The organism is Mangrovimonas sp. CR14 (genome assembly GCF_011764015.1).
Taxonomy (GTDB): domain Bacteria; phylum Bacteroidota; class Bacteroidia; order Flavobacteriales; family Flavobacteriaceae; genus Mangrovimonas; species Mangrovimonas futianensis.
This window is the reverse complement of the sequence record NZ_JAAFZY010000004.1, coordinates 173,014-230,684: the sequence shown is the minus strand read 5'-3', so window position 1 is coordinate 230,684 and position 57,671 is coordinate 173,014. Positions and strand designations below refer to the sequence as shown.

The window sequence follows — 57,671 nt, the reverse complement described above, 5'->3', positions numbered from 1 at the left end:
TTTTTGTTCATAATCATCCTTAGTTCCAGTACTATAAAGTAAACCAAGGCTCAAGCTACTATTCTCTCTTTTAAAAATAGCCCCAGCAGTAAAATGTAATAAGTCCCAAGAGCTTACTGTTGTTTTAATACCACCGTTATCTGTTCCCGTCTTATCCTTATCGTAATATGACATATCATTACGAACACTGGCCAATAACGATAAATGATCCTTTAACCGATATTCATAACCCAAGGCCACATTTACAACAGAACGCGCTCCACCCCTCACACTCAAAAATTGATCACTACTCAACTCAGGAGCTAAATCTGCCGGACGAACAAATGTCCTAGCTACAACATCCATGATTTCATAAGAATCCAATCCCGAATAATAATTAACCGATAACCCTAAAAAAGATTTTCCTTGATCGTAATTAACGCCTACCCCTATTTGAAGTGGCGACTTAAACTTCGTTTTTAATTCTGCCTGCCTGTCTGTTGCCACACCGCTTTGCCTATCAACACCATTAAATTTAACATTCCTAGCTGCAATATTAGAAGCCACTGTTCCCTGACCTCCAATATTTAGGGAAGGCGTAGTAAAGGTTGCTCCAAAGCTCCAAGATTCCATTTTATAAATAGCTCCTAATTTTAAAGCCATCCTTATGTTATAATAATCCACATTTTGAGAAAGATTCCCCCCCACGAGAGATTCTTCTACATCATTTAAGAAAATATAGGCCGAATAGTTTCTATTATAGGTTTGAGAACGCACCGTAAATAAAGCGCTTGCTCCCACAGAAAAATTTTCACTGATGACCCTACCTGCTCCAAAGGCAAATAAAACTTCACTTAACTTGGAAGTTAAGCTACTCTCACCTACTAACTCTTCCAGTCCCGGACTCTCAGCTTCTTCTATAACATCATAATCCCCATCAACACGAGCTATCCCTTTAAAACTAAAATCTGTAGGAGCCATAAAACCATATCCTAATTTCCATTTAGGATCCTTCAATTTTATCATTCCTCCTGCCAATAATGGTACTGTTCCTAAATTGCTGCTTTTAAAATCAGCTCTATCACCAAGGGCATTAAAGATTTTTATATTCTCAATACGATAAGCATTTGCATTTACTGACAAGGAAGTATTTTCTAACAGGCCCAATCCTCCAGGATTATAAAACACCATAGAATTGTCATCTATCCCCCCTAAAATGGCTCCTGAAAGTAAAGCGGTTCTTGTTCCAAATTGTTGAGAAGCATAATGGGTGTCTTGAGCATTAAGTTTAGAAAAAAAAGCAAAGGACATTGAAAAAATGACCAAGCGACGAAATGAAATTTTCATAGATAAGAATTTAAGGTTTGATCTTCCAACTTCAATTTTTTATTAGACAACCTCAATCTTACAAGCAACGTGGAAGAAAATAAAAATAACACAAGGAACTTTAATGTTTAGTAAATATCATGTAACTTACTACTAAAAATAAACAATTAAATATCAATTCTTTATAAAAATATAATTTAATTCCATGTCCTTTTAACAGGTACTCTATCATCCTATGAAAAAATCACTTTATTCTAGTTTTTTAATACTGTTTTTTACAGTTTGTAGTTTCGCTCAAGAGGGCGAAATGGAGTTAGAAAATGAATCATTTGAAAGACATCAAATAGGTTTGTTGATTTCCCATGTCCATACTCCAAACACTTATAGTGGCGATAAAAAACAATGGCGGGCACTCCCCGGTTTTTCCCTTTATTACAACTTTTGGTTCAATAAGCATTGGGCTATTGGTTTACATACAGACCTCATTAATGAAACCTTTCAAGTTGAGAAATATTTAAGCTCAGAGGAAGAGTCACTTTTAGAAAGAGAACGACCTATAGCACCGGCTTTAATGGGCGTCTATAAACCGGGAGAGCATTTTGCTTTTTTACTGGGCACTGGAGGTGAATTTGCCAAAGGGGACAATTTATTTTTAATAAGGGCCGAGGTTGCATACACATTAGAAATCCATAATGGACTGGAGTTTGAAGTAACTTTTGGAGATGATTTCAGAATTGATGCTTACAACACCCTTACACTGGGTGTAGGTTTATCTAAATCGTTCTAATAAAATGAATCATCACGTGGAATAAAACCTTAATTATGATCCTAAACACCTTAACCATAGGACTTTTAATTATAGCTTCATTTTTTTGTCTTGCTAGTAATGCCCAAGAGCAACCTAAAGATTCTGTGCTTCTCGATTTTCACCCCTACGGAAGCTTTAGAGCCCATATGGCATACTACGACGATGAGTTGGAACTTCAAGAAAATGTCTCTAGAATTGGTTTTCAAATTGGCGTCACAAATAAAAAAGGGCTTCGTTTTTTTGTTGGTGCTGAATTAGCGATGAATTTATTTAAGGGTCCTGTTCAGTTTAATACTGATGGAAATACCAATAGTGGTTTTTTGGCTATTCAAAATTCCCAAAACCGTCAGGTATTTTCCACTAGACTGGGTTACGTGGGTATTGATTTTAAAAAATATGGAACAATCCAGATGGGAAAGCAATGGAGTGTATATTACGACATTACTCAATTTACCGATAAATTTAATGTGTTTGGTGGACAAGGAAGCGCCACTTATGTAGGCAATTCAGATGGGGGTGGTTCAGGAACAGGAAGGGCTAACCAATCCGTTACCTATCGATTGCATTGGCACAACTGGTTTTTGGGTCTTCAAGGGCAATTTGACAGCACCTCTAACAACTATTTAGTAGATGGATATGGAATAAGTTTGCAATACGAGCTATTAGATGGATTAAAAATAGGTTCTGCCATTAATAAAAAACACCTTTCACGAAGTATTAGAGAAAATACCCTAGGACTCGATGGCAACCCTCTTTATTGGAGTCTTGGGGCTTCCTTTGAGAATTCCCATTGGAATCTTGGATTTGTTTATGCCTATCAAGAAAATGGTGATTATGCAGATACTGTAATTGAAAATGAATTGATTATTGGCATTTATGATGCTATTGGTCTGGAACTTTTTACCAAATTTAAACAACCACGCTATTCATTAATAGCCGGTTTTAATACGTATCAACCCAAAATTTCAAATGTTAAATTTCAATCAGACTTAAAACATAATTATATCATTCTGGGAGGGGAATACAAACCTTTTCGATTTGGATTTGTTTACTTAGAATATCGAATTTCTAATGCCACAGATGAATTTGGAGTTAGTGATTTTAATGTGTTAACGGCTGGATTAAGATTGGATTTAGAAACCAAGGGTTCCAAATTCTTAAAATTCCCAAAACTCTCACAAGAGCTATAAAAAAGTAATGCCCACAGTATCAAATACTGAAGGCATTACATAAAACAAAACATAAATGAAATTTATTTTTCTTCTTTGACTTCTACGATTTCATACATATTCTTGCCATCCACCTGAATAGGTTGATAATAAGTTTCTCCAAACTGCACATACGTTTGTTCTCCAATTTTAACTTCTTCTCCTCCTTCAGGCAAATGAGGAACAATAGTTCCGGCGGTTGCAAGAACAACAATATACCCTTGATCATTTTCTTCGTAAAAAGCGCCTCCATAATAGTAATTATTTGTAGTCTCATTTACCGTCACCTTTTCCTTTTCTTCAGGCAATGAAGGCACTTGCGCTCCTACTGGCGGCTGCACAGCGACAAACCCATCTTCTGTTTTAAGATAGTAGGTTCCATTATCATAGTGGTACTCAGCTTTTTCATCTTCCTCATTCTCATGGATAATACTTACTATGATTGCCGTAGTTGCCAAAGAGGTTACAAAATACCCCCAAGGATGGTAATAAGGTCCCCAATAGAAAGGCACATAAGGATGATAAAAATAAGGTCTATGACAATAATACCCAAAGCCACCAAAGATGTAAGGCGGTCTCACATAACGAACGGAGCTACTTCTTACTCTGGTATTTCGCACGTTGTAATGCCGGCTGTTATTGATATTGATGTTTACATCACCTCTATTTCTACTTCGGTCCATGTTTACCTTATTTCTATCTTTGGTTTTAATATTTGAGGTTGGACGATTTCTAGTAGTTGCATTCCCCCGGTTAACCGTTTTCTCTCGTGTCTTAATTTTGGAATTAGCCCTATTATTATTGCTCGTTCTTGAAGGGGTTCTATTCTGAGTAGCTCTGTTGTTTGACGGTTTTGTAAAATTTCTAGAACTAGTTCTTTGGTGTCCGCCATTAATGGAACCTCCCCTATTGGTAGGTCTTGCCGCGGGTCGTTGCATACTTCTACTTGGAGAATGGGACATGGTTCTAGCCCCTCCTCTTGAAGCTCCATGTCGCATTCTTTGAGCCTCCATATTTAAAGGCAGAATGAAAACTAGTAGGGTAGCAAACAATAATACTTTATAATTGAATGTGAATTTTAATTTAGATACCATTTGAAAGAGTTTAAATTAGGATTTAGCTAGGATACTGATCAACTTCGCATTGGGAGGCGGTGTGAAAGAAAAAATCGATTCCGGAATATCAGGATTTAAAATCCATTTTTCAAACGTAGCTTCATATTGCAAGGAATGGTCGTTTTTATAAACAATCAATAATTTTTTAGGTAGCATTTGACTATCATTGGTTACCCACAATTGGACTTGCATTTCTGAATTAGCTGCTGTTATATAAAAGCAAGGTGTATCATCTATTAAGCGCTTACCCATATATCTCACTATATCATATCCTTCTATGATATCATCCGTAAAGTTTGGATAGAAAAAATCGGCAGCTGGAAATTTAAAATCATAGGCAACGTGCATACTGTCGATCATGGTTAAAATGGTATCTGGGGCTTCCAACGTCACATAATTATTCTCGTTATATGAATAATAGGACAAATAATCTCCGTCATACCAATAACCATATTCCCCTTTATCTCCTTGAACAATGGCCGTAAATTTATTCGGTCCCACCATTGAAACCTCACTATGCGCAAAATAGGTGGATAGTTCTCCATGAGCATTTAATTCATCTACTGATGTTTCCATTGAGAATTGAACAGCTTGCAGATCTCCTATGACATCTGCCATTTTATCCAAAATGTAAATAGCAGTGGAATCTTTGTGTTTTTCGTTTTGTGCTAAAAGAAAACTGGGACAAAGGCAAACTACCAGAATAAAGAGTTTGACCTTAAAATTACAATACTTCATAAATGGGTTAGTTTAAAGTTTAAGATAATACGTCGTGGTGCACTAAGTCTTTAAAAGGGATATTAAAATTAGGCAAATAATCATTTGAAAACAAACAAATTAAGTTAACATCTAGCAATAATTTCTGATTTATAAATAGTCTTTAAAAACTCAGAAATACCATTCGAAGATTTTAAGTCTTCCCTAAACCAATTCAGACATCAATTAGAATATTCGAAGAAAGAAAGTAAACAAGCATCTTAAAAAGTTCTCAATATCCTGAAACGAACCACCAAATCATTAGTTCTTATCAATTTATTGTCGTCTGCTCCCTGTTTTGTATAATGGTAGGCCAAACTGAATAGGAATTTAAAATCTGGATTAACTTGATACCCGATACCAGGGGAAATTCTTATCACATCATTAAACTGGGACACTTTTACTAAATTAAAGAAAGCCTCTATGGAAACTGGAATGTAAAACCCACGGCCCTTTTGAAAAAGCAATCCTTTTAAATCTATAGTTCCGGTTACTTGGTACCTCAATCGTAATCCGAAGAACTTATGATTTTCATTGTTGGTAAACAAAAAACGTTCTTCCGTTCTTAAAAGCTGTCCCAAATTAAAACGCGGACTAATATTAAATCCTAGACTATAACCTTGAAATGGTCTAATTTCAAAACTATTTGGCTGATAATCACTCATAAAGAAAAAAGACCCAACCCCATACTGAAGCCCCTCACTATGTTTAAAGCCTTTAAATAAAATGCTGTCTTTACTGGTGCGTTTGGATGCCCGAAAAATCAATCTATGCCAGCTTTTGGGTTCAACTGTTCTATAGCTCACTTCTCCAACTAATTTACTTTGCTCACTTAAATGCCAAGATGGCTCCAAGTCAAACCATAATTGCCGAGTAAAATCATGATCCTCTATGGGGTCATCATTTTCTACTTGAGTCCAACCATTTGAGTATACAAGAAGGAGAACCGAAAAAATAAGGATCGTATATTTTTTCAAGACCAGATCTTTGTTTAGAATTGTTAATAATTGCTGCTTACAAAATAAAAAAGTCTAAGTTTAGAACTTAGACTTTTCTATTACTTGAATATTAAGGTTACTGATGTCCCTTTTTAACAACGGCATCCATCACACTAGACATATCAAAACTTTTACCGCCTTGTACTGGTGGGTAATCCAAAAGTGTTTTAATATGTTTATTCATTTGCTCTCCCATTGGGGCCATTAACCAAGATACCTTTTGCATAAGATGCCCATAAGCATCTTCAGAGTCGTAGCTTTCAAAAGGATCCATTCTTAAATTAAATATTAATGGCGCCGTTCTGGCCTCAGCTGTTCCATAATAAGTTTCCTTATATATAAAGTGGAATTTCCATGGTCCCATTCTTACGGCATTCAGCTTACTCTCATAATAATAATAAAACATATCTCTTTCCGATCTATTGGTTTCCCCCTTCCAATACGGCAGATTGTTAACGCCATCAATGTATTGTTTCTTTTGCTTCATCAACAAATCGGCCGCATCTGGCACACCTGCAGCAGCAGCTAAAGAAGTGAACATATCCATATGTGCCTGAATTCCATTTTTGACTTGTCCGGGTTCAATAACTCCTGGCCATTTTATCATACTTGGTACTCTAACACCTCCTTCTGTAGTCCCCATTTTTTCCCCTCTAAAAGGAGTAGTTCCACCGTGAGGCCAAGAATTGTGTTCAGGACCATTATCTGTCGAATACCAAATAATGGTATTTTCATCAAGACCATTGGCTTTTAAAAATTCCAACACCAATCCCACATCATGATCATGTTGCATCATCCCGCTACCATAATAATCAGCTTCTGAAGTATATTTCTCAGCAGCGTAACGCCACTCCTCATTTAAGCGCGTATATAAGTGCATTCTTGAAGTATTTAACCAAACAAAGAAGGGTTTACCATCAGCTTTAGCGCGTTTCATAAAATCTTCGGCAACAGGAATAACCTCACCTGCATCAAAATTTTTCATGCGCTCTTGAGTAAGAGGCCCCGTGTCTTCTATTCGTTGTTTCCCAACAACGCCAAATCTGGGATCATCGGTATTATCCATTTTATTGGTAGCCCACGAGTGAATAACACCTCGGGTTCCAAATTTCTTTTCGTAACTTTCTAAATCTCCAGAATACTCTTTAGCAAAATTTTGATAATCACGTTGCTCAGACTCTTCCTGAGTATTTAAATGATATAAATTACCATAGAATTCATCAAAACCATGCGCCGTAGGCAAATGTTCATTACGGTCTCCTAAGTGATTTTTACCAAAATGCCCTGTAGCATACCCCTCTGCCTTCAACACCTCAGCCAAACATGGAGATGCAGCTTGCAAGCCTAAGGCATCACCTGGTTGCCCCACTGTGGTCATCCCACTTCTTATGGGATACTGCCCAGTAATAAAGGCTGCTCTTCCCGCTGTACAGCTGGGTTGCGCATAGTGATCGGTAAATTTAATTCCATCATTCCCAATTTTGTCAATGTTGGGTGTTGTATACCCCATAGTCCCCATTCCATAGGCACTTACATTTTGCCAGCCAATGTCATCACCCCAAATCACTAAGATATTGGGTTTTTGCTGGCTCCATCCCAATAGTGGCAATAATACCACTATTGGGATGAAAATTCGTTTACGTAAAAAAGTACTCATAAATTTAACTTTAGAATTAATAACTTGATTTATTAGCTTTGAGTTTATGATAATGATCATTATCAAAAAACATTATTTTAATTCAAATACTGCTTCACCTTCTTTAATCGTTTTAAATACCTTTATGTCTTTAATTTTCATAGGGTCAACTTTTAATGGATTTTTATCTAAAATTACCAGGTCAGCCATTTTTCCCGGTGTAAGGGTTCCTTTTCTATCTTCTTCAAAATGTTGGTAGGCTCCCCAAATGGTAATGGACTTTAACGCCTCATAGGGCGTCAATTTTTCAGTCTCTCCAATTACTTTACCGCTTCTAGAAACCCTGTTTACAGTAGTCCAAAGAATCATCATTAAATTAGGCAGTGCCACCGGAGCATCTGTATGGCTCGTCACGACTCCACATTTTTCCAAGGCTGTTTTGATAGGGCTGATTTTATCACCTAGTTCTTCTCCAATTATTTGTTTGTGCCAATCTCCCCAATAATAGGTATGCATTGGAAAAAGCGATGGTATGATATCATATTTCGCCAAGCTGTCAATTTGATCATACCTAAGATACTGACCATGAATTAAAACATTTCTCCTGTCCGTATTTCCATATTTTTCAGCAGCTTTTGATATGGCGTTTATCATTTGATCAATGGCGGCATCTCCATTGGCATGAGTTAATAACTGCCAATTATTTGCAAAGCAGGTATCAACTATTTTCTGAACCTTTGCCTCATCTGGAAGTGCTGGGTACCCTTTATAATTATTATCTGCCCCAGGAGGAGGCATTAAATAAGGTTGCGTTCTCCAAGCTGTCCTTCCTTGTGGTGATCCATCCAAGGTAAGTTTATATCCAGCGATACGATAGTGATTTTTATAGGTTTTACTGAACCATTCGGTAGCCATGAGTTCTGGCCTAGAGTAATCAATATAAGCAGGTACATCAATTTTAAGTTTGCCACTTTGTGCAAAACTTGTTAAAGCTTCATGGCTCGAGGTAGTTCTACCTTCCTGAGCTGTTGTATAACCATAACTAAAAGCCAACTTTTGAGCGGCATCCGTAAATTTATCAATCTTATCAGGCTCGGTTGGAGAAAGTATCTTCAACATATGAGGAATTGCAGCTAGCTCATCTAAGGTGCCGTTTGGTTCCATTGTACCATTGACCCTTCTTATTTGGCCCCCTTCTGGATCTTTTGTTTCAGATGTTATACCTAGTACCTCGAGACCCTTACTGTTCACAGTCATGAAATGACCAGAAATATGGGTTGCCATAACTGGAATATCGATTGAAACTTTATTAAGGTCGTTTTTATTGGGGTGCCTTCCTAGGATGGCATCATCATAACCAATACCAACAATCCAGCCCCCAAATAAAGACGTATCATTATTTTCAGACCAATCTATAAGCTCAGCAACCAAATTATCAACCGTTTCTACTTTTCCATCGGGTTCAGCTAGTAAATTACCAGCCAATGCTTGGGATCCTAACGCTGAAAAATGAATGTGCCCATCAACAAAGCCAGGAACCATGGTTTTACCTTCCAGATCGACTTGTTTGGCATTTTCATAATTGGTTAAAGCCAAATCTTTTGCTCCCACAAAAATAATTTTACCATCTTCTTCTACCAAAGCTTCGGCATAGTCAGGAGCATCTCCTTCCATGGTAATGATATCCCCATTGAAATACATGGTTTGGTTTGAAGAAATAGCTTCTGGTTCCTTTTCCTTTTTTTGATTACACGAAAACAGCGTTAAAAGGGCAATGAAAATAAAACCTGATTTTCTTGTCATGGTTCATGGATTATTAATTCTTACTCGATATGCGAGATTTAAATCCTCTGCAATCCAGATATAAAATCTCGTATGCAGTTACCTTCTGTATTTCAGGGATAAAAGGAACTGGAATATTTTGGCTTTTCCAGTTCCTTTTTGTTTTCTTTTAAATTATTTAGTTTTATCTAGTCAATATAAATTTCCTATTGTTTACCTTCTCCTAGTTGTTTTACAAGTTCAGAGAAATCTAACGTGGCTGCTTTTTGTACAGGCGGATATTCTTGAAGTGATTTAATATGTTCACCAAGAATTTCTTGAACAGGTTCATTTAAGAATTGTTTCTTTTGTACGATATCTGAACGATCTGTTAGGTTATCAAAACTTTCATAAGGATCGAAATGGATGTTATACATAATAGGAAACTTTTGTTTTTCATATGGCGCGTAATAGTTTTCGCTTGTTTCAAAGTGTAGCTTCCATTGATTAATTCTAATAGCTCTTATCGTAGATTCGTGATAATATATAAAGTTATTACGATTACTATTTTCACTTTTACCTAACCAATAATCCAGGTTATTAACCCCATCGATATATTGTTTTTTCTCTTTCATCATTTTATCGGCTACATCAGGAACACCTGCCGCGGCTGCTAAGGTTGAAAAAATGTCCATGTGTGATTGAATGCCACTAAGTGTTTTACCAGCAGGAATATGATCTTTCCACATCACCATCATAGGGACACGAACACCTCCTTCATAAGTGGTCATCTTTTCACCTCTAAATGGTGTGGTCCCCCCATGTAAACGTGCACTGTGTTCTGGCCCATTATCAGTAGAATAGACCACAATGGTATTTTCTAAAGCACCCATTTTTTCTAGTTTATCCAGCATTTCGCCTATCATCATATCATGTTCCATCATACCACTACCATAAAAGTCATGTTCTGTAGTATAAGGCTGTGCTAAATAGCGGTTTTCTGGTTTTAAATGGGTATACATGTGCATTCTACTTGGATTAAACCAAACAAAGTAAGGTTTACCATCTTTTTGAGCTCTTTTAATAAAATCGATAGACGCTGCCATAAACTCTTCGTCAACAGTTTCCATACGTTCTCTTGAAAGTTGCCCAGTGTCTTCAATCTTTTGTTTACCGACCTTACCAAAACGTGGATCTACAGTAGTATCGTCGCCATCAGTAGCCCAGGTATGTAATACCCCACGAGTCCCATATTTTTTAAAAAACTCTGGATCTTGCGGATAGTCCTTTTGCTGATATTCTTCTTGTGTATTTAGATGATATAGGTTTCCAAAGAATTCATCAAACCCATGAACCGTTGGCAAATGGGAATTAAGATCACCTAAATGGTTTTTCCCAAATTGTCCAGTGGCATAGCCTTGTTCTTTAAGTACTTCGGCAAGGGTTGGAGACTCCTTTTTAAGTCCAAGTGGGCCACCTGGTCTACCTACGGTAGTCATACCACTTCTAATAGGGTATTGACCGGTAATTAAAGCGGCACGTCCTGCTGTACAACTTGGTTGTGCATAATGTTCGGTAAACATCGCACCTTCTTTAGCTATGCGGTCTATGTTTGGTGTTGTGTATCCCATAACGCCATTGCCATAAGCACTTACATTACTCCAACCAACATCATCTGGAAAAATGATTAAAATGTTGGGTTTCTTGTCTTGAGCAAATGATAAAATGGAAAATAAAAGAAGATTGAGAATAACCAATCTTTTAATAGCAACTTGTTTTTTCATGAGAGTTAAGTTTATATAAGTTTTATAATTAAATGAACTCGTTTGATTGCTATTAAATTAAAAGGAGGATGAAGTTAATAAAAATCAAACAAATACTACCTTAAAAATAGAAACAAAAATGATATTAACAGTCATTTATTGTAAGTATATTCAACAAAATCATCTATATGGAATGAATAAAAAAAGGGCCATAAATTATGCCCCTTTTTATTAAATGAGATGGATTTTTATCGACCTCCCATGGTTGATTTAAGTTTTTCTTCGATGGAACTCAAATTAAAAGAACCAGGTGTTTGACTAGGAGGATACTCTTTCATAGTCATTAAAAATTGAGCTGCCAATTGTTGAATAGGCACTAAAACATAAGCGCGATCTAATAACCAATCATAATACACATTGGCATTATGTTGTGCTTTTTCAAACGGATCTCTTCTTAAATTTTCAATCACAGGAACACGTAATTCTGTAAAGGGCTCCATCCATACACCAAACTGCACCCCTCTATTTTCAAGAAACACAACCTTCCAATCATCATATCGGGCTGCTACAATTTGACCATCATCATTAACATACCAAAATTCATGTCGGGGTGATTCTTCGGTTTTTCCAGATAAATAATCGTTCATGTCATAGCCATCAATGTAGTTTTTATAGCTGCGTCCATTTAAACTCACTCCCGCTTTGATTTTCTCCTTAATTCCAGGTGCTCCTGCAGCAGCGGCAAAGGTTGGCAACCAGTCTTCATGAGCTACAATACCATTTAGAGTAACATCCTTTTGCCAATGACCAGGCCATTTTACAAAAGCAGGTACGCGATAGGCTCCCTCCCAGTTGGAATTTTTCTCACCTCTAAAAGGCGTCGTTCCAGCATCTGGCCATGTGTTGTAGTGTGGTCCATTATCAGTGGAATACATTACGATAGTATTATCAGTAATTCCTAATTCGTCTAATAAAGTCAAAAATTTACCCACATGCATATCGTGTTCAATCATACCGTCCGTGTATTCGTCATGACCTTTGTGTCTGCGCTCTTCTTTCACGTGGGTTCTAAAGTGCATTCTTGTTCCATTCCACCAAACAAAAAAGGGCTTACCTGCCTTCACTTGCTTTTTGATAAATTCTATTGCTGCATCTGATGTTTCATCATCTATGGTTTCCATTCTCTTTTTGGTTAATGGTCCCGTATCTTCTATGCGTTGGCCTCCCTTACCATCTGCCCAGGTATGAAGTACACCTCTAGGGCCAAACTTTTCTCTAAAAGTTTGGCCATCCTTCATGACCATATCTCCAGGATAATCATAATTCTCTGGTTCTTCCTCTGCATTTAGATGGTAAAGATTCCCCAAGAATTCATCAAAACCATGATTAGTAGGTAAATGCGTATCCAAATCGCCTTGATGGTTTTTACCAAATTGTCCCGTAGCATATCCTTGACTTTTTAAGACAGTCGCCATAGTCACATCTGTTTCTTGCCAACCCTGTTCGGCTCCAGGTAAACCAACTTTGGTCATTCCGGTTCTAACGGGTACATTACCACCTATAAAAGCCGCACGACCAGCAGTACAAGATTGTTGTGCGTAGTAATCTGTAAATGCGACTCCTTCTTTAGCTATTTTGTCAATATTTGGCGTTTTGTACCCCATCATACCCCGATTATTGTGGCTGATGTTCCAAGTACCGATATCGTCTCCCCAAAGCACCAAAATATTTGGCTTTTTTTGGGCAATCGATAAACAAGGAATAAGCATTAAAGTCAAAACAAGTGTTTTGAAGTAATTTAATTTTCTCATAATAGATTGTTTAAAATTAAAGATGTTTGATAGCTTAAAAATTAAATGGCTTAACCAATACAATTTCTAAGTTACTGAAAAAAAGAAAACTACAATAGAAACTATTTAAAATTACTGTTAAGAAACTACTTATATTCTCACCATAAATAGTAGAAAGTTTGAAACTCCTGAGTATAACTAGGAATTTTAAGGAATCAGGCATAATAAAATTCCTCTTTTGACTTTTTAAATCTTATGACATTTATTATTTAACTCACTATTCACCAAATGATTTGTACTAGAAACCTCATGAAATTTATGTATCTTTTCAATAGAATAATTACAAGAATTAATCATTAAGATATTACAGTTTCATGAAAGCAAAGGGTCTATTCATTTATTTATTCATCTTTCTATTGCCTTTCATGGTTTTAGCTCAAGACAAAGAGCAAAAGAAGGATAGTACCTATACGCCTTACGATTTAATTTCCACCTATTATAATTCCAAATTCAAACCCTTTAAGAAGCGTAACGTTTATGTAGGTTTTGCCATGTCTCTTGAAGACAGAAAATTGGAAAACACAGACCTTCTTTTGCGTCAGGTAATTGATGGTAACCAAAATAAATATGACCTTAATTTAAAGGGCGGATATTTTATTGGGAATTATGCCATGTTGGGGGTAAATCTAAATTACAATCAAGATAAATTTAGTGGATTAGTTCTTAAAGACAGTGACACCATTAATTCCAATACGATCTCTCGAGGATTTGCCATCACGCCATTTTTGAGAACAGCAGTTCCATTAACAGCCAATGAGCGTTTAAGCTTTTTTACAGAAATTGGGATTACCTACGGTAGAAGCACGAGCCTTACCAGGGATATTTCAAACATGGATGAAATCAATAAGACGTATACTACCAATAATAGGTTTCGTTTAGGTTTGAGTCCAGGAGTCACCTTTTTTGCGATGGAAAACTTTGCTCTTGAAATTGGATTGAATGTCCTTGGATATGAGATAAATACACGAGAACGAACCGTCAATAACACGGAAGCATCTAAAAGAACCACTCAAAATGTTGATTTTGAAATTAATATTTTATCCCTTCAACTAGGTCTTGCCTATTATTTTGGAGCTGGAAAATAACAATGGGAATCATGAAAAAGATCATATTTATTTTTTTAATTACGTTAGCTAGCTCATTCTTGAATTCATGTGTTGAAGAAGATTATTTTGGAGCATCTTCCTACGGTAATATCAAAGAGATTTTGGTTAGCAACCAAGCTGGAAATGCCATTATATTAACCGACAGTCTTCTAGTTAAAGTAGAAATTCCAGGCGGTGTGGATTTAACCCAAATTACTCTTGAAACATTAGAAATATCATCTTTTGCTAATGCCGATAAATCTGTAGGGGATGTTTTGAATCTTCAGGAAAATCAAATGATAATGGTTACTGCAGAGGATGGTTCTGTCCATCCTTGGACCATTGAAGCTATTGTCGCTTCAGAAACGCCCCAATTAAGCAATGGAGATTTAAATCAATGGTATCTCACTTCATCAAATTATTATGAACCTGGCTCTGATGCCAACACAACCATATGGGGTACTGGAAACCAAGGCACTCAAATTCTAGGTGATTTAGCCACTTTCCCAGAAGATCTGGGCAACGGTAATTTGGCGGCCAAATTAATCACCTTAGACTTAGGACCATTGGCAGGAACCTTTGGAACCCCCATTGCAGCTGGGTCTCTTTTTACAGGTTATTTCAATCCGGATAATATAGAGATAAGTGATCCAGAAGCAGCTATTGAATTCGGAACCCCTTTTGCAGCTAGACCCACCAAACTTCGGTTTAAATACCAATACACACCTGGGCCGGAAAACGAAGATCAAGATGGCAATCCTTTAAATTATGGAGATGCATGCGACATTTATGCCCTTTTGGAAATAAGACAGTCTGGAAATATTCAGAGGTTGGCCACTGCCTGGTTTAGAAGTGATGCAGAACAGGGAAGTCTTACTACACAAGAAGTGGACTTTATTTATGGCGAATTAGATACCAGTTACCCAGACTATATGTTCCCAGAGAATGGCATTTTTGTAAGTGATGATTTAGCTCAATTTGGTTTGTCTACACACATCACCTTTGTGGCTTCATCAAGCTTTGATGGCGCTCATTTTGCTGGAGCGGTTGATAGTGTTTTAATAATAGATGACATTGAATTGGTATATGAGTAAATTTGAACTAAAAAGCTTCTCCAATTCTAAAATAAATACCCCAATCGTCTTTACCCAACGCAGCATCTAAACCGATGTTAAACTTGGTTTGTTTAAAGGCCTGATATCTATAACCTATTCCTCCGCCAGGAAGAAACTCTCCATTGAAATCCTCATTGTCGGAGTCAAATAAGGTTGCAACCCCCACAAATCCAACAAAGCCCATTCGATTTATGTTGTAACGGTACTCGCCTTGAAGTGCCATAACGATATTGCCTCGGTACTTTCCTTCCGAATATCCTCTTATATCCTTCCCTCCCACTATTGTTTGTTGCTCAAAAGGCACACTGCCCAAACCAAAGTCCCCTGAAAATCGAGCTGCCAAAACATCTTTTTCATGTCTCATTGGGAAATAGGTGTTATAAGCTGTTTTAATTCGATTGGTTACCTCATCATTTCCAAACCAAGTTGGGTATGTAATCCATTTGGCATTCACCTTTACACCTGAATGCGGGTAATACACATTATCTCTCGTATCATACAATAAGTTGAAGTCTAAACCGTGAGTAATGGTAGTAGTTGCCTCCAAGATTTGGTCTTCATAGTCTGTATCATATTTAGCATAGTTATAGCTAAGTCCCCCATAAAAACCCTTAATAATCCTCTTTTGGAGACCAACACTTAACATGGTGGCATTTGTTGTATAATTGTAAAAACCAGCATTATCAAAACCATCCATAAAAAATTGGGAGTTAACATCTCCGTTAAAAAGATAAAAAGTTCCTCTCCAATTGTCTTCTTTAAAATAAAATCTATTAAAGAGACCCACTACATATGACTTATTAGTCGTATAAACTGCTGAAACACCAGATAAGGATTTAGGAGAAATGGTGTCATTTTCTTGAAGACGATACATGACCATAGGAATGACTCCAATCATGAAATCTAAATTTCTATTGTAGCTTATAAATGGCATAACTGTGAAATCGGCCTTTTTATCCTTTTCCTTGGTATTCATAAGGCTGTCATTCTCCTTTTGCTGACCTAAAATAGGCATAGACACAAGAAGAAGGGAAAAGATGAATAGTGCTTTTTTCATTAATGTTGAATTGTTTGTTATTAGAAGTGAAATAATTCTAAATCCGAGGTCATGTTTAAACTTAATAAATCAAGATGAAAAATCTATTTTAAACAAAAAAGGCCCAGAATCCATTAAGGACTAAAGGCCTCTTCCTATTTTTCTATTGTATTCTGATATAAAATTATTTTTTGAAGCCCATTTTTCTATAAACAGAGTGCACAAAGGTTTCGACACTTTCCAAATGTATCTGGTACTGTTCTTCATTTAATAGGCCCTTGGCTTCTGTATTTAATTTTTTTATTTCATCATCGAACTTTTCTTTCATTTCTGGAAGGCTTAAGTTTTGATCTAAATCGTTCAACCTACTTACTTTGTAATAATGATAGCCTATGATGGAATTATAATCATCTCGCAAATTATCGTTCATATTCATTTTCTCAACTTGATCGTTGAACCAAACTTGCCTATTCCAACGCTCTTCTTGAGTTATTAAGGTATCAATCTTATATTCCTCTCGAGCTAATTGTTTAGCCGATTTTTTTTGAGAAAAACCATGTTGAGCAATCAACACAAAGAATAGCAGTAAAAAGAATTTGAAGATTTTCATTATTTAAAAGACTTAAGATTAGACAACCCCAATTTAATAAATATGACCATACCAAATATGAATTTCGCTTATAATATTTTAGCAGTGAATAGCTTACCAATTTGAATAACACTTAAATTAAAAGAAGTTTAAATTTAGGTGTAAAACCACCCAAATGTTTTCATTCGTTATAAAAATTTCTTTTTTTATTTTTCAAAAGGATAGATTATAGACCAATCTTTGGCCATATCAACAATAGTCCACCCCTTATTAACTGCTTCATCCCAACCTTTGTCAAAACCACCAATATGGGAACCTCTGTCATAAGACCATTCCCTAACAGAATCGGTATGATGAATATACAATTCGAAGTTTTTATAATCGGAAGACGCTGTCCATTGTAACATTTGAAGATCTCCGTCAGAGTTTCCAGCAGCAAAAACAGGTTTTTTCCCAATAAAGTGCTGTATTCCCACCGGTTTCCCTTCTTTATCATCAATAAAATCCAATTCCGGCAAACGCACCAAACGAGGGCCTTCATCGGTCATTTCAAATTGAGTTTTTATTACACTTCCTACTATTTGATCTTCTGGAATGCCATAAGCGTCAACGGCCCAAGCCCTCATAAAGTCTATGCCACCACCCGAAACAATATAGGTTTTAAAACCATTAGCTCTTAAAAATTCTAAAAGTTCCAACATGGGTTGAAAAATCATTTGATTGTAGGATTGCTCTGTTTTGGGATGTTTTGCGATAGCCATCCAGTTGACAACTTCTTCTTCAAAATCATCTGTGCTCATACCAGCATGGGTTGTCATTATCAAAGTCACAATAGCCTTCATGCCTTGTTTTGATAGAGAAGTCATATCTCCATCAATAACGGCTTGGTATGGTTGCTTCCCTTCCCACTCTGGATGGTCTTTGGCCATTTTTTTTACCTGATCTATAGCAAACAATAGTTGAAAATAAGCGGGTTGCTCACTCCACAAGGTACCATCATTGTCAAAAACCGCAACTCGATCTTTTATTGGAATAAATTCAGCTCCTCCTTCTTTAGTAACCGCATTCACATAATCTATAATAGCTTGTTTATTTTTCGTATCGTTCCAAGAGGGTAAGACATCCGTTATTTGTTCTTGTTGACCAACTGTTTCCTCTTGAATCGATTTTGGTTCCTCATTTGGTGATTTACAGGAGCTCAAAAAGAATAGGACAGCGATTGCTGAGAATATTGGCTTTAAAAATGATTTTTTCATGATTTAAGAGGATTTAAGTTTACAGTATTAAGCATATAGGATTAAAAAATAGCTCATCTAAGGTAACAAAAATCACATCAACCTCAAACACAAAAACAACTGTAAATCAAAGTTTTAAAATAAAAAAAACCACTAACGCAAATGTTAGTGGTCTTCTGAGTTCTAATTTTTATAAGAAAATCTCTATTCTGATTTTAATACACCATCTTCAATCATCTGATGTATGATAGCTTCCGAATAACTTTTGATGAAATCTTCCATATCTGCCGGATCATAGGTCTTTGACTGTGCAGACCAAAGCAACTCTTCAGTTTCTACATCATAAAGATTGGTTTCCAAATAAAAAGTTTTGGTTGTATCATAATATCCTGGCGTATATGTAATGGGAAAGGAATAATTATAATAGCCATAAAAGCTGTTATAATAGCCATACATATAAGGTGAATAACCAGACACATACATTTCATTTCCAGGATGGTATCTTGTTGTGGTTTCCTTGTCTTGTAGGTTGACCGTAAAAATAGTCTTTGCACCAGTAGCCTTAATTTCCCTTAAAAGATATTCTTTGGAAGGCATATCCTCTTTGGTGAATTTTTGTATAAAGATGTCCTTACTCTTGGTTGCTTTAATACCTCGTTGACCAGCTTGAAAGGCAATTTCTTCTTCCATAACATTTTTGGCCTGAGTATTATTGGTCATTGCCAAAATAAAAACAGAACCTTTAGTCCTAGTGGCCAATTTATCTTTATTGGTCCAAGCACCTACAATTTTTGTTGATGACCCGCAGGAAACTAGTAACACACTAATACACAAAATAAGTAATTTTTTCATTGAATGATTTTATAGATTGATTATTGATTAACATTTATTATTTGGATGGCTAATGAAAGTTATTGCTTTTTAGGATAAAGCAATACCAGTCCAAACCGAACACCAAAATCGGCAGCATTACCATTGCCATAATGAATTCTAGGTCCCAATAAAAGCTGTGCCATTTGGCTTCCCATAGTGATTACTTTAGATCCAACAATATTTATAGAGCCCGATGTCGATTTATAATCCCAATTTTGGGTCAATTCTGTATTAAGTGCCAAAGCATAACCTCCCGCAAAATTTTTAGCAAGAAACGGTTGTAAAAACGTAGCATTGACATCTTGTCGATTACTATCTCCAGCCACTGACCAAATATGGTTTACCAAAGCACCGGCAGTTAAAGTACCTAACTGCTTCAGGACAACTGCCGTGGGTCCCACACCAAATTTTTTAGTTCCTAAATAATCATCGGTTGCTGTAGGCACCAACAATACGGGTCCAGCACCCCAAATTAATCCACCTGATGTCGGCTCCTTAGGCGAAAAGAACGCACTTACTACGGCATCACTTAACCCTGTTTGATTTCCGCTGTTACCATAAATGTCGGTTTGAGAAACAACAGGCAAAATAACTCTACCTATTAAATTCCAATTTTCGCTAATACTTATAGGAATGACTGGTTGGATGTTTAAGGTAAATTTGGTTCCGTTTTCTGGGTCATAACCGAAATCCAAATTCCCTTGAAACGGAACACTTATCAAACTAGCAACAGGATTTTGAAGTTGCTTAGCTAAGGCATCTGCAGAGCTTGTCTCGTCTTGGGCATAAATAGAATATCCAAATAGTAGTGCTACAACAAGCAAGCATTTTGAAAATAAAGACTTCATATAATAATTTTTCATAAAAAACTTGTTTCCAAATTATCCCCAATGGACCTCATATAATTTCGAATTTAGAGCCTAATACTTTAAATTTCGTAAGGCTCCTAAACGTTTCTCTTTGAGCGTCAATCAAATGTACTATTTATTTGACAGATGTTAACTTTTTGGATTCATTTTTTGAAACACACTTTGAAATTTTAAATCTCCCAAATGTGTTTTTTAAAACTTACACAATAAAAGAATCGACATCAGATTTGACTTTGACCATATTTTATTAATATCTTTTGACTATGAAAAAATGCATCCTTTTAATAGTCCTTTTAAGCTTTGGATTGAACTTTGCACAAACCAAAATAATTGACAAAAAAACCAATGATCCTGTTTCATTTGCGACCATATCATTTGGAGATGGATTTGGAGTCTTTGCCAATGATCAAGGTCGCTTTACTTTCACAAAAAAACTTTATCCCGATATTGACACTTTATACATTTCTGCTTTGGGTTACAAAGACCTTAGTCTTCCTGCTGAACCACTCCCAGAGACCATCTTTATGGAGGAAGAAATAGATCACTTAGACGAGGTGGTAATTTATGCTAATTTAGAAGATCGCAAATACAAGGTAGAAAAACTAAAACCCTATTTAGATGATGACTATTACAGTTGCTGGCTTCCAACTTTGGAATCAGAAATTGCCGTGTTTTTCAAGAATGAGGGGTCCGAATTAAAGCAATTAACTTCTGTACAGTTTCCCATTGCCTTGGAATCTGAAGATTGGAACAAACGGAAACGGTCCAATGCTGATAAAAAAGAATTTTCGACCTTATTTAAGGCCCAATTTTATAAAAACGAAGGTGGTTATCCGGGAGACCCGTTAACCTACCAACAAGTCACTTTTAGAGTTACCGAGGAAGATGGCGACCAATATGACTTGGATGTCACATCTAACCAAATCTTTATTCCAGAGAACGGTTTGTTTATTTCCATTCAGGTGATGGGTTATACCGATGAACAGGGAAATCTACTTCCTAACAAGCAATATAAAGAAATCAAATCAAGAAGCGGCATGGTTAAAATACCTACCAACTTTAGACCTTTGTTGCCTTTTACAGATGAAATTCGAGAAACAAGAACCTTTATAAAAAGGGTGTTTCAATATACCAATGAATGGTCACCATTCCAAAAAGGAAGCTTTCAAGGATCTACGCTTTTAAAGGCTGGTAAAAACAATTACGGCATGGGAATAAGTTACAGGAAGTATAAAGATGAATAGTAACCCTTGGCATTTGTACCTCATGGGAGGTCTCTACATCCTAGCAGGGTTGATGCATTTTATCAAACCCAAGATGTATATGAGGATTATTCCTCTTTATTTACCTAACCATAAACTTCTGGTCTATTTGAGTGGTATCATGGAAATCCTCCTAGGCATTACTGTTTGTATCAAGGCCACCAGACCTTTTGCTGTTTTAGGAATTATTTGCATGCTACTGGTATTTTTAACGGTTCATTTCTATATGTTGAATGATGAAAAAATCAGTGCGAAAATCCCAAAATGGATTTTAATCTTAAGGATACCTTTACAGCTTGTTTTAATGTATTGGGCTTTTTATTACTTTTAATTAAAAGAACTCTCGGTATTGCATCACCCTAAAATCAAAGGTTGTAAAACTTGGGTTTCGCTGTTTTATTTGTTTGTATAATGGCATACTACCTACTGCCCTATTAGCACTACCGGAAGGCGCCGTCAACGAAACTGTTCTTATAGTTCGAGTCATATTTTTATCCTTGACATAAAAGACATGTATTCTTGGAACCTCTTGATTTATCGGTGTAAGTTTCAATCCATTCAATTTTAAATGTTTTCTGAAAAAATATTCCGGGCCATTTTTACTGTTGCCTCCTGTAAACAATAAGGTATCTATTTTAGGATGAACTTTAATTTGTCCCAGAAGATCTCTTAACACCACATCTTGCATGCCTATGTCGGAGGCATCTACTTTATCTCGAAGCGCACTTTCAACCATATCACAAATACCAATACCTTGAGATTTCAAAAAATTTTTACGCTGATCAATGGCATATTTGGTGTTTTCATAGACTAGATTTAAATCAAACAATTGGTCTAAAATTCGCCACAATTGCCCATCTCTACTTCCATAACAAAAGTCCACGTCGTCTGGTTTTAGATTGCCTGTTGAGAATCTGGGAGGTGGCAGTGTACCTACTATTAGTTTTGTAGCCTGCTTTGGAATGAATGGTTTATATGGATGTTTATGAATGAACATGAAATTCAGCTCTCATTTTTTCAACCTCCACAATAGTAGAGCGATAAAGCCTTCTATTCATTTTATTCATATATTTTGACTCCTGAAAAATTTCTTCAATTATTTCTTCACCATCTTCAACCTTGTTATTCCTCAACAAAAACTTGGCTAAAAGTAGTCTTTCCTCATAATTTGAATATCTTACATCTATAGGACGTAAGTTTGTTTCAGCCTCGTCTATTTTATTCAGTTTTTCTAAAGCCTGTCCAAATATGAATTGGGTTTTTGAACCTTGAAAACTCGAATCCTTTTTCAGCCTTTCACCATACAATAAAACTTCGTTATAATTTGAATTGAAAAACAAGGCCAGAATGAGGTTTTCTATGACATAAACATCATTTTCATTATGGTCTTCTAAGGTCCTTTTAAAATGAAAAATAGCATTTTCAAAATCTCCTATTTCCATATAAGCATCAGCAAGATCCACCCTGTTCTTATAAGTATCAGAAAACTCCAAACGTTTTCCTAAATCCTTTACCTTTTTAGTGGGATTAATAATAGAAGTTACATTGCTATTTATTTTACTCACATCTCTCCTGTTCAAAACTTGAGTAAGCAAATAAATAATACCTCCTACAAGAGGTAAAAACATAATAATTAAGTACCAGTAGTATTCTTTATGATTTTTTATGGCATGAAATATACAAAAGCCCTGAACAGCAATGACTAAATAATAATAACTCACTTCTAACGATAATTACAACAGTGAAAATAAAAAAATTATTATCTTGAGGACACACAATGCTAAAAAAATAAAATGGGCAAAGGAGACAAAAAAACCAAACGCGGTAAAATTAATAGAGGTTCACACGGGGTAAGGAGACCCCGAATCAAAAAGAAACCAAAACCTGAAGATAAGATAAACGTTAACAAAAAAGCACAGTAAGAATCCTAGGTACTTATCTCACTATCTTATCTAGTGAAAACCAATTCAGTTTTAGAAGATAGTTCTTCGCTGAAACCATAGCCTTCATAATTAAATCCTTTAAGGTCTTCAACGGTTTGAGCATTTGTTTCAATAATATATCTTGCCATCAACCCACGGGCTAGTTTCGCAAAAATAGCTATGTTTTTATATTCACCTCCTTTGAATTCTTTAAAGGTTGCTGTAATCACAGGTACTTTTAACGCTTTAGCATCAACGGCTTTGTAATACTCATTACTTGCCAAATTCAGGAACAATTCGTCATCTTCTAATTCCTCATTAAGCGCTTGGGTTACTTTCTTCTTCCAAAACTCGTAAAGGTTTTTATTCTTCCCAACGGGCATTTTGGTTCCCATTTCCAAACGATATGGTTGAATTAAATCTAAAGGCTTAAGGACCCCATACAAACCTGATAAAATCCTCACTGTATTTTGTACCCGATCCAATTTATCTAAAGAAATCTCATAAGCATCCAATCCACGATACACATCACCATTGAAGGCATATACAGCCGGTCTTGAATTTTCTGGTGTAAACGGCAATTCCCATTCTTGATTTCTCTCATAATTCAATTGCCCTAAACTATCGGATATATGCATCAATTTTGAAAGACTTTTGGCCGACTTCTTTTTTAATAATTTATTCAGTCTATCTGCCTCTTTTAAAAAACAGGCTTCCGTGTGTTTGTTTGTAGGTAATTGACTTTCGTAATCTAAAGATTTAGCGGGTGATAATACCAGTTTCATAAATTGATTTATTTATTCCAAAAATACAAATGGAAAGGCTATTCAGCAACCACAATCTTAAGAGTTTTATAATAAAGGAATAAGGAAAAATTATAATAGTTCCTGATGTTTTGCATAATTGCGCCATTTCTCTATACACAGCTGCATATCTTCAGGCAACTGTGTATCAAAACGTAATGTTTCTCCAGTTTTAGGATGAACAAAACCAAGTGTTTTTGCATGAAGCGCTTGTCTAGGCAAAGTCTTAAAACAATTTTCTACAAATTGCTTATATTTTGTGAAAGTGGTCCCTTTTAAAATAAGGTGTCCTCCATAACGTTCGTCATTAAACAAAGTATGTCCGATATGTTTCATATGCACACGGATTTGATGGGTTCTTCCCGTTTCCAACTTACAGGATACCAACGTTACATATCCTAATCGCTCCAATACCTTGAAATGGGTAATAGCTGGTTTTCCTTTATCAGCTTCATCTCCTTCAAAAACTGTATTTTGTAATCTATTCTTTGGGTGACGCCCGATATGGCCTTCTATGGTTCCTGCATCTTCCTCCACATTTCCCCAGACCAAGGCTACATATTCCCGTTCACTGGTTTTATCAAAAAACTGTTTGGAAAGATGCGTCATGGACTCTTCAGTTTTGGCAATGACCAATAAACCACTCGTATCCTTATCAATTCTATGAACCAAGCCTGGTCTATTACTAGAATTATTGGGCAAATTTTCAAAATGATATATCAAGGCATTGATTAAGGTTCCGGAGTAATTACCATGGCCTGGATGCACAACCAATCCAGCTGGTTTATTAATGACCAATACCTCATCATCCTCATAGACAATATCCAACGGTATATCTTCGGGCGTCAATAAATATTCATAAGGTGGATGTTCAAACATCACCCTTATTTTATCAAAAGGTTTGACCTTGTAATTTTGTTTTACAGGAATATCGTTAACATAGATATTTCCACTCTTTGCGGCTGCTTGAATTTTATTTCTGGTTGCATTCTCAATAAAATTCATAAGGTATTTATCTATGCGTAAAGGTTGTTGCCCTTTCTCTGCAGTAAAAGCATAGTGTTCATAGAGCTCATCATCTTGCTCATCGATATCATTGATTACCTCAGCCATAACCTATTCTGGTCTATTTCCGTTTCCTAATACTAAATCTATTTTGGATTTTTTGGGCAGCATTTCACCAGCCTCCAAAGGTTTTCCATCATAAATCACTCCTAAAACCACATCTTTCGCAATGTTGTCTTTATACGTTAATTCCCCCAATTCAAAACCCAAAGCCTCCAAGGTTGGTTTGGCCTGTCTTAAGGTTCTCTCCCTTAACTCTGGAACCATAACTTTTCTGTAACCGGATGGATTCAACGTTAAATAGATTTTTCGGTCCTCCTTAACTTGTTTCCCAGCTGGTGGATCTTGTTCTATAACCGAATACTTTGGATAATCGGGATTAAAATTTGAAGAATCCAATACTTCCATTTGCAAGTGGTTATCATCCAAGGCTATTTTGGCAACTTCTATGGATTTCCCCGTTAAATCTGGAACGGTCTCAAATTCACCATGATTGGTGGTACTATTCAACCATCTCAACAACAAAAAGCTGATAACAAAAATGGCTACTACAGCCAAGACAATTTGTTTTAAAAAAGCTTTACTTCTCAGGAAATTAATCAGACTCATTTATAATTTTTTACCCAACAAATATATAAAAACCGAACTGTTTTTACTTTTGATTTATTAGTGATATTTTAGCTTAACGATATTTTACCATCGTTTCTTATCTCTATGAAAAAAAACATAGCCATCATAATGGGAGGATATTCGAGTGAATATGAAATATCCTTAAAAAGCGGTAACGTAGTATACGAAACCTTAAACTCCAATAAATATACCCCTTATAGAATTCACATTTTCAAAAACAAATGGGTTTATGTGAATGACAATGGCATTGAATTTCCAGTTGATAAAAATGATTTTTCAATTATCCATGATGGAGAAAAAATCACTTTTGACTGTGTTTTCAATGCTATACATGGTAGCCCTGGTGAAGATGGTTTTATGCAAGCCTACTTTAATTTATTAGGAATTCCCCAAACCAGCTGTGGGATGTATCAAGCAGCCTTAACATTTAATAAGAGAGACTGTCTTAGTGTTTTAAAACCATATGGCATCGCAACAGCAGAATCCTTCTATTTGAATTTTGGGGATGATATTGATGAAGAAGCTATAATCAAAAAAGTTGGGTTACCTTGTTTTGTAAAAGCTAATAAAGCCGGAAGCAGTTTTGGAGTCACCAAAGTTTATGAAAAGGAAAAATTGAAAGACGCTATTAATATTGCTTTTAAGGAAGATGATGAAATCATTATTGAATCATTTTTGGATGGGACCGAAGTTTCAGTGGGAGTCATCTCCTACCAGGGAGAAATCAAAGTATTGCCGATTACTGAAATTGTAAGCGACAATGATTTTTTTGATTACCAAGCTAAATACTTGGGACAATCTCAAGAAATCACCCCAGCCAGAATAAGTGATGAGTGGACCTACAAGGTTTCGGAAAAAGCCAAAAAGATTTATCAAGTTTTAAAAATGACTGGCTTTTCTAGAAGTGAATTTATTTTTAAGGATGGAGAGCCGCATTTGTTGGAAGTCAATACCGTTCCTGGCTTAACAAAAGAGAGTATTTTACCTCAACAAGCCAAAGCAGCTGGAATATCCTTGTCTGAACTCTTTGAAAATGCCATTGAAGAAGCTTTGAAATAAAATCTGTAATTTTATAACCTCGAAGTTTTATAACTATCAATCAAAATCTGCTACAAAATATTAATCGATGAAACGAGCTATATTTCCTGGATCTTTTGACCCAATCACCTTAGGCCATTATGATATTATTCAAAGAGGCGTCAAGCTGTTTGATGAAATTATTGTTGCCATAGGAATAAACTCCGATAAGAAATATATGTTTTCATTGGAAGAGCGAAAAAAGTTTATTGAAGATGCCTTTAAAGATGAACCCAAGGTGAAAGTGGTAACCTATACGGGTCTTACTATTGATTTTTGTAATGAAATAGAAGTTCCCTTTATCTTGCGAGGTCTGAGAAATCCAGCTGATTTTGAGTTTGAAAAGGCCATTGCACACACCAACAGACATCTTTCTGGAGGTATTGAGACTGTGTTCCTTTTAACGGCAGCCAAGACCTCCTACATCAGCTCTAGCATTGTTAGGGATGTTATCAAAAACAATGGAAACTACACTCAATTGGTTCCCGATAGCGTAGTCATTAAATAAACCTTTTAGAAGTCGTATTCAGATAAAGATTTGGTGAATTTTTCAGGATTGGCAGCCAAATGATATCTGGGGTCATCAATATCTTCTACTACCACTTCCCTAAATTTAGGACTGGATTTATAAAGCAATTCTTTACAATCTTCACTTAAGTGTTTCAGTTTGATTGACTTTCCTGCTTCTTCATATTTGTTAACCAAATTGTAAACTGCTTCCAAGGCAGAATGGTCACTAATTCTAGATTCCACAAAATCAATTTCTACCTTTTCTGGATCATTTTTGACGTCAAACTTTTCATTAAATGCCTTAATAGACCCAAAGAAAAGCGGTCCCCAAATTTCATAAATTTTAGTACCATCGGCACGCATTCTTTTTCTAGCTCTAATGCGTTTGGCGTTTTCCCAAGCAAAAACCAAAGCACTGACTATCACTCCTGAAAAAACCGCTATGGCCAAATCAAAAATTACAGTTAACCCAGAAACAAGAATTAAAACAAAAAGATCACTTCGAGGAATTTTATTGAAGATTCTAAAACTACTCCATGCAAAGGTCCCTATGACTACCATGAACATTACACCTACTAAAGCTGCAATTGGCACTTGTTCAATAAGCGAAGAACCAAAAAGAATAAACATGAGTAATCCTATAGCGGCCACAATTCCTGATAATCGTGTTCTTCCTCCTCCTTTTATATTGATAATGGATTGTCCAATCATGGCACATCCACCCATTCCGCCAAATAAGCCAGTTACAATATTTGCCCCTCCTTGAGCTAAACATTCCCTGTTGGCATTTCCTCTTGTTTCGGTTAATTCATCAATAAGATTTAAAGTCATTAAAGATTCTATTAACCCAACGGCTGCTAAAATCAGTGCATATGGCGCAATGAATTTTAAGGTTTGTAAATTAAGAGGTACTTTATTAAAAATATCCCATTGGAAAGAAGGAAGTCCACCTTCGAGACCACTACCTCCACCTTCACGAATAAAACTTCCTACGGTAGCAACATCCAAACCGCCAAAAATAACAATGGCCGATACCACTAATATAGCTATTAGGGCCTCTGGAAGTTTTTTGGTCAATTTAGGCAACCCAAACATAATTCCCATGGTAAGAGCTACCAGCCCAATCATTACCCATAATTCTTTTCCATGCATCCAAACTGCCGTTCCATTTTCTATGGATGTAAACATCCCAAGTTGGGCAATAAAAATAACGATGGCCAAACCATTGACAAATCCCATCATTACGGGGTGTGGAATCAGTCTTACAAATTTTCCAAGTTTAAAAACACCAGCCAACATTTGAATGATCCCCATTAAAATAACGGTTGCAAACAGGTAATATAATCCTAAGTTCTCCCCTTCTGCCCCCATCGCATTTCCTTCGGCAACCAAATGAACCATCACTACAGCCAGTGCCCCAGTGGCACCACTTATCATTCCAGGACGGCCTCCAAAAATTGATGTGATCAAACCAATCATAAAGGCTGCATATAAACCAACTAAAGGATCAACTCCGGCTACAAAAGCAAAAGCAACCGCTTCTGGCACTAAAGCCAGAGCTACCGTAATTCCACTTAAAATATCATTTTTGGCATTTGCCGCTCTCTTTCTGATGAATTCCGTCATGATAAGTTGGTTTAAGCTGCAAAAATAAGGTTAATATCCAAGTTTACAAGTTTTAGAAGCAAACATAGTAGTCTGCTCCTCTATTCTAGAATGCCTTTCATGAAAATTCAAAATTGCCTATCTGAAATAAAATTTTCAATTTTAGTCCCTAATTATTTTCTTCAAAAAGGAATTCCATGAAAAAAAGATTTTTTTACATCATTACAGGAATCTTATGCCTTTGGTTTAAGTATGGTTTTTGCCAAGAAAATTTCGTTACACAATTTGAAAAATCCAATGGATTGGAAACAGCGGCCTACTATGACGTCATTGCCTATTACCAGAACTTGGCAACGGCCTATCCAACAATTACTGTGGACAGTATGGGCATTACCGATTCAGGGGAGCGACTTCACCTAGTCACCTTTGATCCTGAAAGGAATTTTGATTTTGATTCAAACAGAAAAAACAAGCGTATCCTCTTAATCAATAATGGTATTCACCCAGGAGAACCAGATGGTATTGATGCTACCATGATGCTTTTTAGAGATTACGCCAGTGGCCAGCTTAAAGCTCCTAAAAATACGATTATAGCAACCATTCCTATTTATAATATTGGCGGTAGCTTGAATAGAAATTCAGGAACCAGAGCCAATCAAAATGGACCTAAGGAATATGGTTTTAGAGGTAATAGCCGAAATTATGACCTGAATAGGGATTTTATAAAATGTGATACCGAGAATGCTAAATCCTTTGCAGAAATATACCACTTGGTAAATCCAGATGTGTTTATAGACAATCACGTGAGTAACGGTGCCGATTATCAATATGTTCTCACACATTTATTTACACAACACAATAAAATGGGAGGCCCCATGGGTGCCTTTATCCATGAAACATTCAGACCTCAACTGGAGCAAGAACTTTCATCAAAATCATGGGACATAACGCCTTATGTCAATGTATTTAACGCAGTCCCCGAAAAAGGATTCAGTCAATTTATGGACTATCCACGCTATTCCACAGGCTATACAACTTTATGGGGCACACTGGGAATGATGCTTGAAACCCACATGCTCAAACCCTACAAGCAACGTGTTGAAGGTACCTATTTATTCATGCAGACCGTTGTGAACTTGACCGAGACACATGGAGAAAAAATTCGAGTTTTTAAAGAACAACAAACTACTAAATACAAGCCTAACGAAAGCTACCCTTTAGATTACAAAATCGATACTACCAGATTTTCGACACTTGAATTTAAAGGTTATGAAGGAGAAATTATTACCAGTGAAGTCACGGGGTTAAGTCGTTTAAAATACCATCGCGACCAACCTTTTTCAAAACAGGTCAATTATCAAAATTATTTTGTTCCTTCGGTTGAAGTGGATATCCCAAAAGCTTATATCATTCCTCAAGGTTGGCATCATGTGATTGAGCTTTTAAAACTGAATCAAATAGAAATGACCCAGATTCAAAAGGATACCACCATTTCTGTAGAAAGTTATAGAATCCAATCTTTCGAAACACGAAATTCTCCTTATGAAGGTCATTACCTTCATTACAACACTCAAATTCTTTCGTCAAAAGTTGAAAAAACATTTAGAGCAGGAGATTTCATCATCAATACACAACAGAAAGGAATCAGATATTTGTTGGAAACTTTTGAGCCTCAAGCACCAGATTCCTTTTTCAACTGGAATTTCTTTGATACTATTCTGCAGCAAAAAGAAGGCTTCTCACCTTATGTTTGGGAAGACAAAGCTTCCGAAATGCTGAAGCAGAACCCCGATTTGAAACGGGAATTTGAAAACAAAAAGTATACCGATGGTAACTTTGCAAAAAATTGGTATGCCCAATTGGAATGGTTATTTCAAAAAAGCGATAATTACGAGGCTGCCCACATGAATTACCCGATTTATCGTATTAATTAATAGAAAAGTTAAAATAAGTATCGGGGAAAGGTTCGTTTCTCAAAGTGAAATGCCACCATTCCTTGGAATAGCTTCTAAATCCATGTTTCTGCATGACTCTTTGTAGACGTAAACGGTTCTCCTTTTGTTTTGCCGAAATACTTTGATAAGATACCCAAGATTGAACACCAAAAAAATCATACGGACTTCCCATGTCAAGGGGTTCTAAAGTCTCTGCATCAATAATGGTCAAATCTACAGTGCTCCCTCTGCTATGTCCAGATTTGGAAGCTATATAACCTTCTTTAAAAAGGTTACCTTTTTTGACCTCTGGATAGAATTCCTGTTTATTTATAGTATCATTTAATTCCCTTGCCCAATGCACAAAGTGATTAACTGCCTGTTGTGGTCTATAACCATCATACACTTTTAGACATAAATTTTCATTTTCTAAATCTTCTTGAACCATTTTTAAAGCCTCTGCCGTCTCCAAGGTGAGAATCAATCTATTGGCATGATATCCGGCAATGGTATCGCCTACAAAATTATGGGTGGAATAATAACGTAATTCAACTTCTAAATCAGGGATGATTTCATCAACATAAACAAAGCCTTCAGGAAGTGGTTCCTTTTGGGTGGAAAAAAAACCGAAAATCACAAAGATTAAAACACTTATTGTATATTTCATAGAAAGCTAATTTAAATAAAATGTATGACTCTTTTTCCTAAGGATTTACAGACATTCCAATTGCCAGATGCTGAGCTAATATATAACCCTTGTTTCTATGATAACACCTCAGCTCTTCAAATTTTCAATTCACTAAAAGAAGAGATTCTTTGGCAGCAAGACGAGATCGCACTTTTTGGTAAAATTCATAAACAACCTCGGTTAACATCGTTATATGCCACCAATAGCATTCCTTACTCCTATTCAAATATTACTATGAGGCCCCATAAAATGACTCAACTTTTGTTGAAGCTTTTAAAGGATGTAGAATCGGCAACCAATGAAAAATTCACTACCATCCTTTTAAACTTTTACAGACATGGTAAGGATAGTAATGGATGGCATGCCGATAATGAGAAAGAATTGGGCTCTTCACCTACGATTGCATCCTTAAGTTTTGGAGAAACAAGAAAATTTCAATTTAAGCACAGAAATTTAAAAACAGAAAAACATCAATTGGATTTAACTTCGGGAAGTTTATTAATCATGAAACCACCCATGCAACAATTTTGGTTGCATCAAATTCCAAAAACGCAAAAAGAAGTAGGAGAAAGAATTAATTTGACCTTTAGGAAAATTGAATAAAAAAACCGAGGCCCCTCAACCTCGGTTTAGTTTTATTTGCATCTTTTATAATGTAGTTAGATTTAGGGTCTCTAGTATCAACAACATAATGCAAATATTAATTAATTAATCCATTGAACTAAAAAGTATGTCTTTTAGTACATTTCAAATGTATTATTTAATTTGATTTTAAACGTTTAAATACATCTTTTTTCGATGAAATACATATTTTTTTAACATATGCAGGTGAAATAACGCTTTTAATCGACGAATTACATAAAAAATAGAATGATAATTTATCATAAAATTCCATGGTAAATAAATTATTTGGTAGGATATTTACGTTATAGAAGTAGTTGCTAAGTCTATCCTTATTATTGTTTTATGAATATTAAATATTTTGTCATTGTCCTTTTCTTTTTGTCCGCCACTATAAAGGCACAGGAAAATGTGGATCTAGTGGAAGAAAACATTGCTATCAATGCCATGATTGACGGTAGTTTGTTATCCCCAAAAGAAACCACCCAGACGCTGGCAATCATTATTGCTGATTCTGGCCCTACCGATAGAGATGGCAATCAAAATTTCCAAAAGAACAACTCCTTAAAAAAATTGGCTATAGGCTTAGCACAAAATGGTATCGCCACTTTTAGATATGATAAGAGAACCGTTAAACAAATAAGAAGAGGCAATCTAGATTCTGATATTGTATTTAATGATTTTGTTACAGATGCAAAAGCTATAGTGCATTACTTTAAAAGTGAACGTCCCTTTGATAAAATTTTCATAATAGGTCACGGACAAGGAAGTTTGGTTGGAATGCTATCCAGCGAACAGCATGTAGATGGTTTTATCTCACTGGCTGGATCGGGAAAATCTTTTGATGACGTTCTTATAAAGGAAATTGAAAAAACAGCTCCCATGTATAAGGCAGATTCAGAAAGAGTCATTGCCCTTTTAAAGGAAGGAAAAACAACCAGCGACTACCCGCAACAGCTTTCTTCTATATTCAATGAAAGTATTCAGCCTTTTATGAGCAGTTGGTTTCAATTCAAACCTATAGAAGTTTTGTCTCAACTGTCTATACCTGTTTTGATTGTTAATGGCTCCAAAGACTTACAGGTGCCCATTGAAGAATCAGAATCCTTGCACAAAGCATCAAAAAATTCAAAATTGGTGATTATTGACAATATGAACCATGTTTTCTTTACCATAGAAGGTGATGATTTGGAAAATTCCAAATCTTATGCAGAAACCTTTAGAAAAGTAAATCCCGAATTGCTTACTACCCTGACAAAGTTTATAAAAAACCCTTCCAAGTAAATCGAAAAAAGCACCCCGAAAGGTGCTTTTTTACTTAACTAACCAACCAAAAAATATGAAAAAGTACTACACGCTTTTCAAGTAACCACACTGTCCAAGCACAATGTGTAGTAACATCTTGTATAAGGCAATTCCCGTGCCAAAGTTACCAAGTACAAGATTTTAAGAAATTATTAGCACCTATTAATTAATTTTAATATATTTATGATATCATTTTAATATCATAATCATGAAAGAAGAAAAAACTATTGTTCCTGCCAACGGTTATCTCATGTTGTTTGTTTTCCTTATTCTATTTTTTGGAGGTATTGCAAGCACCATTATTACTCAAAATCCGTTATTTCTTTTAATCATTGTACTTTCCTTACTCGTAGCTCCAGGTTTTATTATGGTACAGCCTAACGGTTCCAGAGTATTATTGCTATTTGGAAAATATGTAGGTAGTGTGAAACAAAATGGATTTTATTGGGTTAATCCGTTATATACTAAAAAGAAGATTTCTTTACGAGCTAGCAATTTTGATAGTGAACGATTAAAGGTAAATGACAAATTGGGAAATCCAGTTATGATAAGTACCATTTTGGTATGGAGAGTTCAAGACACCTACAAAGCAGCTTTTGATGTAGATAATTATGAGAACTTCGTAAAGGTTCAGACCGATGCTGCCGTGAGAAAACTGGCAAGTATGTATCCCTATGATAATTTTGCTGATGACGGCCATGAAGAAGACATTACCCTTCGGTCAAGCGTTAACGAGGTGAGTGAAGCTCTAGAAAAAGAAGTAGACGAACGCCTTTCAATAGCAGGGATAGAAGTTTTGGAGGCCAGAATTGGCTACCTTGCATATGCTCAGGAAATAGCCAACGCCATGTTGAAACGCCAACAAGCAACAGCCATTGTAGCAGCCAGACATAAAATTGTTGAAGGCGCCGTAAGCATGGTAGAAATGGCTTTAAACGAACTTGGAAAGAAAGAAATAGTGGAACTTGATGACGAGCGTAAAGCTGCTATGGTGAGTAACCTCATGGTGATACTTTGTGGAGATAAAGATGCCTCTCCTGTAGTAAATGCGGGCACATTAAACCATTAGAAATGAAAGAATATAAAGTAGTCAATACAAAAGCTGGATTGATCAAGCGTAATGAAAAGCTGGAAACTCTCCTAAATCAATACTCTCGAGAAGGTTGGGAATTAAAATTTATGCATCAAACTTTTTCAGTGGCCATCTTTGAACGCGATAAAAACAGATAGTAGCAACATGATTAAAGAATTTAACGAAACCCAACGCGTCGGGAATTGGATTTACATATTATTAAGCACCGATTTACTTGTCGTTTCACTTATTCTTTACAATGATGTCAAAAAAGGTAATATGAGTATGAATGAATTTATGTTTAGCCTAGGAATGATTTTATTGCTAAATGTTTTCATTGCTCTTTTTATAAGATTTTCCGCTTTGTACACCAAAGTGGATGCCCAGGGAGTTTCTTATAAGTATCCCCCTTTTTGTAGAAATTGGAAGTTAATTCCATTTGAAAATATCAATGATTTTCAAATTCAAAATTATTCCAGCATGAATCATGGCTATGGTGTAGGTAAGTGGAATTTTTTTTCTAAAACGGATAGTATCACTTCCATTGGCACAGATAAAGCAATCAAAATAAATTATAATTCAAAAAAACCCATTTTAATAGGAACTCAGAAAGCTTCAGAATTTTACAATGCCATAAGAAAATTCAAGTCGAAAGAGTACGAAATTTAAAACCAGTACTATGAGCAAAAAGAAAGCCTTTGCGTTAAGAATCAACGAAGACATGCTGAAAGCCATAGAAAAATGGGCTTCGGATGAATTTCGAAGTACCAATGGTCAAATAGAATGGATGCTCATGCAAAGTCTGAAAGAAGCCAAAAGAGAACCCAAAAAAGATAAAAACGACCGGTAGGTCGTTTTTTGTTTTATAAAGTATTCGGTAATTTGCCACTTTAACTTTTTATTTATGATAAAGGAAACTGTTTTTACCAATGATGCCATCGTTTTTGGTTTATTAATGTTGGCCTTAGGCTTTGTATTTTATACTGAATCTAGAAAAACAGGTTTTTGGCCTAAGTTCTACAAATACATTCCAGGACTCTTAATGTGCTATTTTATTCCGGCCATCTTTAGTTCTTTAAATTTAATTTCTGATGAGATTTCCAAAACCTATTTCATCGCCAGTAGATATCTTCTACCGGCATCTCTGGTTTTACTCACTCTAAGCATCGATTTAAAAGCGGTCTTTAATCTGGGTTGGAAAGCACTAGTTATGTTCTTTACTGGCACTATAGGAATTATCATTGGTGGACCCATCGCCATTTTAATCATTTCCATATTTTCTCCCGAAACGGTTGGTGGTGCCGGATTTGATGCCGTTTGGAGGGGATTGGCTACTTTGGCAGGAAGTTGGATAGGTGGTGGAGCCAACCAAGCAGCCATGTTGGAAATATATGAATTCAACCAAGAACTTTATGGCGGTATGGTTTTAGTTGACATTGTAGTGGCCAATATTTGGATGGCAGTTATCCTTTTGGGAATCGGAAAACGAAAAAAAATCGATTCCTGGTTACAAGCTGATAACACCGCTATAGACGAACTTCAAAACAAAGTTCAAAACTTTAGTGAAAAAATAAAAAGAGTACCCACGGTAACCGATTACATGCTTATACTAATGTGTGCCTTTGTAGCGGTAGGATTAGCGCATTTTGGCTCAGAAAAAATCTCCACTTTTTTAAGTAGTCATTTCGAAATTATTAGTGACCCCAAAAGCGCTCTATCATCCTTTGGAAGCGGGTTCTTTTGGCTAATTTCTATTGCTACTTTGATTGGTATCCTCCTTTCTTTCACAAAGGCCAAAAATCTCGAAGGCGCCGGAGCCAGTAAAATTGGAAGCGTTTTTATTTACATATTGGTTGCCACCATAGGAATGAAAATGGATCTCACCAAATTGTTTGAAAACCCGGGACTTATTTTAATTGGACTGGTTTGGATGCTAATTCATGTTATTCTTTTGATTGTAGTAGCTAAAATGATAAAAGCACCTTATTTTTTCTTGGCCGTTGGTAGTCAAGCTAATGTTGGTGGTGCAGCCTCGGCCCCAGTGGTTGCAGCCGCTTTTCATCCCTCATTGGCGACAGTTGGTGCTCTTTTGGCCGTCTTTGGATATGTGGTGGGAACCTATGGTGCCATTGCTTGTGCTGAATTAATGAAAATAGCCTCGGGAGGTTAGTAAAAAACCAATAATTATAAGATATTTGCTTCCATTAAAATTTGAATTAAATCAATGAAACATCTAGCAGCCCTTATCTGTTTATTAGCCATTCTCTCCTGTAGTAAAGAACGCGATCTTACTGTAAAAGGACATATTGAAGGACTAAAAAAAGGAACCATTTATTTAGAAAAACAACAAGATTCTACCATTGTAACTGTGGACTCTGTTGCCTTGAATGGCTCCTCAGATTTTATACTTTATAGTGATATAGAAACTCCAGAAGCTTTCTATCTAAGCTTAGATAAGAACAACCAAAGCAAACCAGATGAAAAAATTGTCTTTTTTGCAGACAAGGGAATTACCGAAATAAACTCTACCCTAAAAAACTTTATGGTAGATGCCAAAGTTAATGGGTCTGAACAACAAAAATTGTATGAAGATTACCTAAAGGTTATTACAAGATACAAGGATAAAAATCTGGAATTGATCAAGGAAGAATTTGAAGCCAAAAAAGCTGGAGATAGTGCCTTGATTGAAAAAAATATTCAAGATTGGGAGAAGTTGCTAAAAAGCAAGTATTTATTTACCGTAAACTTTGCGATCAATAATAAAGACAGTGAAGTAGCTCCCTATGTTACCTTAACCGAGATTTACGATGCCCAAACCAAATGGCTGGATACCATTTACCAATCACTCACTCCAAAAGTGCAGGCCTCTAAATATGGGAAGATGCTTGAAAAGCATATAGCAGACAATAAAGAATAAAAAAATTCCACCTAATAGGTGGAATTTTTTTTGAGCCTCCAGAGGGACTCGAACCCACGACCTGCTGATTACAAATCAGCTGCTCTAGCCAACTGAGCTATGGAGGCAAAACGGCTGCAAATATCAATCATGGATTTGACATCTGCAAACATTTTTTTTAAATCTTAGCTCAGTTTATTTACTTTTTCTATCAGTTCTTTTCCTTTGCTTTCCAATTCTTGGTTAATAGATTTAAAGTGTGCTTTTTTATCTTCAACACTTCTATCACTAACCTTTGCCATTAATGAATCAAAAGTTTCAATTGCTTCATCAATAATTGCCTCACTTTTTTTAGTGTCTTTTTCTGGATTGGAATATTCCCAAACGTAAACAGCTTCAATAATATCACCTAAAACATAATTGATGTCTTTCTTAAGGTCTCTTTTACTTGCCATAATTTATAATTTTAATGTATCTGCAAAATTATACATAAACTTCCAATAGCTTTGCATTCTTAGCCAATATTTTAAAATGCTCTACAGCTGCTGGAAGAAGCACGGTTTCTCCTTGCTTAACAGTTTCTTTGTAATCTTGGGTTTGAATTTCTGCTTCCCCTTCCACACACATATAAATCAAGAAAGAATCCTTACTATTATGCTTAATTAGGGTATCTGTCAAATGGATGAAGTTGGTTTTAAAATAGGGGCATTCTACCATCTCATTTGGTTGGTTAACTGTCTTCTCATATGATATTTTGAAATTATCAGGCATATCATAGTTAATGGCATCTATAGCCAAATCATTATGTAGCTCCCTAGAATTTCCATGGTCATCTACGCGATCCCAATCATAAACCCTATAGGTAATATCAGATGTTTGTTGGATCTCAGCTACCATAACTCCCGCACCTATAGCATGTATTCTACCTACTTCAATAAAAAAGGTATCACCTGCTTTCACTTTCTCAGTATTCAGAATAGCCGGTAAGGTTTTATTTTCCAAATTTTCCAAGTAAACTCCTGGAGTCACCTTCTGATTAAATCCCACAATCAAATTGGCATTTTCATCGGCCTGTACCACATACCACATTTCGGTCTTTCCAAAAGAATTATGACGCTCCATTGCCAATTGGTCATTTGGGTGCAATTGAATTGACAAATCTTCCTTAGCATCAATAAACTTGATTAGTAAAGGAAACTGGTCATTAAAGATTTTATAATTCTGAAGTCCGATAAGCCCCCCTTTATATTTAGTGAGTAATTCCTTCAATGTTGTTCCTTGTAAAGGTCCATTGGATACCACAGAGGTATCCCCTTTTACATCACTTATTTCCCAGCTCTCTCCTACTTTTTCCAATTTACTGGATTTTCCAAAATACGTTTTAAGCTTGGTACCTCCCCAAATTCGTTCCTTAAGTATAGGTTCAAATTTAATGGGGTATAATAATTCATTCATATAATTAACTACCTGTATAGGTTACAAAATTTCTTGGGGTTTCATAAAGGGTAACTTCCAAATCTACTTGTTCTCGTAATTTGGGACGTAATTTTTTATAAATAACGACAGCTATATTCTCGGCGGTTGGGTTTAAATCTTTAAATTCTTCAACTTCTAGATTGAGATTCTTATGATCAAAAGCCTCCTCTATTTCTTCTCTAATCAATTCCTTAAGAAACTTCATATCTATTACAAATCCAGTCTCAGGATTGATTCGCCCAGTGACACTTACAATTAACTCGTAATTATGACCATGGAAATGGGGATTACTACATTTACCAAACACCTCAAAGTTTTTTTCATCACTCCAATCCTTTCTGAATAATCTATGAGCTGCATTAAAATGTGCTTTTCTACTAACCGTTAATCTCATGCCTTTGAAATATTGATATGTTCGTAAAATTTATCAAAGATTATTTTAAACCACGCTGTATATTTTTCAGGATGTGAAGCTATGTCAGCATGAACTTCTTCCAACGTCATCCATTTCCAATCCATAACTTCATCCGGGTTGAGTTGTGGAGCTTCATTATAGTGCCCTATTAGAATGTGGTCAAATTCGTGTTCTGTCAATCCGTTGTCAAAAGGAGCCTTATAAATAAAGGATATTGTATCCTCTAAATCACAAGAAAACCCCATTTCTTCCATCAACCTTCTCTTTCCAGCTTCTATATTGCTCTCCCCTTCTCTTTGATGGCTACAACAGGTATTGGTCCATAAAAATGGGGAATGGTATTTATGGGCAGCTCTTTGCTGCAACATAAGTTCATTTCTATCATTAAAAACAAATACTGAAAAAGCCCTGTGAAGCAAACCCTTTTCATGTGCTTCCATTTTTTCCATCAACCCAATGGGTTCATCCTTTTCGTTAACTAAAATAACTTTCTCCTCTTTCATAGTGTAAAAATACCAATCCTGATTTAAAAATTTAATCAAACTTATATTAAAATTAAATCATAGACATACTCACTATCGATATGACATTAATAATAGTATCTTTGCAACCCATTTGAGTGAAAATATGAGTTTTATAAAAGAAATCAACAGAAGAAGAACCTTTGGAATTATTTCGCATCCAGATGCAGGTAAAACAACCTTAACAGAGAAGCTACTTTTATTTGGAGGTGCTATTCAAGAAGCAGGTGCTGTAAAAAGCAACAAAATAAAGAAAGGAGCAACTAGTGACTTTATGGAAATTGAACGTCAACGTGGAATTTCCGTTGCAACCTCTGTTCTAGCTTTTGAATATGATGGTTTTAAAATTAACATTTTGGACACTCCCGGGCACAAGGATTTTGCCGAAGACACCTTTAGAACCTTAACGGCTGTAGATAGTGTGATTGTAGTAATTGATGTGGCTAAAGGGGTTGAGGAACAAACTGAAAAGTTGGTTGAAGTTTGTAGGATGAGAAACATTCCTATGATTGTTTTCATCAATAAATTAGACCGAGAAGGAAAGGATGCTTTTGACCTATTGGATGAAATCGAACAAAAATTAGGGCTTCACGTAGTGCCATTAAGTTTTCCAATAGGTATGGGATATGAATTTAAAGGTATCTATAATATCTGGGAGAAAAATATCAATCTATTTACAGGTGATAGTAGAAAGGATATAGAGGAAACTATAGAAATCAATGATCTTAGTGCTCCCGAACTAGATAAATTAGTAGGCGAAAAAGCAGCCAATACTTTAAGGGAAGAGGTAGAATTGGTTGAAGGTATCTACCCTACCTTTGATAAAGAGGCTTACTTAAATGGAGAACAGCAACCCGTATTTTTTGGCTCTGCTCTTAATAACTTCGGAGTGCGTGAACTTTTAGATTGCTTTGTGGAGATTGCACCGAAACCCAGACCTAAACAAAGTGAAGAACGCATGGTACAACCTGATGAAACAAGTTTTTCCGGATTTGTATTTAAAATCCATGCCAACATGGATCCCAATCACAGAGACCGATTGGCCTTTATAAAAATTGTTTCTGGAGAATTTAAGCGCAATACACCTTACCTACACGTACGCCATGGTAAAAAATTAAAATTCTCAAGTCCGAATGCCTTTTTTGCTGAGAAAAAAGAAATTGTAGATATCTCCTTTCCAGGAGATATAGTGGGACTTCACGATACAGGAAACTTTAAAATTGGAGATACCTTGACGGAAGGAGAAGAAATCCATTACAAAGGAATTCCTAGTTTCTCTCCAGAGCACTTTAGATACATCAATAACGCTGACCCGCTAAAATCAAAACAGCTAAATAAAGGTATTGATCAATTAATGGATGAAGGTGTTGCCCAGTTATTTACATTGGAACTCAACGGTCGTAAAGTCATTGGAACGGTAGGAGCACTTCAATATGAAGTCATACAATATCGATTGGAGCATGAATATGGGGCTAAATGTACTTATGAAAGTGTTGCGGTACACAAAGCATGCTGGGTAGATCCTGATGATCCAAAAAATGAGGAATACAAGGAATTCTTAAGAGTAAAACAACGCTATTTGGCTAAAGATAAAAGAGGCCAACTCGTATTTTTGGCAGACTCGATGTTTTCATTACAAATGACACAACAAAAATATCCTAGTATTAAGTTTCATTTAACATCAGAATTTAATTAACAATTTAAACAACGATATCAATTCCGTAAGAATTATTATACGAAATTGAGAATATTTAAAAATAAAGATGCTGATTGTCGATTTTTTTATGAAAATATTAAAAACAATCTGTAAATTCATACTTGATTATAAACCCCAAAAATAATCTACTTATGGAAACACATGCCAATGTGTACAGTAATGAAGACATTACTGTAACCTACGAACCTAGGTTGTGTATTCATGCCGAAAGATGTGCTAAAGAACTTTCGGATGTTTTTAGAACATCAGTCATTCCATGGGTTAAACTCGATGGTGCTGAGTCTGAAAGAATTATCAACCAAATCAAGAAATGCCCTTCAAAGGCTTTGAAGTATTGTAGAAATACAAAGAAACGAGCAAGCTAACTAACTTTTAAAAAACAAAAAACCCTTTGAATATTCAAAGGGTTTTTAATTTTAATTAGGCTTCACCTGTTGGACCAAAATTCAATGGAATCGGTGGTTGCTCATAATCTTTGATTTCACCATGATTATTTTCAAATCTTTGCACATTATCGGCTAAGGCTTTCAACAAACGTTTGGCATGTTGTGGTGTCAAAATAATACGAGATTTCACCTTACTCTTAGGTGTTCCTGGCATAATACTTATAAAATCCACTACAAATTCTGAAACCGAATGATTTATTATAGCCAGATTGGAATAAGTTCCTTCTGCTACTTTTTCATCCAATTCAATATTAATTTGTCCTGGCTTTTTATTTTTTTGATCTTCTGCCATAATACTTTGATATGAATTAAAAAAAGAATCCCGCTTAACGCGGGAATTCTTTTTAGTTATAATTTACTTCTTGTTTGGCTTGCATCATTTCTTCAAACTCCTCTTTAGAACCAACTATTATATTGTCGTAGGTTCTCATACCAGTACCAGCTGGAATTCTGTGACCTACAATAACATTTTCTTTTAGTCCTTCAAGATAGTCTACTTTACCATTTACAGCTGCTTCGTTAAGAACTTTAGTAGTTTCCTGGAAGGAAGCTGCAGAGATAAATGACTTCGTTTGTAGTGACGCTCTTGTAATACCTTGTAAAATCGGAGAAGCTGTAGCTGGTCTAGCGTCTCTAGCTACAACCAGATTCTTATCTTCTCTACGTAAAATAGAGTTCTCATCTCTCAATTCTCTTGGAGTAAGAATTTGACCTGGCTTCAAGTTATCAGAATCACCAGCATCTTCAACAACCTTCATTCCGAAAATCTTGTCATTTTCGTTAATGAAATCAGATTTATGAGCTAATTGATCTTCTAAGAACGTGGTATCACCAGAATCAATGATTTGTACCTTACGCATCATTTGTCTTACAATAACCTCAAAGTGCTTATCATTAATCTTCACCCCTTGTAAACGGTATACTTCTTGAACTTCATTCACTAAATACTGTTGTACAGCAGATGGTCCTTTAATATTTAAGATATCATCTGGAGTAATTGATCCATCAGACAATGGCATACCAGCTTTCACAAAGTCATTCTCTTGTACCAAGATTTGATTTGATAGTTTAACTAAGTACTTCTTAATTTCTCCTAATTTGGACTCAACGATAATTTCACGGTTACCTCTCTTGATTTTTCCGAAGGAAACAACACCATCTATTTCACTTACCACTGCTGGGTTAGAAGGATTACGTGCTTCAAACAATTCTGTTACACGTGGTAAACCTCCCGTAATATCCCCTGCCTTAGCAGATTTACGAGGTATCTTAACCAAGATTTTACCTACTTTAATCTTCTCACCATCATTAATCATCAAGTGAGCGCCAACCGGTAGGTTGTAAGATCTAATAGTTTCTCCCTTAGAATCTTCGATATGAAGTGTAGGGATTAATTTTTTATTTCTAGATTCAGAAATTACTTTTTCTTGGAATCCTGTTTGCTCATCGATTTCAACTTGATATGTCACACCTTGTTCGATGTTTTCATATTTTACCTTACCAGCAAACTCAGAGATAATTACCCCGTTATATGGATCCCATTGACATACTACATCACCTTTCTTAAGATCTTGACCATCTTTAATAAAGATGCTAGAACCATAAGGAATGTTGTTTGTACTTAAAACAATTCCTGTTTTCTTATCAACAAGTTTAAGTTCTGATGTTCTAGAGATAACGATATCTACTTCATTACCTTCATTATCTTCTCCCTTAACAGTTTTAAGGTCATCGATTTCAGCAACACCATCAAACTTAACGATCAATTTATTTTCTTCTGAAATGTTACCTGCAATACCTCCTACGTGGAACGTACGAAGTGTTAACTGAGTACCAGGCTCACCAATGGACTGTGCTGCAACAACACCAACAGCCTCACCTCTTTGAACCATCTTACCAGTAGCTAAATTGCTACCATAACATTTAGAACAGATACCTTGTTGTGCCTCACATGTTAATGGAGAACGTGCTTCAATCGACTCTAATGGAGAGTTTTCAATAGCCTTGGCAATTTTCTCATCAATTAGGTCACCTGAAGAAACCAATAACTCATCAGTTAACGGATCGTATACATCATTCAATGAAATACGTCCAATTAATCTGTCAGATAATGACTCAACAATCTCATCATTTTTCTTAAGTGCAGAAACCTCTACTCCTCTTAACGTACCACAATCCTCAGTGTTGATAATAACATCCTGAGACACATCCACCAAACGACGGGTTAAGTAACCAGCATCTGCCGTTTTAAGAGCCGTATCCGCAAGACCTTTACGAGCACCGTGGGTAGAGATAAAGTATTCAAGAATTGAAAGACCTTCCTTAAAGTTAGAAAGAATCGGGTTTTCAATAATTTCACCACCACCAGCAGTTGATTTTTTAGGCTTAGCCATCAAACCACGCATACCAGTTAACTGACGAATCTGTTCTTTAGATCCCCTTGCACCAGAGTCAAGCATCATATATACCGAGTTGAAACCTTGTTGATCTTCTCTAATACGCTTCATTGACAATTCAGTCAATTCAGCATTGGTAGAAGTCCAAATATCAATCACCTGGTTATAACGCTCATTATTGGTAATCAATCCCATGTTATAGTTCATCATGATACCGTCAACTTGTGTATTGGCACGGTCAATCATGCTTTGCTTCTCAGCAGGGATGATAATATCTCCTAAACTAAATGATAATCCACCTTGGAAAGCGAAACGATATCCTAATTCTTTGATTTCATCCAAGAAATCGGCTGTTTCAGGAACACTAGTAACTTTCAAGATTCTACCGATGATATTTCTTAAAGATTTTTTAGTTAAAACCTCATTGATATATCCTGCAGAATGTGGAACTGTTTGATTAAACAATACACGTCCTACGGTAGTTTCTATAATTTGAAGTGCAATTTTTCCTTCTTCATTGAAATCAAAGGTTCTTACTTTAATTGCAGCATTCAAGTTAACACGCTTCTCATTATAAGCAATTACTACTTCTTCAGGAGAATAGAAGGTCAATCCTTCACCTTTGATTTTAACTTCATCAGTAGAACGACGCTCTTTGGTCATATAATAAAGACCAAGTACCATATCCTGAGAAGGAACCGCTACAGGAGATCCGTTTGCTGGATTCAAGATATTGTGAGAAGCCAACATTAATAATTGGGCTTCCAAAATAGCTTCTGGTCCTAATGGTAAGTGAACTGCCATTTGATCCCCATCAAAGTCGGCGTTAAATGCCGTAGTTACCAATGGGTGCAACTGGATTGCCTTACCTTCAATTAATTTAGGCTGAAACGCTTGAATACCTAAACGGTGTAATGTAGGAGCACGGTTTAGTAAAACTGGATGTCCTTTAATGACATTATCCAAAATATCCCAAACCACAGGCTCTCTTCTATCTATAATTTTCTTAGCAGACTTAACGGTTTTTACAATACCTCTTTCAATCAATTTACGGATTACAAAAGGTTTGTAAAGTTCAGCCGCCATATCTTTTGGTAAACCACACTCATACAATTTCAATTCTGGTCCTACAACAATTACAGAACGAGCAGAATAGTCAACACGCTTACCTAATAAGTTTTGACGGAAACGTCCTTGCTTACCTTTAAGCGAGTCTGATAATGATTTAAGTGGTCTATTTGAATCTGTTTTAACAGCAGAAGACTTACGAGTGTTATCAAATAATGAATCTACAGACTCTTGTAACATACGCTTCTCATTACGCAAAATCACTTCTGGAGCCTTGATTTCTACCAAACGCTTCAAACGATTGTTACGGATAATTACACGACGGTATAAGTCATTTAAATCTGAAGTTGCAAAACGACCACCATCCAATGGCACTAACGGACGTAATTCTGGTGGAATAACTGGAATCACCTTCATAATCATCCATTCTGGACGGTTTTCCCTGTTTTCGTTAGATTCACGTAACGCTTCAACGACTTGCAAACGCTTTAAAGCTTCTGTTTTACGTTGCTTAGAAGTTTCATTATTAGCCTTATGTCTTAACTCATATGATAAGCCATCAAGGTCAATTCTTTCTAACAATTCAATCAAACATTCAGCCCCCATTTTGGCGATGAACTTGTTTGGATCTGTATCTTCTAAGTATTGATTTTCTTGTGGAATCGATTCTAAAATATTTAGATATTCTTCCTCCGTTAAGAAATCCATTTTTTGTAAAGGTTCCCCTTCTGCATTTTTAGCAATACCAGGTTGGATAACTACGTATCTTTCGTAGTAAATAATCATATCCAACTTTTTGGAAGGCAATCCTAATAAATAACCAATTTTGTTTGGTAAAGAACGGAAATACCAAATATGTGCTACAGGAACAACTAGGTTAATATGTCCAACGCGATCACGACGAACCTTCTTCTCAGTCACTTCAACACCACATCTGTCGCAAATAATTCCTTTATATCTGATACGCTTATATTTTCCACAAGCACATTCGTAATCCTTAACAGGACCAAAAATACGCTCACAGAACAAACCATCACGCTCTGGTTTGTGAGTTCGATAATTAATAGTTTCTGGCTTTAGAACTTCACCTCTAGATTCTGCTAAAATAGATTCAGGAGAAGCCAAACCAATAGAGATTTTATTAAATCTCTGTACTGTATTCTTATCTTGTTTTCTTGCCATAATATATGGTACTATCGAATTAATTGTAAACTAATGTTCACCACCAAAAAATTGGTGGTGAACGATATATTATTCCTCTAATCTAATGTCTAGTCCAAGACCTTTCAATTCATGCATCAATACGTTGAAAGACTCTGGTAATCCAGGTTCTGGCATAGGCTCACCTTTAACAATACTTTCGTATGTTTTAGCTCTTCCTATAACGTCATCAGATTTAACGGTCAAGATTTCTCTTAGAGTACTTGATGCACCATAAGCTTCAAGAGCCCAAACCTCCATCTCACCAAAACGCTGACCTCCAAATTGTGCTTTACCACCTAAAGGTTGTTGCGTAATCAATGAGTATGGACCAATAGAACGGGCGTGCATCTTATCATCAACCATGTGACCTAATTTCAACATGTAGATAACACCAACAGTTGCAGGTTGGTCAAAACGATCACCTGTTCCACCGTCATATAAGTAAGTATGCCCAAATCTTGGGATTCCAGCTTCATCAGTAAACTCATTGATCTGGTCTAGAGTAGCACCGTCAAAAATAGGAGTAGCAAATTTCTTTCCTAACTTTTGACCAGCCCATCCAAGAACCGTTTCATAAATCTGACCAATGTTCATACGAGATGGTACCCCTAGTGGGTTTAACACGATATCAACTGGTGTTCCATCTTCAAGGAATGGCATATCTTCTTCTCTTACGATACGGGCAACAATACCTTTGTTACCGTGACGACCTGCCATCTTATCCCCTACTTTCAGTTTACGTTTTTTAGCAATATAAACTTTAGCTAGTTTGATGATCCCTGCTGGCAATTCATCTCCTACAGAAATGGTAAACTTCTCACGTCTTAAAGAACCTTGTAAGTCGTTCTCCTTGATTTTGTAGTTGTGAATTAAATCAGCAACCAATTTGTTTGTATAATCATCAGTAGTCCAAGAACCTGAAGTTAAATGCGTGTAATCATCAACAGCATGTAACATTTTCAAGGTATATTTCTTACCTTTTGGCAATACTTCTTCCCCTAGATCATTAAAGATACCTTGAGCAGTTTTTCCATTCACAATAGCGAATAATTTATCTACCAAGTTATCCTTTAACTCATCAAATTTACTAGTGTAAGCTGCTTCAAGTTGGGCGATATCCTCCTTATCTTTTGCACGTTTGCGCTTATCTTTGATAGCACGAGCAAATAATTTTTTATCGATAACAACACCATTCAATGAAGGAGATGCTTTTAAAGAGGCATCTTTAACATCACCAGCCTTATCACCGAAGATAGCTCTCAATAATTTTTCTTCTGGAGTTGGGTCAGATTCTCCTTTAGGTGTAATCTTACCTATCAAAATATCTCCAGGTTTTACTTCAGCACCTACTCTAATCATACCGTTTTCATCAAGGTCTTTAGTAGCCTCTTCTGAAACGTTAGGAATATCATTTGTCAATTCTTCATTACCTAATTTGGTATCACGAACTTCCAATGAGTATTCATCAATATGAATAGAAGTAAAAATGTCTTCTCTTACTACTTTCTCAGAAATCACAATCGCATCCTCAAAGTTATACCCTTTCCAAGGCATGAAGGCTACTTTCATGTTTCTACCTAACGCTAATTCTCCAGTTTGAGTTGCATAACCTTCACAAAGTACTTGTCCTTTAGAAACTTTATCACCTTTTCTAACAATCGGTTTCAAGTTAATAGAAGTACCTTGGTTGGTTTTTCTGAATTTAACTAACGGATAGGTTTTGGTTTCAGCATCAAAACTAACTTTGGCTTCATCCTCAGTTCTATCGTAACGAATAGTAATTTCCCTAGCATCAACATATTCAACAACCCCTTCTCCTTCAGCATTAATCAATACTCTTGAATCTTTCGCTACTTGTCTTTCAAGACCAGTACCAACAATTGGAGAATCAGGACGTAACAATGGTACAGCCTGACGCATCATGTTAGATCCCATCAAAGCACGGTTCGCATCATCATGTTCCAAGAAAGGAATTAATGAAGCTGAAATAGAAGCTACTTGGTTTGGCGCAACGTCTGTGTAATGAACTTTATCTGGTTCAACAACAGGGAAGTCACCTTCCATTCTAGCAATAACCTTATCATTCAATACCTTTCCAGCGTCATCAACTTTTACGGTTGCCTGAGCGATCAATTTTTCTTCTTCCTCTTCGGCACTTAGATAGATTGGTTCTCCCTTGATATCAACAACACCATCTACAACAGGACGATAAGGCGTTTCAATGAATCCCATCGAGTTTACTTTTGCGTAAACTGAAAGAGAAGAAATCAAACCAATATTCGGTCCTTCTGGTGTTTCAATTGGACATAAACGTCCGTAGTGTGTATAGTGAACGTCACGAACCTCAAATCCAGCTCTTTCTCTAGATAAACCTCCAGGTCCTAAAGCTGATAGACGACGTTTGTGAGTGATCTCAGCCAATGGGTTCGTTTGATCCATGAACTGAGATAACTGATTGGTACCAAAGAATGAGTTGATTACAGATGATAATGTCTTAGCATTGATCAAATCGATAGGAGTAAACACCTCATTATCACGAACGTTCATACGCTCACGAATGGTACGAGCCATACGAGCTAAACCAACACCAAACTGAGATGATAATTGCTCACCTACGGTACGTACACGACGGTTTGATAAGTGATCGATATCATCGATTTCAGCTTTTGAGTTGATTAATTCAATTAAATATTTAATAATGGTAATGATGTCTTCTTTGGTAAGCACTTGCTTATCCATTCCGATATCAAGACCTAATTTTTTATTCATTCTATAACGCCCTACTTCACCTAATGAATAACGTTGATCACTGAAGAATAATTTATCAATGATACCACGAGCCGTTTCCTCATCTGGCGGTTCTGCATTACGCAATTGACGGTAGATGTGCTCTACTGCCTCTTTCTCAGAGTTTGTAGGGTCTTTTTGCAAGGTGTTATGGATAATAGCATAATCACCTTGTTGTGCATTTTCCTTGTGCAATAAGATCGTTTTTACACTAGTCTCAAGGATTTCTTCAATATTATCCTTGTCCAATACGGTATCACGATCTAAAATGATTTCGTTTCTTTCAATAGAAACTACTTCTCCTGTATCCTCATCAACGAAATCCTCATGCCATGTATTAAGTACACGAGCAGCCAATTTACGGCCAATAACTTTTTTCAATCCTGCTTTTGAAACCTTAACTTCTTCAGCAAGGTCAAAAATTTCAAGAATGTCTTTATCTCTTTCAAATCCAATAGCTCTGAAAAGAGTGGTAACAGGTAACTTTTTCTTACGGTCAATGTAAGCATACATTACACTGTTGATATCTGTAGCGAATTCTATCCAAGAACCCTTGAATGGAATAACTCTAGCAGAATATAATTTGGTTCCATTTGCATGGAAAGATTGTCCAAAGAAAACTCCTGGTGAACGGTGCAATTGGGATACAACAACACGTTCAGCACCATTGATAACAAACGTACCGCTTGGAGTCATGTATGGTATGGTTCCTAAATATACATCCTGAACGATGGTTTCGAAGTCCTCATGTTCTGGGTCTGTACAATAAAGCTTAAGTCTAGCTTTTAAAGGAACACTATAGGTAAGTCCTCTTTCAATACATTCCTCGATGGTATATCTAGGAGGGTCAATAAAGTAATCTAAAAATTCTAAAACAAATTGATTACGTGTGTCAGTTATAGGGAAATTTTCCATGAAGGTGTTATAAAGACCTTCTTTCCCTCTCTCTTCTGATTTAGTTTCCAACTGGAAGAAATCCTGGAAGGATTGAATCTGAATGTCCAAGAAATCGGGGTACTCAGTTCTATTGATAATAGAAGAGAAGTTTGTTCTTTCAGCTTGTTTTGCTAACATCAATGGACGGAATTTTGATTAAAAAATAAAAAGGTGTGCGTACGGTGCATTTATATACGCAAAATGGTCTAGGCCTAAAAGTGTATAAACTTTAGGCCTAAACCTTTATAAGTTTGAGCGTTTAAGCTTATTTAAGCTCAACTTCTGCTCCAGCTTCTTCTAAAGAAGATTTTAAGCCTTCAGCTTCGTCTTTAGCAATACCCTCTTTGATTGGGCTAGGTGCGTTATCAACTAATTCTTTAGCTTCTTTTAATCCTAAACCAGTTAATTCTTTAACTAATTTAACTACTGCTAATTTAGAAGCACCAGCTGCTTTAAGAATAACATCAAATTCAGTTTTTTCTTCAGCAGCAGCATCTCCACCACCAGCGGCTGGACCAGCTACAGCCACAGCAGCAGCTGCAGGCTCGATACCATATTCTTCTTTTAAGATATCAGCTAACTCGTTTACTTCTTTTACTGTTAAGTTAACTAATTGTTCTGCGAAATCTTTTAAATCTGCCATTTTTTCTATCGTTTTAAAATGTAATTAATTTATTTGTTGTAAAAAGTGCGTACTTATCAAATATTATCCTTCTTTCTCGGATAACGTTTTCAAAATACCTGCTAATTTTCCTCCTCCAGATTGAAGCGCTGAAACAACGTTCTTCGCAGGAGATTGTAACAATGCAATGATGTCTGCAATAACTTCTTCTTTAGACTTGATATTAACTAAAGCGTCAAGTTGTTCATCACCAATGTAAATTGCTTCCTCAATAAACGCTCCTTTTAATAAAGGTTTGTCTGATTTTTTACGGAAGTTTTTGATTACTTTGGCTGGACCATTACCAGTTTCAGAATACATAACAGAAGTGTTTCCTTTCAAAATAGAAGGAAGGTCACCAAAGTCTTTTTCTGAAGCTTCCATTGCCTTGGATAACAAGGTATTTTTAACAACTGCAAGCTTGATGTTAGCTTTAAAGCAAGCACGACGTAAATTAGAAGTGCTATCTGCATCCAAACCAGAAATATCTGCTAAATAGATATTAGGGTTATCGGCTAACTGTGCAGTTAATTCTTCAATTACTTGTGATTTTTCTTCTCTTGTCATAATGAATTTATTTAACTACTTAACCGACTTTTGGATCTACAGCTACACTAGGACTCATAGTGCTAGACATGTGAATGCTTTTCACATAAGTTCCTTTTGCTGCAGTTGGTTTAAGTTTGATTAATGTATGTATTAATTCGTTTGCGTTTCCTGCAATCTTATCTGGGCTAAATGATGCCTTTCCGATAGATGCATGAACGATACCAGTTTTATCAACTTTGAAGTCAATTTTACCTGCCTTTACATCGCTTACTGCTTTAGCAACATCCATGGTTACTGTACCAGTCTTAGGGTTTGGCATTAAACCACGAGGTCCTAATATACGACCTAATGGACCTAATTTACCCATTACAGCTGGCATAGTGATGATAACGTCAACGTCTGTCCATCCACCTTTGATTTTATCAAGGTATTCGTCCAATCCAACGTAATCTGCTCCAGCTTCTTTAGCTTCTGCTTCTTTGTCTGGAGTTACCAAAGCTAAAACTTTCACGTCTTTACCAGTACCATGTGGAAGGGTTACAACCCCCCTAACCATTTGATTTGCTTTTCTAGGATCTACTCCCAAACGTACAGCAATATCCACAGAGGCATCAAATTTGGTATTGGTAATTTCTTTTACTAATGCTGATGCTTCAGCAACAGAATAAAGTCTTCCTTTTTCTATTTTCGCTAAAGCCTCTTTTTGCTTTCTAGTTAATCTTCCCATTTAATAAATTTTTAGATTACTTAGGGGCTTCGCCTCCTTTTACAGATATTCCCATTGATCTAGCTGTACCGGCTACCATTCTCATAGCAGAATCGATAGTAAATGCATTTAAATCTTGCATTTTGTCTTCAGCAATGGTTCTTATCTGATCCCAAGAAACTTTAGCTACTTTTTTAATATGAGGTTCTCCTGAACCCTTCTTCACCTTGGCCGCTTCTAATAATTGTACAGCTGCCGGAGGGGTTTTAACAACAAAGTCAAAAGACTTGTCCTTATAAACCGAGATAACAACAGGCAATACTTTACCTGGTTTGTCTTGGGTTCTGGCATTAAATTGCTTACAGAACTCCATGATGTTAACTCCAGCGGCACCTAAAGCGGGTCCAACCGGTGGCGACGGATTCGCAGCACCTCCCCTAACTTGTAGTTTAACTACTTTACTTAACTCTTTTGCCATTTTTAAAATAAAATTTAAAAGCGATGCATTTCTTTAAGTTGGAAGCAAAAGAACTGCACCTATCTATAATGTAACAACTATTATACTTTTTCTACCTGCATATAACTTAATTCCAATGGTGTCTTTCTTCCAAAGATCTTCACCATTACTTCAAGCTTACGCTTTTCCTCGTTAATTTTCTCAATAGTACCATCAAATCCATTGAATGGTCCATCAATTACTTTTACAGTCTCACCAACTTTGTAAGGAATCATCACATTAGAATCTGCTTCTACTGATAATTCATCAACCTTACCTAACATTCTATTCACCTCAGACTGCCTTAACGGCACTGGATCACCTCCCTTGGTTTCACCTAAAAATCCGATAACATTGGTTACAGATTTGATGATATGTGGAATTTCACCAGTTAAATTGGCTTGAATCATTATGTAACCCGGAAAATAAACCTTCTCTTTGTTTATTTTCTTACCGTTACGTATCTGAACCACCTTTTCCGTAGGAACCAAAACCTGATCAACATAATCATCTAAACCTAATCGAGCTATTTCATTCTCGATATAGTTTTTAATCTTATTCTCTTGACCACTAACGGCTCTGACTACGTACCATTTTTTCTCGCTCACTTCAGACATAATCGTATATTAACCGTTAATCAATTTAAAGTAGTAACCCACAACTTTACCAAAAACAGTATCTACTCCCCAAGTTGCCAAGGCAAAAATTACAGAGAACACTGCTACTAGTATAGTTAAACTTTGTGCCTCAGGCCAAGCTGGCCAAGTCACGTGGTTTTTCAATTCTTCAAATGATTCTTTTATATAGTTTACAATTCCAGCCATTATAATATCTATTTGCACGGGTTGAGAGACTCGAACTCCCGACACCTGGTTTTGGAGACCAGTGCTCTACCAACTGAGCTAAACCCGTAAATACAAGTCAAGGCATTCCGATATTTCGGAATACCTTAACTCTATATTTATTAACTAAATTAGTCTAAAATTTCAGTTACCTGACCAGCTCCAACTGTTCTACCTCCTTCACGGATAGCAAAACGTAAACCTTGGTTTAATGCAATTGGTTGAATCAAGTCAACAGTAATAGTTAAGTTATCACCTGGCATTACCATTTCAACACCTTCTGGTAAAACAATGTTACCTGTTACGTCAGTTGTACGTACGTAGAACTGAGGACGGTAGTTGTTGTGGAATGGTGTGTGACGTCCACCTTCTTCTTTTTTAAGGATATAAACCTCTGCTTTAAATTTAGCGTGAGGAGTAATAGAACCTGGCTTACAGATAACCATACCACGACGGATATCAGTTTTCTCGATACCTCTTAATAAGATACCAACGTTATCACCAGCTTCACCTCTATCTAAGATTTTACGGAACATCTCAACCCCTGTGATAGTAGAAGTCAATTTTTCAGCTCCCATACCGATGATCTCAACTGGATCTCCAGTGTTAGCAACACCAGTCTCGATACGACCAGTAGCAACAGTACCACGACCAGTAATAGAGAATACATCTTCGATAGGCATCAAAAATGGCTTGTCAACTTCACGCATTGGCTCTTCGATCCAGTTATCAACTGCATCCATCAATTCCATTACAGTGTCAACCCATTTTTGCTCACCATTAAGAGCACCTAAAGCAGAACCAGAAATTACAGGTCCGTTATCTCCATCATACTCATAGAAGTTCAATAAATCTCTAACTTCCATTTCAACAAGCTCTAATAATTCTTCGTCATCAACCATGTCCACTTTGTTCAAGAAAACAACGATACGAGGAATACCTACCTGACGTCCTAATAGGATGTGCTCACGAGTTTGTGGCATAGGACCATCTGTAGCAGCTACCACTAAGATAGCACCATCCATTTGAGCCGCACCAGTTACCATGTTCTTTACGTAATCCGCGTGACCTGGACAGTCAACGTGAGCATAGTGACGGTTAGCTGTTTGATATTCTACGTGAGATGTATTAATAGTAATACCTCTTTCTTTTTCTTCTGGAGCGTTATCGATTGAATCGAAGCTTCTCAGTTCAGATAAACCAGCGTTAGCTAATACAGTAGTAATAGCAGCTGTCAAAGTTGTTTTACCGTGATCAACGTGTCCAATTGTACCAATATTTAAGTGGGGTTTGGAACGATCAAAAGTTTCCTTTGCCATTTTTAATAAATTTAATCTTAGTTATATAATAATATTAGTGTCCTTTTTCCTGTTAAAACAGATAGAGCCAATGACGGGATTTGAACCCGTGACCTCTTCCTTACCAAGGAAACGCTCTACCCCTGAGCTACACCGGCTTTAAAAAAGAGCGGGAGACCGGGTTCGAACCGGCGACATTCAGCTTGGAAGGCTGACGCTCTACCAACTGAGCTACTCCCGCCTGATTTTAGAATAAAAAACCTCAGTTTTTCATTCAGCTCGGGGTAAACCCGAATTCAGTTTTTTTCAATCTGTGCTTTACAGGAAAACAAACGTTTCAAAAGCCAATTGAAATTTAAAATGTGGGGAGAGCAGGATTCGAACCTGCGAAGTTAAAAAACAACAGATTTACAGTCTGTCCTCGTTGGCCGCTTGAGTATCTCCCCATTACCTTATTTTCTATATTTTTTAAAGAACTTATGAGCCTCCAGAGGGACTCGAACCCACGACCTGCTGATTACAAATCAGCTGCTCTAGCCAGCTGAGCTATGGAGGCTTTTCACTGCTTTTTTATCTAAAAAAAAGCCCGCTATTTCTAACGGACTGCAAATGTATATATTTATTTTCTTATTCAAAACATTTTTTGAAAAATTTTCTCATAAATGTGGTCTTAATTTTTCTTTTCTTCTTTTTAACTGTCTTTCTAAAGAGGCTACAGCCATATCTGCTCCCTCTTCAAAGGTCTTACATTGTTTTTTAACTACCAGACTATCACCGGGTACACTTATTTTTGCCTCAAATATTTTGTTGGCTTTGTCACTAGTGTTAGCGACCTTTAGAAAAACATCGGATTGAATCACCCGATCATAAAACAAATCTAACTTGTTCATACGCTTTTGGATAAAGTCTATCAATTTTCTGTCGGCAGAAAAGTTGACTGATTGCGTGTTTACTTTCATACTACATTGTTTTTAGTTAGACAAAAAGGCTATTTGATTTAATTTTGGTTTCTAGGGTGAGCATCTAGATAAACTTTTTTAAGTTCGGCAATACTATTATGGGTGTACACTTGAGTAGCTGCCAAACTAGAATGCCCTAATAATTCTTTTACTGAATTCAAATCGGCACCCTGGTTCAATAAGTGCGTCGCAAACGAATGCCTCAAAATATGCGGACTCTTTTTCACCTTAGAGGATGCTAAACTAAAATACTCATTTATGATTCGGTAAACAAGATTTTCATATACTTTAACGCCCTTTTTGGTTAAAAATAACATCTCTTTATCGATGATCTGCACCAAGCTATTTCTTTCCTCCAAATAATTTTTTAAGCTAGTTAAAACTGAAGGTAACAATGGTACAAAGCGCTCTTTATTTCTTTTCCCTAAAACCTTAAGAAGTTGATTGGAGGTATCTATGTCACGCAATTTAATATTGATCAGTTCAATTCTTCTTATTCCAGTAGAATAAAACAGCTCAATCATCAATTTATCCCTCAAACTTTCAAAATCATCCCCAAACTCAAAATCATCTAGCACAACTCCCACCTCCTTTTCTGAAAAAGGGACTTGAATTTTTTTACTTGTTTTTAAAGCTTTGTGTTTGGCCAATGGATTCACTTCTAAATCCCCAACCTTCATTAAAAACTTATAATAGGTATTTAATGCAGAAATTTTGCGGTTGACACTCCTATTCGAAATACCACTTTCAACCATAAAAACAATCCAACTCCTAATTTGAGAATAATGAATACCTGAAATATCTGTTGTTTGGAATTCTTTTTCAATAAATTCTAAGAAACTATTTAAATCCCTATGATAAGCATCAACGGTGTGTTTGGAATAATTCTTTTCCAGAAGTAGGTAGTCCAAAAAGAATTTAAAAGACATTTAGTTGGGTTTTAGGTAACATTAAATATACTAAATTCTTTCCAACTATCTTTAAAGAAATAAAAAATCCCGCAAGTAACTTACGGGATTTTTAAATATTATTTCACTCAAATTAGATATTCTCTTGATCTCTCAATCTTTGAATATACTGAGCTTTTTGTACTTGAGATCTTTTCTCTACAGAAGGTTTAGTAAACTGCTTACGTTCTTGCAACGCACGTTTAACTCCAGTTCTATCAAACTTTCGTTTGTAACGCTTTAAAGCTCTATCGATATTTTCTCCTTCTTTTACTGGTATAATTAACATAGAAACATCACCTCCTCTCTTTTAGTCATTTCGGTGCGCAAATATACTAACTAAATCTAGTTGCACAACAAAAAAAATATTTTTTTTAGCGTTGACCTTTAACTAGTTACAATGAAAGGTCTTTTTAATATTCCTATTCCTTATATAAGGAGTACTTTTGAGTTAAATCTTCTATAAGTTTTTCCTCCTCTTCGCTTTCTAATAAGGTGTTGTAACTTTTCCAAAATGACTTATCATAAGGTTTCGGGGAAAACATATCGGCATCCCAAGATTTACCCACAATTTGTTCTTGCACCTCTTCAGGATCTACAACTATCTCGGTAAACAAGACCTCCTGAACCGTATAATAATAGCGTTCATCATTATTAGCGTTGTCTTGATTTGACTTATCACCTACATTAACCAATTTTGGTGTTTCATAATATATGTAATTGAGATACATCCTTTCGTCATACTCCATATAGGATAATTCCAACTTGTGATTTAAATAAGTATCAAAAAGTGTTTTACTTCTACTTTTTTGTGCATCTGAGGCAGCAACCAATTCATACTCTATTTTTTTTATAG

The 57,671-nt window shown here is 36.1% G+C and carries 58 protein-coding genes and 6 tRNA genes (2 of these 64 only partly in view); 20 read left to right on the top strand and 44 right to left on the bottom strand.

All coding sequences use genetic code 11. The features are described from left to right. Window positions 1-1,326, bottom strand: partial view of a hypothetical protein gene (locus GZ212_RS09820; RefSeq protein WP_166959488.1) — the 5' portion only. It extends 120 nt beyond the left edge of the window; 1,326 of the gene's 1,446 nt are visible here — the first part of the coding sequence; it begins with the start codon at window positions 1,324-1,326; the stop codon falls past the left edge of the window. A 214-nt stretch (window positions 1,327-1,540) separates the two neighbouring features. Here GZ212_RS09820 and GZ212_RS09815 point away from each other — a divergent pair, with 214 nt between their 5' ends. Together GZ212_RS09815 and GZ212_RS09810 are read left to right on the top strand one after the other, a co-directional pair. Then, window positions 1,541-2,092, top strand: coding sequence for a hypothetical protein (locus GZ212_RS09815; RefSeq protein WP_166959485.1), 552 nt, complete (start codon window positions 1,541-1,543; stop codon window positions 2,090-2,092). A gap of 35 nt (window positions 2,093-2,127) precedes the next feature. Continuing rightward, on the top strand, window positions 2,128-3,303 hold the full coding sequence (locus tag GZ212_RS09810) for a porin (RefSeq protein WP_166959482.1): 1,176 nt from the start codon (window positions 2,128-2,130) through the stop codon (window positions 3,301-3,303). 62 nt (window positions 3,304-3,365) lie between these two features. On the opposite strand, the gene GZ212_RS09805 is transcribed toward GZ212_RS09810, so the two are convergent. The 7 genes from GZ212_RS09805 to GZ212_RS09775 form a co-directional block, all read right to left on the bottom strand. After that, entirely contained in the window at window positions 3,366-4,415 is a 1,050-nt protein-coding gene (locus GZ212_RS09805; protein WP_166959480.1) for a DUF6515 family protein, read from the bottom strand. 15 nt (window positions 4,416-4,430) lie between these two features. Beyond that, on the bottom strand, window positions 4,431-5,174 hold the full coding sequence (locus GZ212_RS09800; RefSeq protein WP_166959476.1) for a DUF2092 domain-containing protein: 744 nt from the start codon (window positions 5,172-5,174) through the stop codon (window positions 4,431-4,433). Window positions 5,175-5,413: 239 nt separating this feature from the next. Next, entirely contained in the window at window positions 5,414-6,169 is a 756-nt protein-coding gene (locus tag GZ212_RS09795; RefSeq protein ID WP_166959473.1) for a DUF2490 domain-containing protein, read from the bottom strand. 97 nt (window positions 6,170-6,266) lie between these two features. Next, the gene (locus GZ212_RS09790; RefSeq protein WP_166959470.1) at window positions 6,267-7,847 is read right to left on the bottom strand and encodes an arylsulfatase; all 1,581 of its coding nucleotides are present in this window, start codon (window positions 7,845-7,847) and stop codon (window positions 6,267-6,269) included. A gap of 72 nt (window positions 7,848-7,919) precedes the next feature. Then, window positions 7,920-9,629 carry an amidohydrolase gene (locus GZ212_RS09785; protein WP_166959467.1) on the bottom strand — a complete coding sequence of 570 codons (1,710 nt, stop codon included), beginning with the start codon at window positions 9,627-9,629 and terminating at the stop codon, window positions 7,920-7,922. 185 nt (window positions 9,630-9,814) lie between these two features. Then, the gene (locus tag GZ212_RS09780) at window positions 9,815-11,371 is read right to left on the bottom strand and encodes an arylsulfatase (RefSeq protein ID WP_166959464.1); all 1,557 of its coding nucleotides are present in this window, start codon (window positions 11,369-11,371) and stop codon (window positions 9,815-9,817) included. A 227-nt stretch (window positions 11,372-11,598) separates the two neighbouring features. After that, a complete protein-coding gene (locus GZ212_RS09775) occupies window positions 11,599-13,161 on the bottom strand; it encodes an arylsulfatase (protein WP_206080425.1) in 1,563 nt (520 codons plus the stop codon). A gap of 353 nt (window positions 13,162-13,514) precedes the next feature. Here GZ212_RS09775 and GZ212_RS09770 point away from each other — a divergent pair, with 353 nt between their 5' ends. Together GZ212_RS09770 and GZ212_RS09765 are read left to right on the top strand one after the other, a co-directional pair. Beyond that, window positions 13,515-14,285 (top strand): outer membrane beta-barrel protein, encoded by a 771-nt coding sequence (locus GZ212_RS09770; protein ID WP_166959461.1) that lies wholly within the window; start codon window positions 13,515-13,517, stop codon window positions 14,283-14,285. 11 nt (window positions 14,286-14,296) lie between these two features. Beyond that, complete coding sequence (locus tag GZ212_RS09765; protein ID WP_166959458.1) at window positions 14,297-15,379, top strand: PCMD domain-containing protein; 1,083 nt, start codon at window positions 14,297-14,299, stop codon at window positions 15,377-15,379. 7 nt (window positions 15,380-15,386) lie between these two features. Here GZ212_RS09765 and GZ212_RS09760 read toward each other — a convergent pair whose 3' ends face one another. The 5 genes from GZ212_RS09760 to GZ212_RS09740 form a co-directional block, all read right to left on the bottom strand. Beyond that, the gene (locus GZ212_RS09760; RefSeq protein ID WP_166959455.1) at window positions 15,387-16,457 is read right to left on the bottom strand and encodes a BamA/TamA family outer membrane protein; all 1,071 of its coding nucleotides are present in this window, start codon (window positions 16,455-16,457) and stop codon (window positions 15,387-15,389) included. Between the two features lie 163 nt (window positions 16,458-16,620). Further along, window positions 16,621-17,046, bottom strand: coding sequence for a hypothetical protein (locus GZ212_RS09755; RefSeq protein WP_166959452.1), 426 nt, complete (start codon window positions 17,044-17,046; stop codon window positions 16,621-16,623). A 185-nt stretch (window positions 17,047-17,231) separates the two neighbouring features. Beyond that, complete coding sequence (locus GZ212_RS09750; protein ID WP_166959449.1) at window positions 17,232-18,281, bottom strand: HAD family phosphatase; 1,050 nt, start codon at window positions 18,279-18,281, stop codon at window positions 17,232-17,234. 183 nt (window positions 18,282-18,464) lie between these two features. Beyond that, window positions 18,465-19,112: a hypothetical protein gene (locus GZ212_RS09745; protein ID WP_053972392.1), complete on the bottom strand. Its 648-nt coding sequence runs from the start codon at window positions 19,110-19,112 to the stop codon at window positions 18,465-18,467. Window positions 19,113-19,171: 59 nt separating this feature from the next. Beyond that, window positions 19,172-19,981: a hypothetical protein gene (locus GZ212_RS09740; protein WP_206080424.1), complete on the bottom strand. Its 810-nt coding sequence runs from the start codon at window positions 19,979-19,981 to the stop codon at window positions 19,172-19,174. A 284-nt stretch (window positions 19,982-20,265) separates the two neighbouring features. Here GZ212_RS09740 and GZ212_RS09735 point away from each other — a divergent pair, with 284 nt between their 5' ends. Together GZ212_RS09735 and GZ212_RS09730 are read left to right on the top strand one after the other, a co-directional pair. Further along, window positions 20,266-21,246, top strand: coding sequence for a carboxypeptidase-like regulatory domain-containing protein (locus tag GZ212_RS09735; RefSeq protein WP_166959443.1), 981 nt, complete (start codon window positions 20,266-20,268; stop codon window positions 21,244-21,246). Then, the gene (locus GZ212_RS09730) at window positions 21,239-21,595 is read left to right on the top strand and encodes a MauE/DoxX family redox-associated membrane protein (RefSeq protein WP_166959438.1); all 357 of its coding nucleotides are present in this window, start codon (window positions 21,239-21,241) and stop codon (window positions 21,593-21,595) included. The genes GZ212_RS09735 and GZ212_RS09730 overlap by 8 nt, the downstream gene beginning before the upstream one ends. Here GZ212_RS09730 and GZ212_RS09725 read toward each other — a convergent pair whose 3' ends face one another. Further along, window positions 21,596-22,261, bottom strand: a complete 666-nt coding sequence (locus GZ212_RS09725) for a uracil-DNA glycosylase family protein (RefSeq protein WP_166959434.1) — start codon at window positions 22,259-22,261, stop codon at window positions 21,596-21,598. It lies immediately after the preceding gene. Beyond that, window positions 22,248-22,892 (bottom strand): CDC27 family protein, encoded by a 645-nt coding sequence (locus tag GZ212_RS09720; RefSeq protein ID WP_166959431.1) that lies wholly within the window; start codon window positions 22,890-22,892, stop codon window positions 22,248-22,250. Before GZ212_RS09720 ends, GZ212_RS09725 begins: the two co-directional genes overlap by 14 nt. 165 nt (window positions 22,893-23,057) lie before the next feature. On the opposite strand from GZ212_RS09720, the gene GZ212_RS09715 reads away from it, so the two are divergent. Continuing rightward, on the top strand, window positions 23,058-23,186 hold the full coding sequence (locus GZ212_RS09715) for a 30S ribosomal protein THX (RefSeq protein WP_082316616.1): 129 nt from the start codon (window positions 23,058-23,060) through the stop codon (window positions 23,184-23,186). Between the two features lie 26 nt (window positions 23,187-23,212). Here the strand turns inward: GZ212_RS09715 and yaaA are convergent, their stop codons facing one another. The 3 genes from yaaA to GZ212_RS09700 all read right to left on the bottom strand — a co-directional run bounded on the left by yaaA (window position 23,213) and on the right by GZ212_RS09700 (window position 25,663). Continuing rightward, window positions 23,213-23,971, bottom strand: a complete 759-nt coding sequence (gene yaaA / locus GZ212_RS09710; protein ID WP_166959428.1) for a peroxide stress protein YaaA — start codon at window positions 23,969-23,971, stop codon at window positions 23,213-23,215. Between the two features lie 90 nt (window positions 23,972-24,061). Further along, window positions 24,062-25,102 carry an RluA family pseudouridine synthase gene (locus GZ212_RS09705; protein ID WP_166959425.1) on the bottom strand — a complete coding sequence of 347 codons (1,041 nt, stop codon included), beginning with the start codon at window positions 25,100-25,102 and terminating at the stop codon, window positions 24,062-24,064. Between the two features lie 3 nt (window positions 25,103-25,105). Continuing rightward, a complete protein-coding gene (locus GZ212_RS09700) occupies window positions 25,106-25,663 on the bottom strand; it encodes a PASTA domain-containing protein (RefSeq protein WP_053972386.1) in 558 nt (185 codons plus the stop codon). Between the two features lie 105 nt (window positions 25,664-25,768). Between GZ212_RS09700 and GZ212_RS09695 the strand changes: the two genes are divergently transcribed. Together GZ212_RS09695 and coaD are read left to right on the top strand one after the other, a co-directional pair. Beyond that, a complete protein-coding gene (locus GZ212_RS09695) occupies window positions 25,769-26,743 on the top strand; it encodes a D-alanine--D-alanine ligase (protein WP_166959422.1) in 975 nt (324 codons plus the stop codon). 67 nt (window positions 26,744-26,810) lie between these two features. After that, on the top strand, window positions 26,811-27,269 hold the full coding sequence (gene coaD, locus GZ212_RS09690) for a pantetheine-phosphate adenylyltransferase (RefSeq protein WP_166959419.1): 459 nt from the start codon (window positions 26,811-26,813) through the stop codon (window positions 27,267-27,269). A gap of 5 nt (window positions 27,270-27,274) precedes the next feature. Here the strand turns inward: coaD and GZ212_RS09685 are convergent, their stop codons facing one another. Further along, window positions 27,275-28,897, bottom strand: coding sequence for a SulP family inorganic anion transporter (locus GZ212_RS09685; protein ID WP_166959416.1), 1,623 nt, complete (start codon window positions 28,895-28,897; stop codon window positions 27,275-27,277). 176 nt (window positions 28,898-29,073) lie between these two features. Between GZ212_RS09685 and GZ212_RS09680 the strand changes: the two genes are divergently transcribed. After that, window positions 29,074-30,810, top strand: a complete 1,737-nt coding sequence (locus GZ212_RS09680; protein ID WP_206080423.1) for a M14 family metallopeptidase — start codon at window positions 29,074-29,076, stop codon at window positions 30,808-30,810. Here GZ212_RS09680 and GZ212_RS09675 read toward each other — a convergent pair. Next, window positions 30,803-31,477, bottom strand: a complete 675-nt coding sequence (locus GZ212_RS09675; RefSeq protein WP_166959413.1) for a M15 family metallopeptidase — start codon at window positions 31,475-31,477, stop codon at window positions 30,803-30,805. The genes GZ212_RS09680 and GZ212_RS09675 overlap by 8 nt on opposite strands. 24 nt (window positions 31,478-31,501) lie before the next feature. Between GZ212_RS09675 and GZ212_RS09670 the strand changes: the two genes are divergently transcribed. The 8 genes from GZ212_RS09670 to GZ212_RS09635 all read left to right on the top strand — a co-directional run bounded on the left by GZ212_RS09670 (window position 31,502) and on the right by GZ212_RS09635 (window position 37,413). Continuing rightward, entirely contained in the window at window positions 31,502-32,101 is a 600-nt protein-coding gene (locus GZ212_RS09670) for an alpha-ketoglutarate-dependent dioxygenase AlkB (protein ID WP_166959410.1), read from the top strand. A gap of 363 nt (window positions 32,102-32,464) precedes the next feature. Beyond that, window positions 32,465-33,403: an alpha/beta hydrolase gene (locus GZ212_RS09665; RefSeq protein ID WP_166959407.1), complete on the top strand. Its 939-nt coding sequence runs from the start codon at window positions 32,465-32,467 to the stop codon at window positions 33,401-33,403. Window positions 33,404-33,632: 229 nt separating this feature from the next. Beyond that, window positions 33,633-34,493: an SPFH domain-containing protein gene (locus GZ212_RS09660; RefSeq protein WP_166959404.1), complete on the top strand. Its 861-nt coding sequence runs from the start codon at window positions 33,633-33,635 to the stop codon at window positions 34,491-34,493. A gap of 2 nt (window positions 34,494-34,495) precedes the next feature. Beyond that, window positions 34,496-34,654, top strand: a complete 159-nt coding sequence (locus tag GZ212_RS09655; RefSeq protein WP_166959401.1) for a DUF4177 domain-containing protein — start codon at window positions 34,496-34,498, stop codon at window positions 34,652-34,654. Between the two features lie 7 nt (window positions 34,655-34,661). Then, window positions 34,662-35,165: a hypothetical protein gene (locus tag GZ212_RS09650; protein ID WP_166959398.1), complete on the top strand. Its 504-nt coding sequence runs from the start codon at window positions 34,662-34,664 to the stop codon at window positions 35,163-35,165. Between the two features lie 10 nt (window positions 35,166-35,175). Next, on the top strand, window positions 35,176-35,346 hold the full coding sequence (locus tag GZ212_RS09645) for an Arc family DNA-binding protein (protein ID WP_082316614.1): 171 nt from the start codon (window positions 35,176-35,178) through the stop codon (window positions 35,344-35,346). 54 nt (window positions 35,347-35,400) lie between these two features. Beyond that, window positions 35,401-36,666, top strand: a complete 1,266-nt coding sequence (locus tag GZ212_RS09640; RefSeq protein ID WP_166959396.1) for a DUF819 domain-containing protein — start codon at window positions 35,401-35,403, stop codon at window positions 36,664-36,666. A 54-nt stretch (window positions 36,667-36,720) separates the two neighbouring features. Then, window positions 36,721-37,413 carry a DUF4369 domain-containing protein gene (locus GZ212_RS09635; RefSeq protein ID WP_166959394.1) on the top strand — a complete coding sequence of 231 codons (693 nt, stop codon included), beginning with the start codon at window positions 36,721-36,723 and terminating at the stop codon, window positions 37,411-37,413. A 33-nt stretch (window positions 37,414-37,446) separates the two neighbouring features. On the opposite strand, the gene GZ212_RS09630 is transcribed toward GZ212_RS09635, so the two are convergent. From GZ212_RS09630 to idi, 5 genes are all read right to left on the bottom strand, one after another. Continuing rightward, a tRNA-Thr gene (locus GZ212_RS09630) sits at window positions 37,447-37,520 on the bottom strand. A 57-nt stretch (window positions 37,521-37,577) separates the two neighbouring features. Continuing rightward, window positions 37,578-37,847 carry a hypothetical protein gene (locus GZ212_RS09625; RefSeq protein WP_053972374.1) on the bottom strand — a complete coding sequence of 90 codons (270 nt, stop codon included), beginning with the start codon at window positions 37,845-37,847 and terminating at the stop codon, window positions 37,578-37,580. Between the two features lie 28 nt (window positions 37,848-37,875). Further along, entirely contained in the window at window positions 37,876-38,847 is a 972-nt protein-coding gene (locus GZ212_RS09620; protein WP_166959391.1) for a type I phosphomannose isomerase catalytic subunit, read from the bottom strand. Between the two features lie 4 nt (window positions 38,848-38,851). Continuing rightward, window positions 38,852-39,262 (bottom strand): 6-carboxytetrahydropterin synthase, encoded by a 411-nt coding sequence (locus GZ212_RS09615; RefSeq protein ID WP_053972372.1) that lies wholly within the window; start codon window positions 39,260-39,262, stop codon window positions 38,852-38,854. After that, window positions 39,259-39,786, bottom strand: coding sequence for an isopentenyl-diphosphate Delta-isomerase (gene idi, locus GZ212_RS09610; protein ID WP_166959388.1), 528 nt, complete (start codon window positions 39,784-39,786; stop codon window positions 39,259-39,261). Before idi ends, GZ212_RS09615 begins: the two co-directional genes overlap by 4 nt. A gap of 124 nt (window positions 39,787-39,910) precedes the next feature. Between idi and GZ212_RS09605 the strand changes: the two genes are divergently transcribed. After that, window positions 39,911-41,500 (top strand): peptide chain release factor 3, encoded by a 1,590-nt coding sequence (locus GZ212_RS09605; protein ID WP_166959386.1) that lies wholly within the window; start codon window positions 39,911-39,913, stop codon window positions 41,498-41,500. Window positions 41,501-41,652: 152 nt separating this feature from the next. Continuing rightward, window positions 41,653-41,886 carry a (4Fe-4S)-binding protein gene (locus tag GZ212_RS09600; RefSeq protein WP_053972369.1) on the top strand — a complete coding sequence of 78 codons (234 nt, stop codon included), beginning with the start codon at window positions 41,653-41,655 and terminating at the stop codon, window positions 41,884-41,886. 55 nt (window positions 41,887-41,941) lie between these two features. Here the strand turns inward: GZ212_RS09600 and GZ212_RS09595 are convergent, their stop codons facing one another. The 19 genes from GZ212_RS09595 to GZ212_RS09505 form a co-directional block, all read right to left on the bottom strand. Further along, window positions 41,942-42,259, bottom strand: coding sequence for a DUF3467 domain-containing protein (locus tag GZ212_RS09595; RefSeq protein ID WP_053972368.1), 318 nt, complete (start codon window positions 42,257-42,259; stop codon window positions 41,942-41,944). Between the two features lie 52 nt (window positions 42,260-42,311). After that, a complete protein-coding gene (rpoC, locus tag GZ212_RS09590) occupies window positions 42,312-46,613 on the bottom strand; it encodes a DNA-directed RNA polymerase subunit beta' (protein WP_166959383.1) in 4,302 nt (1,433 codons plus the stop codon). Window positions 46,614-46,682: 69 nt separating this feature from the next. Then, entirely contained in the window at window positions 46,683-50,495 is a 3,813-nt protein-coding gene (gene rpoB / locus GZ212_RS09585) for a DNA-directed RNA polymerase subunit beta (RefSeq protein WP_053972366.1), read from the bottom strand. A gap of 127 nt (window positions 50,496-50,622) precedes the next feature. Further along, window positions 50,623-51,000, bottom strand: coding sequence for a 50S ribosomal protein L7/L12 (gene rplL / locus GZ212_RS09580; protein ID WP_053972365.1), 378 nt, complete (start codon window positions 50,998-51,000; stop codon window positions 50,623-50,625). Window positions 51,001-51,063: 63 nt separating this feature from the next. Beyond that, on the bottom strand, window positions 51,064-51,585 hold the full coding sequence (rplJ, locus tag GZ212_RS09575; RefSeq protein WP_053972364.1) for a 50S ribosomal protein L10: 522 nt from the start codon (window positions 51,583-51,585) through the stop codon (window positions 51,064-51,066). A gap of 19 nt (window positions 51,586-51,604) precedes the next feature. Then, the gene (gene rplA, locus GZ212_RS09570; protein WP_053972363.1) at window positions 51,605-52,294 is read right to left on the bottom strand and encodes a 50S ribosomal protein L1; all 690 of its coding nucleotides are present in this window, start codon (window positions 52,292-52,294) and stop codon (window positions 51,605-51,607) included. 16 nt (window positions 52,295-52,310) lie between these two features. Then, on the bottom strand, window positions 52,311-52,751 hold the full coding sequence (gene rplK, locus GZ212_RS09565) for a 50S ribosomal protein L11 (RefSeq protein WP_053972362.1): 441 nt from the start codon (window positions 52,749-52,751) through the stop codon (window positions 52,311-52,313). A gap of 80 nt (window positions 52,752-52,831) precedes the next feature. Next, window positions 52,832-53,386 carry a transcription termination/antitermination protein NusG gene (nusG, locus tag GZ212_RS09560; protein WP_053972361.1) on the bottom strand — a complete coding sequence of 185 codons (555 nt, stop codon included), beginning with the start codon at window positions 53,384-53,386 and terminating at the stop codon, window positions 52,832-52,834. 9 nt (window positions 53,387-53,395) lie between these two features. After that, window positions 53,396-53,593, bottom strand: a complete 198-nt coding sequence (secE, locus tag GZ212_RS09555) for a preprotein translocase subunit SecE (RefSeq protein ID WP_166959380.1) — start codon at window positions 53,591-53,593, stop codon at window positions 53,396-53,398. Window positions 53,594-53,608: 15 nt separating this feature from the next. Further along, window positions 53,609-53,681, bottom strand: a tRNA-Trp gene (locus GZ212_RS09550). 61 nt (window positions 53,682-53,742) lie between these two features. Continuing rightward, the gene (gene tuf / locus GZ212_RS09545; protein ID WP_053972360.1) at window positions 53,743-54,930 is read right to left on the bottom strand and encodes an elongation factor Tu; all 1,188 of its coding nucleotides are present in this window, start codon (window positions 54,928-54,930) and stop codon (window positions 53,743-53,745) included. A 65-nt stretch (window positions 54,931-54,995) separates the two neighbouring features. Further along, window positions 54,996-55,067, bottom strand: a tRNA-Thr gene (locus GZ212_RS09540). 10 nt (window positions 55,068-55,077) lie between these two features. Then, a tRNA-Gly gene (locus GZ212_RS09535) sits at window positions 55,078-55,150 on the bottom strand. A gap of 122 nt (window positions 55,151-55,272) precedes the next feature. Continuing rightward, window positions 55,273-55,355 (bottom strand) — tRNA-Tyr (locus GZ212_RS09530). 36 nt (window positions 55,356-55,391) lie between these two features. Then, window positions 55,392-55,465, bottom strand: a tRNA-Thr gene (locus tag GZ212_RS09525). Between the two features lie 100 nt (window positions 55,466-55,565). After that, a complete protein-coding gene (hpf, locus tag GZ212_RS09520; protein ID WP_053972359.1) occupies window positions 55,566-55,868 on the bottom strand; it encodes a ribosome hibernation-promoting factor, HPF/YfiA family in 303 nt (100 codons plus the stop codon). A 38-nt stretch (window positions 55,869-55,906) separates the two neighbouring features. After that, window positions 55,907-56,797, bottom strand: a complete 891-nt coding sequence (locus GZ212_RS09515; protein ID WP_166959377.1) for a tyrosine-type recombinase/integrase — start codon at window positions 56,795-56,797, stop codon at window positions 55,907-55,909. Between the two features lie 112 nt (window positions 56,798-56,909). Then, the gene (gene rpsU, locus GZ212_RS09510; RefSeq protein ID WP_053972357.1) at window positions 56,910-57,104 is read right to left on the bottom strand and encodes a 30S ribosomal protein S21; all 195 of its coding nucleotides are present in this window, start codon (window positions 57,102-57,104) and stop codon (window positions 56,910-56,912) included. A gap of 133 nt (window positions 57,105-57,237) precedes the next feature. Then, window positions 57,238-57,671 carry the end of a carboxypeptidase-like regulatory domain-containing protein gene (locus GZ212_RS09505; RefSeq protein ID WP_166959375.1) on the bottom strand. The gene runs 964 nt beyond the window's last position, so only the last 434 of its 1,398 coding nucleotides appear in the window; the start codon falls outside the window, past its right edge; its stop codon occupies window positions 57,238-57,240.

Coding starts and splice junctions, on each gene's coding strand:
- GZ212_RS09785 (WP_166959467.1), bottom strand. CDS start 9,629: ATGACAAGAAAATCAGGTTTTATTTTCATTGCCCTTTTAACGCTGTTT.
- hpf (WP_053972359.1), bottom strand. CDS start 55,868: ATGAAAGTAAACACGCAATCAGTCAACTTTTCTGCCGACAGAAAATTG.
- GZ212_RS09800 (WP_166959476.1), bottom strand. CDS start 5,174: ATGAAGTATTGTAATTTTAAGGTCAAACTCTTTATTCTGGTAGTTTGC.
- tuf (WP_053972360.1), bottom strand. CDS start 54,930: ATGGCAAAGGAAACTTTTGATCGTTCCAAACCCCACTTAAATATTGGT.
- GZ212_RS09815 (WP_166959485.1), top strand. CDS start 1,541: ATGAAAAAATCACTTTATTCTAGTTTTTTAATACTGTTTTTTACAGTT.
- GZ212_RS09695 (WP_166959422.1), top strand. CDS start 25,769: ATGAAAAAAAACATAGCCATCATAATGGGAGGATATTCGAGTGAATAT.
- GZ212_RS09745 (WP_053972392.1), bottom strand. CDS start 19,112: ATGAAAAAATTACTTATTTTGTGTATTAGTGTGTTACTAGTTTCCTGC.
- GZ212_RS09705 (WP_166959425.1), bottom strand. CDS start 25,102: ATGGCTGAGGTAATCAATGATATCGATGAGCAAGATGATGAGCTCTAT.
- rpoC (WP_166959383.1), bottom strand. CDS start 46,613: ATGGCAAGAAAACAAGATAAGAATACAGTACAGAGATTTAATAAAATC.
- GZ212_RS09760 (WP_166959455.1), bottom strand. CDS start 16,457: ATGAAAAAAGCACTATTCATCTTTTCCCTTCTTCTTGTGTCTATGCCT.
- secE (WP_166959380.1), bottom strand. CDS start 53,593: ATGGCTGGAATTGTAAACTATATAAAAGAATCATTTGAAGAATTGAAA.
- idi (WP_166959388.1), bottom strand. CDS start 39,786: ATGAAAGAGGAGAAAGTTATTTTAGTTAACGAAAAGGATGAACCCATT.
- rplJ (WP_053972364.1), bottom strand. CDS start 51,585: ATGACAAGAGAAGAAAAATCACAAGTAATTGAAGAATTAACTGCACAG.
- GZ212_RS09780 (WP_166959464.1), bottom strand. CDS start 11,371: ATGAAAAAACAAGTTGCTATTAAAAGATTGGTTATTCTCAATCTTCTT.
- rplK (WP_053972362.1), bottom strand. CDS start 52,751: ATGGCAAAAGAGTTAAGTAAAGTAGTTAAACTACAAGTTAGGGGAGGT.
- GZ212_RS09675 (WP_166959413.1), bottom strand. CDS start 31,477: ATGAAATATACAATAAGTGTTTTAATCTTTGTGATTTTCGGTTTTTTT.
- rpsU (WP_053972357.1), bottom strand. CDS start 57,104: ATGTTAATTATACCAGTAAAAGAAGGAGAAAATATCGATAGAGCTTTA.
- GZ212_RS09625 (WP_053972374.1), bottom strand. CDS start 37,847: ATGGCAAGTAAAAGAGACCTTAAGAAAGACATCAATTATGTTTTAGGT.
- GZ212_RS09770 (WP_166959461.1), top strand. CDS start 13,515: ATGAAAGCAAAGGGTCTATTCATTTATTTATTCATCTTTCTATTGCCT.
- GZ212_RS09720 (WP_166959431.1), bottom strand. CDS start 22,892: ATGTTTTTACCTCTTGTAGGAGGTATTATTTATTTGCTTACTCAAGTT.
- GZ212_RS09640 (WP_166959396.1), top strand. CDS start 35,401: ATGATAAAGGAAACTGTTTTTACCAATGATGCCATCGTTTTTGGTTTA.
- GZ212_RS09735 (WP_166959443.1), top strand. CDS start 20,266: ATGAAAAAATGCATCCTTTTAATAGTCCTTTTAAGCTTTGGATTGAAC.
- GZ212_RS09775 (WP_206080425.1), bottom strand. CDS start 13,161: ATGAGAAAATTAAATTACTTCAAAACACTTGTTTTGACTTTAATGCTT.
- GZ212_RS09755 (WP_166959452.1), bottom strand. CDS start 17,046: ATGAAAATCTTCAAATTCTTTTTACTGCTATTCTTTGTGTTGATTGCT.
- yaaA (WP_166959428.1), bottom strand. CDS start 23,971: ATGAAACTGGTATTATCACCCGCTAAATCTTTAGATTACGAAAGTCAA.
- GZ212_RS09660 (WP_166959404.1), top strand. CDS start 33,633: ATGAAAGAAGAAAAAACTATTGTTCCTGCCAACGGTTATCTCATGTTG.
- nusG (WP_053972361.1), bottom strand. CDS start 53,386: ATGTCTGAAGTGAGCGAGAAAAAATGGTACGTAGTCAGAGCCGTTAGT.
- GZ212_RS09715 (WP_082316616.1), top strand. CDS start 23,058: ATGGGCAAAGGAGACAAAAAAACCAAACGCGGTAAAATTAATAGAGGT.
- GZ212_RS09670 (WP_166959410.1), top strand. CDS start 31,502: ATGACTCTTTTTCCTAAGGATTTACAGACATTCCAATTGCCAGATGCT.
- GZ212_RS09595 (WP_053972368.1), bottom strand. CDS start 42,259: ATGGCAGAAGATCAAAAAAATAAAAAGCCAGGACAAATTAATATTGAA.
- GZ212_RS09600 (WP_053972369.1), top strand. CDS start 41,653: ATGGAAACACATGCCAATGTGTACAGTAATGAAGACATTACTGTAACC.
- GZ212_RS09655 (WP_166959401.1), top strand. CDS start 34,496: ATGAAAGAATATAAAGTAGTCAATACAAAAGCTGGATTGATCAAGCGT.
- GZ212_RS09765 (WP_166959458.1), top strand. CDS start 14,297: ATGAAAAAGATCATATTTATTTTTTTAATTACGTTAGCTAGCTCATTC.
- GZ212_RS09635 (WP_166959394.1), top strand. CDS start 36,721: ATGAAACATCTAGCAGCCCTTATCTGTTTATTAGCCATTCTCTCCTGT.
- GZ212_RS09740 (WP_206080424.1), bottom strand. CDS start 19,981: ATGAAGTCTTTATTTTCAAAATGCTTGCTTGTTGTAGCACTACTATTT.
- coaD (WP_166959419.1), top strand. CDS start 26,811: ATGAAACGAGCTATATTTCCTGGATCTTTTGACCCAATCACCTTAGGC.
- GZ212_RS09725 (WP_166959434.1), bottom strand. CDS start 22,261: ATGTTCATTCATAAACATCCATATAAACCATTCATTCCAAAGCAGGCT.
- GZ212_RS09810 (WP_166959482.1), top strand. CDS start 2,128: ATGATCCTAAACACCTTAACCATAGGACTTTTAATTATAGCTTCATTT.
- GZ212_RS09790 (WP_166959470.1), bottom strand. CDS start 7,847: ATGAGTACTTTTTTACGTAAACGAATTTTCATCCCAATAGTGGTATTA.
- GZ212_RS09615 (WP_053972372.1), bottom strand. CDS start 39,262: ATGAGATTAACGGTTAGTAGAAAAGCACATTTTAATGCAGCTCATAGA.
- GZ212_RS09700 (WP_053972386.1), bottom strand. CDS start 25,663: ATGAGTCTGATTAATTTCCTGAGAAGTAAAGCTTTTTTAAAACAAATT.
- GZ212_RS09650 (WP_166959398.1), top strand. CDS start 34,662: ATGATTAAAGAATTTAACGAAACCCAACGCGTCGGGAATTGGATTTAC.
- GZ212_RS09515 (WP_166959377.1), bottom strand. CDS start 56,797: ATGTCTTTTAAATTCTTTTTGGACTACCTACTTCTGGAAAAGAATTAT.
- GZ212_RS09750 (WP_166959449.1), bottom strand. CDS start 18,281: ATGAAAAAATCATTTTTAAAGCCAATATTCTCAGCAATCGCTGTCCTA.
- GZ212_RS09645 (WP_082316614.1), top strand. CDS start 35,176: ATGAGCAAAAAGAAAGCCTTTGCGTTAAGAATCAACGAAGACATGCTG.
- GZ212_RS09685 (WP_166959416.1), bottom strand. CDS start 28,897: ATGACGGAATTCATCAGAAAGAGAGCGGCAAATGCCAAAAATGATATT.
- GZ212_RS09605 (WP_166959386.1), top strand. CDS start 39,911: ATGAGTTTTATAAAAGAAATCAACAGAAGAAGAACCTTTGGAATTATT.
- rplA (WP_053972363.1), bottom strand. CDS start 52,294: ATGGGAAGATTAACTAGAAAGCAAAAAGAGGCTTTAGCGAAAATAGAA.
- rplL (WP_053972365.1), bottom strand. CDS start 51,000: ATGGCAGATTTAAAAGATTTCGCAGAACAATTAGTTAACTTAACAGTA.
- GZ212_RS09665 (WP_166959407.1), top strand. CDS start 32,465: ATGAATATTAAATATTTTGTCATTGTCCTTTTCTTTTTGTCCGCCACT.
- GZ212_RS09680 (WP_206080423.1), top strand. CDS start 29,074: ATGAAAAAAAGATTTTTTTACATCATTACAGGAATCTTATGCCTTTGG.
- GZ212_RS09805 (WP_166959480.1), bottom strand. CDS start 4,415: ATGGTATCTAAATTAAAATTCACATTCAATTATAAAGTATTATTGTTT.
- GZ212_RS09730 (WP_166959438.1), top strand. CDS start 21,239: ATGAATAGTAACCCTTGGCATTTGTACCTCATGGGAGGTCTCTACATC.
- rpoB (WP_053972366.1), bottom strand. CDS start 50,495: ATGTTAGCAAAACAAGCTGAAAGAACAAACTTCTCTTCTATTATCAAT.
- GZ212_RS09620 (WP_166959391.1), bottom strand. CDS start 38,847: ATGAATGAATTATTATACCCCATTAAATTTGAACCTATACTTAAGGAA.